The following is a 54,304-nucleotide window of genomic DNA, read 5'->3' as shown; positions in this document are numbered from 1 at the left end:
TTGTTCGCGAAGACGGCCCCGACGTAGACGAGAACCGACGTGTGGACGGGGACGGAGACGCCGAGCGAGCCGAGGACGGTCCGGAGCATCAGCCCCCAGGCGACGAGCCAGCAGAGCGCGAACGCCACGGTCGCCGCCACGTACGCCGGGTCAGCCGTCGACAGGGTGTCGACGACGTCGCCCGCGCCGACGAGGAAGAACAGGACCGCGAGGACGGCGACCGCCGCGAGCGACCCGAGAAACAGCACGCGACGGTTGCCGTCGGCCATACCCGACCATATCGCGGTAGCGAACTTGAAACGTCTGATCGGCTACGGCCGCGGTCCGTCCGCGGAGTCGGCGGATCGACGGCGCGAATCGCTCGCCGATCCGCGGACCAATAAGAATACAACGTTCGATCCGAAACGTACCCGCAACCGATGGAAGACCAGCGTTTCCTCGAATCGGAGTGGGACTACTGTCTGGTACTCGATGCGTGCCGATACGACGTGTTCCGTGACGTCTACGACGACTACCTCGAGGGCGACCTAGAGAAGCGCTGGAGCGTCGGGTCCTCGACGCCCGAGTGGGCCTACCGGACGTTCACCGGCGACCACGACATCGCGTACTTCTCCGGGAACCCCTTCATCAACGACCTGGGAATCCCGCTGAACGAGCTCAAGTGGGGTGCGAGCTGTGACTACGAGTGGACCGCCTCCGACCACATCAGCGACATCCACGACGTCTGGAAGACCGGCTGGGACGACGACCTCGGTACCGTCCCGCCCGAGGGGATCGCGGCGGCGTTCCGCGACGAGCAGGAGGCCGTCGAGCGGGCCGACCGCACCGTGCTCCACTACATGCAGCCGCACGCGCCGTACCTCTCGCGCGGCAAGGGGCAGAAGCTCAAACAGATCCAGAAGGGGATCAAACGCCAGGAGGAGGAAGCGAACGAGGACGGCGGCGACGGAGGCGACGGGCTGCTCTCCTCGCTGAGCGACTCGATCCGCCCGAGGATCGAGAGCCGGCTGGACGACAGCGAGTTCGCCCAGAAGGCCGGGCTGTGGCTGGAGCTCGACCCCAAGGACCTCGTGACGGACGGGACTCGCGTGGCCGCGCTCCGGCTCTACGAGGAGAACCTGCGGATCGCCTTGGAGTCCGTCGCCGACCTGGTCGAGGAACTCGACGGGACCGTCGTCGTCACCGCCGACCACGGCGAGGCGTTCGGCGAGGAGGGCGTCTGGGAACACCACATCGAGACGCACATCCCGCCGCTGATGGAGGTGCCGTGGCTCGAAGTGAAGTGACTGCCGGACGATGAAGGTCAGCCACTACTTCGAGTTCGAGTCGCGGGTCACCGGCGGGATCCGCGAGTCCGTCGCCCACCAGCGGAAGATGCTCGACCGACTCGGGATCGAGTACACGACCGAGCCGACGCTCGAGGCCGACGTGTTTCACTGTAACCTGCTCGGCCCCCGGTCGGCGTGGTACGCGCGACGCGCGGCCCGCCGCGGCGTGCCGGTCGTCGCGAACACCCACGTGACCGCCGAGGACTTCGGGGACAGCTTCCGGTTCACGAACGCGCTCGCGAGGCCGCTCCGGCCGTACCTCGAGTGGGCCTACGGGCTCGCGGACGCGCTCGTCTGCCCCTCCGAGTACAACCGGGGCGTGATCGAGTCGTACGCCGACGCCCCGACGACGGTCATCTCGAACGGCGTCGACCGCGAGAAGCTCGCTGGATTCGAGTCGCTCTCCGCGACCTACCGCGACCGGTACGACCTCGAGGAACCCGTCGTCTTCCTCGTCGGCCACGTGATCAAACGCAAGGGCCTCGAGACGTTCGTCGAGACGGCCCGCCGGATGCCCGACGTCGACTTCGCGTGGTTCGGCCCGCTGGACCTCTCGTTGAAGGGACGGGAGACGACCGAACTGATCGAGGAGTCGCCGGAGAACTGTACGTTCACCGGCTACGTCGACGATATCCGCGGAGCCTACGCCGCCGGCGACGTGTTCTGTTTCCCGACCCACGAGGAGAACGAGGGCATCGCTCTGCTCGAGGCGATGACGACCGGGAAGCCGGTCGTCGTCCGCGACATCGAGACGTTCGAGTGGCTCGAGGACGGCCGGGAGTGTCTGAAGACCGCGGCGGACGCCGGCGTCGACGCCTTCGTCGAGGCGATAGAGCGGCTCGACGACTCCGAACTCCGTGATCGACTCGGGACGAACGCGGCCGAGCGCAGCGAGGAGTTCGCGCTCGAGACGGTCGCGGAGCGTTACCGCTCGCTGTACGAGGAGGTGGTCTGAGTGCGGATCGGCTTCTTCACCGACAGCTACTTCCCCGGGATCGACGGCGTCACCTACACCATCGACCTCTGGCGCGAGAAGCTCGAGGCGCGGGGCCACGAGGTGTACGTGGTCTATCCCGACGGCGACTACGAGCCCGGCGATCGGGAGATCCCGGTCAGGTCCCTCCCGAACCCGTTCTACGAGGGATACCGGATCCCGACGTACCGCCGGCTCTCGACGCTGCCGGAGCTCGACGTGGTCCACTGTCACGGCCCCGCGCCGGTCGGAATGCTCGGACGGTACTACGCCCGGAAACACGACCTCCCCTCGGTGTACACCCACCACACGCCCCTCGAGGAGTACTTCCACCAGAGCGTCGGGTCCGAGGCGATCGCGTCGGCCCTCTCCCGGCTGTACGTCCCGTTCGAGAACGCGTTCCTCCGGACGTTCGACGTCGTGACGGCCTCCACGAAGCGGATCGACCGCGACGTCGAGCACGTCCCGCTCCCGGTCGGGATCGACATGGACTTCTTCGAACCGAGCGGGACGGACTGGTACCCCGACGACACCGTGATCGGGTACAGCGGTCGGCTCAGCATGGAGAAGAACGTCGAGGAGGTCCTGCGAGTCGCGAAGCGGCTCCCGGAGTACCGGTTCGTCGTCGTCGGCGAGGGGCCGCGCCGCGAGCCGCTGGAGCGCGACGCACCCTCGAACGTGGAGATCCGCGACTTCCTCCCGCGCGAGGACTTGCCGACCTTCTACTCCTCCATCGACGCGTTCGTGACGGCCTCCACCGGCGACACGCTGGGACTGTCCACGCTCGAGGCGAACGCCTGTGGAACCCCCGTCGCCGCCGCCGACGTCGCGCCGTTCGACCAGACGATCGGCCTCGGAAACGGCGAACGGTTCACGCGCGGCGACCTCGAGGGGATGGCCGAGGCGATCGAGACGTGTCTCTCGACGGATAGGGACACGAGAGCGGCCGTCGAGCAGTACGACGTGCGGCGCACGCTGGAGAACCTCGAACACCTCTACCGCAACGCGCGGACGCCGGCGGAACACGCCGCGGCGGTCGAGGAGGGCTGGCCGCTCGCCGAGGACCCGATCGAGTGATCCCGTAGCCCCGGCCCCGCCCTCCCGTCAGACACGCCGGAAGTCCCCGAGCCGCGTCCCGTCGAGGAGGTACGCGTCGCCGGCGGCGAGCCCCTCCGGGAGGAACGGTGCGAGGAACGACCCGCCCTCGACGTTGATCCACGTACCGCCGGAGCGCTCGTTGAACGCCGGGAACACGACGAGTTCGGGGCCGGAGCTCGGAGGACTCGATTCGGTTCCCGACCCGTCGCCGGCGTCCCCGTCGCCGAAGACGGACGGCTTCAACGGGCCGCGAAGCCACGCGCGTTCGGTTCGGGACCCGCCGACGGCGTCCTCGAGTCTGACTTGCGGATGCTCGTGACCCATACAGACCACCTCCGCAGAACGGAGCGACGGGTCCGGTCGGGTGTGTCCGTGGAGCACGGCGATTCCACCTTCGGTCTCGCCGTGCCCGGTTTCGATTCCCGTCCCGAGCCGCCCGCCGCCGGGTTCGATCACGTCGACGTCGTCGGCGAACGCGTCCGCGACGCCGGCGTCGTGGTTCCCTTCGACCAGCGTCAGCGGGACGCGCTCGGTGACCGCCGACACGAGCGCCGCCAGTTCCTCGCGTTCTTCCCCCTCGGGCGCGCCGACCCGGTGTGCGAGGTCGCCGAGGACGACGAGCCGGTCGACGCCCGTCCCGTCGATCAGCGAACACAGGCGGTCCCGGCGCTCGTCGGCGCGACTCTCGAGTTCCACCCCGCGCTCGTAGCGGAGGCCGACCTCGATACCGGCGTGGACGTCCGCGACGAGCAGCGCCCGTTCCCCGCCGAGGTCGGCGACGGCCGCCGGCTCGCCGACGACCGGCTCGACCGTGGCCATCAGATCGCCTTGAGCAGGCCCTCTCCCGGTTCGTAACACTTCCCGCCCATCAGCGCGTCCTGGACGGCGTCCTCGACGGTTTCGGGGTCGACGCCGTACTCGGACGCGACCGCCTCGACGACCGCCTCGCGGTCCGCGCCGTCGCCGTCGTCGAGCGCCTCCATCTCCTCGACCGCCGCGGCCTCGAGGTCGACGTCGGCGGGATCGGCGTCGTCCGCAATATCCGCGTCGTCGTCGGGATCGGTGTCGTCAGCGGAGTCGGCGTCGCCGACGTCCCCACCATCGTCGCTTGCGGCGTTCGTTCCGCTCGCCGACCCTGGCTCGCCGGCCTCGCCTGTGGGGTCGGAATCGTCCGCTCCGCCGGTCTCGACGCCCTCGGAAAGCTCGTCGGGTCCGGGCACGTCGATGTCGGCTTCACCCGGCTCGTCGACTTCGGACCCGGTCGAGAAGTCGGTGCCGAACTCGGATTCGATCTCCTCGCGTTCCGCCTCGTCGAGTTCGTACATCTCGTCCGTCTCCGCCTCCGCCGTCGTCTCTGTCTCCGCCGCCGTCTCGGCGCCGTCACCGTCGTCGCCCCCACCGTCGTCGAAGTCCCCGAGGCCGGTCCCGTCGTCGGAGTCGCCGGGATCGTCGGAGTCGTTGAAGTCATCGAGGCCGTCATCGAGATCGCCTTCGGCCACGGTCTCGTCGCCGGTAGTCCCCGCTCCCCCGGTCGTTGCGGAAGCGTCGGCCGAGGAGTCGGTTGCCGTCGAGGCGTCGTCGGGAACCGACGGGGCGTCCGCCTCCGAGGCGGTCGTCGTTTCGGTTGACTCGCTCGACGTTTCCGCCGGCTCGCTCGACGTTTCCGCCGGCTCGTCCGACGACTCGACCGTCGTCTCGGCCGTCCCGGCGGTCGCTGCCGCCTCGACCCGCACGTCGGTGTCCGGCAGGGGACCGATCGTCGCGTCGCCGCCGGCGTCGGGCGCGACGTCGGGCGCGCGGACCTCGTCGCGCTCGCCCGCGATCAGCTCCAGCGCGTCGACCGCCAGCCGCCGGATCGCCTCGACGTACGCGGAGGAGGTGCCGTAGTGTTCGATCGCCTTGGGAACGCCCGCCGCGAGCGCCGCCGGCGCGCCGCCGGCTTCGAGCGCGCCCCGCAGGTCCTCCCCGCGGAGGTCCGACTCGAGTGCCCGCTCGAGGACCGCGAGCCGGTCGAGCGTCGCCTCGGCCGCGGAGACGACCCACCGGTCGCGGGTGTCGGCGTCGACCTCGCTGAGGCTCTCGGGGCGGACGGAGGTGAACACCCGGTCCGAGTCCTCCGGCTCGAACGTCCGGGCCTTGCCCGTCAGCGCGACGAACGCGGGCGTCTCGGCGCGTTCGAGGAACGCCTGTTCGTCCGGCTGGTACTGGCCGGCGTACGTCACGAACGCGCCGGAGGGGTCGACGACCCGCCCGCGGCTCGTCTGGTCGTTGACGCGCTCGACCTCGGTGAGCACGCCCACCGCGAACAGCCGGTTGACCCGCGCGCCTGTCGGCGTCACCACGTAGTTCGGGGCCCGCTCCTCGTCGCTCTCGGAGTACGACAGCGAGGCGTCGTCGAACTCCGCGGCGAACAGTCGGTGGGCCACCTCGCGGGTGCCCGGCCCGTCGTCGCTCATTCGCGCACCTCCGCGAGCGCCGCGCGGGCCGCATCGGCCGGGTCGTCGTCGGCCGGGACGAAGGCCGTGGCGTCGAGCGTCGCGCCGTACTCGTCGACCGAGAGGCTCCCGCGGACGCGGTAGGCCCCGCCCACGAGCGCGTCGGCGATCGACTCCGCGACGACGTCCTTGTCCATCGCCTCGGTCGCGGCCGCGAGCGCGTCCTCCAGCCCGCCGCCGTACACCTCGGCCGTGAGCTCGTCGTCGAGCACGACGGTGACGGTGTCGGTGCCGTCGTCGAGGATCGCCTTCACGCGGAGGTCGTCCTCGCCGTCGACCTCGCCGTGGCTGCGACACTGGCCGTTCTGGATCACGCGCCCGCACTCCGGACAGCGCTCGATGAGCCCGGAGCCGTCGCGCACCTCGAGGACGTTCCCGACCAGTTCGACGTCGAACACCCCCCCGGAGGCGACCGCGTCCGCGACCGACAGCCGCGGCGCGCTCTCCGCGACCTCGACGGGCTCGGAGAGCGGGGTCACCGTCGTGAACTCGGTGAGGTTGATCGAGGGGACCCCCCGGAACTCGCGGGCGTACACGTCCTCGATCCGGAGGCTCGCGCCGGCCTCCAGCTCCGGGCTCGGGTCCCAGTCGGTGAAGGGGAGTTTTCCGGTCCCGTCGCCGACGACGCCCTCGAGGATCTCCGTCTCGCCGTCGCGTCCCGAGATGGTCTTCGCTTCGACCTCCAGGACCCGGACCTCCACGTTGCGGCCGCGGTCGCCGGCCGAGACCTCGACGAGGTCCCGGTCGCCGCCGATCTCCCGGTCGACCTCGACGGGTTCGTCGGCGATCGCGACCGTCGTCGACTCGTTGAGGTTGAGCTCGGGCTCGCCGTCCCACTCGCGGACGCCGGCGTTGCCGATCGTGAGCGAGTCGCCCGGCTCGAACCCGAAGTCCTGCCAGGCGGTGTAGGAGATCGTCCCCGTCCCGTCGGCGAGTTCCCCCTCGCGGATCGTGAGGTCGTCGCCCTGATACCGGATCGTTCGGGTGCCGCGGGTGAGCACCCGGACCGTGACCGTGACGTTGCCGTGGTCGGTGGTGATCTCGGCGAGGTCGACCGACTCCGGCGTCGGACTCGACCCGCCGCCACCGCCGCCGTGTTTCCGGCGGACGCTCTGTTTGGCCTCGTCGATCGGGACGCTGTACTCGAGTAGGTTCTCCAGGTCCGCTTTGACCTCCGCCTTGTCGACGCCGAGGTCGGAGGCGAGCTCCTCGGCATGGCTGTTGACGTCCATCGGTCGCGAGTTCGACGCCACCACACAAAAGGGTTCACCCCCTCCCGTCCGGCACAGCTAAACCGTTCCCGTCCGCAGGGAAGGACATGGCCGACATCGACGCGAGCGAGGTCGGGATCGACACGCGCGTCACGGCGGAACGGACCGTCATCGACGTGACCGGGACGCGGGACGTGGCGGTGGTCGTGCGCTCGGCGGGCGGCGAGCGGATCTACCTCCCGCCGGAGAGCTTCGACGACCCGGTCTCGGAGTCGTCGTACGCGTCGCCGTACACGTCGCCGTATCAGGGCGCGGCGGCCCGCGAGGACGACGACGGAACCCCGTACCGCGGGGCCGTCGAAAGCACGAGGGGGGTCATTGAGACCGCCGACGGCTTCCGGATCCGGCACCCGGAGCCGGTGACGGAGTTCGACGTGTATCGAGGGGAGTAGTGGAGTCGTCGGTCGGCCCGCTCAGGCCACGTCCTCGTAGACCGCGAGCGTGTCCTCGGCGACCGCCGACCAGTCGCGGCGCTCGTACTCCGGCGGCGACTCCCGGTCGAGCGCGGCCGTGAGCCCGTCGACGATCGACTCCGAGTCCGGCGTGACCTCGATCAGACAGTCCTCGGGGAGGATCTCCGCGGCGCCGCATCGCGTCGAGACGACCTGCGTGCCCGCCTCCAGCGCCTCGGTGATCGTGATCCCGAACGGCTCCGAGAAGGAGGGGGAGACGAACGCGTCGCTCGCGGCGTAGTAGTCGCCGAGTTCCGCCTCGGGCACGTAACCCACGAACTCGACCTTCTCCTCGATTCCGACCAGCTCGACGAACCGCTTCAGCTGTTCGGTCTGGTGACCCGAGCCGCCCACGACGAGCGTGACGTCGCGGCCGCGGAGCTTCTTCATCGCGTACAGCAGGTGTGAGATGCCCTTCTGGTCAGTGTGCCGTCCGACGAAGAACAACATCTCGCCGTCGATCCCGAGGTCCTCGCGCACGTCCTTCCCGGAGAACTTCGGCGTCGAGAAGCCGTTGTAGACGACCCGCGAGTCGGCCCCGTACAGCTCCCGGATGTCCTCGCGGACGATCTCGCTCACGGCGATGTTGGTGTCGGCGGCGTTCGCGAGCCGGCGCTCGGTCTCGACCTCGCGCGTCGGCGGATCGATGTTCCGGTCGCTCGCCAGCGAGTGGAACGAGGACACCCACGTCGCGTCGGAGGCCCGCGACGCCTCCCGTCCCGGTCCGTAGCCGAACCAGTCGTGGGTGTGGATCACGTCGTAGTCCGGCGCGAGTTCGACGAAGCGGTCGCTGAGACGGCCCACCCGCGTCGCCACGTCGCCCTCGCCGGTCTCGACGCCCTCGAGCCTCGGCTCGTCCTCGGGCGTCAATTCCGCGGGCAACACCAGCTTGGCGTCGACGTCGAACTCGTCGCGCAGCCCGGAGAACAGCTCCCCGACGTGGACGTCCAACCCGCCGGTGACGTTCGGCGGATACCCCCAACCTAACATGAGTACACTCGGCGGCATACACCATTGATCGGGGACTCGATACTTAGCTATGGTCCCTCGCGGTCGCCCGACACGATATCGCGCGTCTCACGTGATCGGATCCGATGGATCCATTCACTCATCAGCGATTCCGGTTGATCCACTTACAGAACTCGTCGAAGTCGAGCGCGCCGCACTGGTCTGCGACGTTCCGGAGCGTCCCTGCTCGGATCTCGTCGTGGAGCGGGATGCTGACGACTCTGATCTCATCCGTCTCCGGATGTTCGTATCTGAGCTTCAGGTGACTCCCCGTCCGATCCACCGGTCGCTAGCCGTTCTCGATCAGTACGGAAGCGACCTCCTCACCTGAGAACTGCCGTCGGGTCATTCCCCTTCCGCGTCGAACCACGGCACGTCCGGGACGCCGACCTCGTCGTCGACCGTCTCGGGATCGATCCCCCACTCGCGGAGATCGTCGTCGGTGATGGGATCACCCGTCTCACCCTTGTGAAGCGCGACTGCCTCGTCGATCATCTCCAAGGCGTGCTCGCGCGTCTCTCCCTGCGTCGTCACCCCCGTCTCCTCGTCGGTGACGATCCACATCTCACCGTCCTCCGCCAGCTCGAGCGTGATGTGTGTCGCGGGGGACGGATCCTCGCCGTTCCTGCCCGTATCCGTGCTCATATCGCCGAATAGACCGCACCACATCAAAAGGGTTCGGACGAACCTGAGCCGGTCAGTCGAATTCAGGCGGCCGTGACGGCGTCGCGAAGCGCGTCCGTCCGGTCCGTGATCGAGGTCGCCGCCGCCTCGACGGCGTCGAGGGGGTCGCCGGACTCGGCTTTCACCGTGAGGACGGGCTCGGTCTGGCCGCCGGACTGTTCGGGGTTCATGTCGTAGGTCGCGGCGGCGACGTCGTCGGCCTCCAACAGCGCGCCCTTCAGCACGTTCATGAACGTGTGGTCCTCGCCGGCGATCTCGATGCGGAGTTCCGTGTCGGTCTTCTCGATGACCCGCAGTTCCATACCCGTGGTTCGCCCGAACGGCGTTTCAACGTTTCGTCTCCGGGATATCGCCGGTCGACGGTCGATCGATGACGAGACCGGCCGACCGTCGTCGCCCAGCTCCTTCGACCGCGCGTCTCCACGGTCGCCCTTCGTCGTCAACCGTCAGCCACGGCAGCACTATATATCAAATATCTTAATATTATACTAAATAATATGTAATATTTTATGTTAACGGGCGTCAGATTCCGATCCATCCGAATCGGCTACGTTCGCGGTGGTGTGCCTTCGAGAGCATTCGCCGGCGCACGAAACGGTGCGCGAGACGGAGCGTGCGGGAGATCTAGACGGCCCGTCGGCGATTCCGGTGAGACCCAGAATTCGAGGACGAGGAGGCGTGAAGTGCGATTCCGTGTCGCGTGTTACGGGGTGGGACTCAGTCGGATACCCGTGATCCCTGGGAGTGACACGACGGCCGGCTGTTCGGCGGTTTTACCGGAATATCGGCCGAATACGCCCGATAGCTCCCTCGTGAACGCCCTCCGCGCCGGCGACGACGGGTGATCGATCGGTCGATCTACCCGAGGCACGTCACGGCGATCCCCTCTCCCCACACGATTTGCCCTGAAGTGACTGATTGATAGGTATTATTTTTCTCTTATCTTTCGTCGATCCAGCCGACCGATCCGGTCGACCCGATCGACCCGATCGAGCCGACGAACCGTCGGGCGCGCTGCCAACCAATATATACGCGCCGCTCGCACGGTACCCACATGGACGTTCGCGACGAGAACGGCGTCAGACACGTCACGTTCGACCGCCCCGACTCGAAGAACGCGCTCACCGCCGACGTCGCCCGCAATCTCGCGGGCGCGCTCGAGGGACTCGACCCCGACGCGCTCGACGCGGTCGTGATCACCGGCACCGGCAGCGCGTTCAGCGCCGGCGGGGACGTTCAGGCGATGGCCGATCGCGAGGAGAGCGCCCGGGAGGCGTACGACCGGGTCCGCGGGACGTTGGGACGGGTCGCGGAGGCCGTCCTCACCGCGCCCCTGCCCGTGGTCGCGAAGGTGAACGGCGACGCGGTCGGCGCGGGCCTCTCGCTCGTCGCGGCCGCGGACTTCGCGTACGCCGCTCCCGACGCGCGCTTCGGCGCGTCGTTCATCAACGTCGGGCTCGTCCCCGACCTCGGCGGGACCGTGACGCTCCCCCGGCTCGTCGGGCTCAGAACCGCGAAGGAGCTCGCGTTCACCGGCGAACTGATCGACGCCGAGCGCGCCGCGGCGCTCGACCTGATAAACGAGGTCGCCCCCGACGGCGAACTCGAGGCGACCGTCGACGACCTCCTCGAGACGCTCGCCGCCCGGCCGACCGAGAACCTCGCGCTGGCGAAGGAGGCGCTCCACGAGAACCTCGGGCAGCCGATCGACGACGGGCTCCGCCGCGAGGCCCACTTCCAGACGCTCGCGTACGACACCGACGCCCACCGGGAGGGCGTCGCGGCGTTCCTCGAGGGACGCCGCCCGGACTTCGACTGAGACGCGGCGGTCACGGCCGATCGATCCGTCGATCGGTCGGTTCGTCGATCGTTACGAGCGGTCGCCGTTCGCGCCCGCGTTCGCGGCTTCCTCCACGCTCGCGTCCCCGTCGATCCCCTCCGCCCGTTCCCTCTCCGCGTGTTCCCGACAGACGTACCCGCGGTCGACGGCCTCCCGGAACGGGGTCCGGACGTGACAGACGGGGCAGGTCAACTGGATGTCGACGTCGATCTCGACGTCGTCGCCGTCCGCGAGTTCCCCCTTCGAAGCCAGCGATCCCACCGCCTTCTCGGCCTTCTCCGCGGCGCGGTCGGCGGCGATCCGGACGCTCTCGAGTTCCCACTCCGAGGTCGCCGTCTCAGTCGGTTTCGACCCCTCGAGACAGTCGTTCAGGTGGTGGCGCATCGTGCTCCACGAGGGCATGCTCGCGGTCAGTTCCTCGACCTCGATCCCGTCCCCTCGGAGGTCGTCGGCGACCTCCCGGCGGACGAGGTCGTCGTCGGACCGCAGCGCCTCGTACTCGCCCTCGAGCCGGACGCCCGTCGCCTCGCGGTTGTGCTCGTCGTACACCCGCTTGAGCAGGCGCTTGTTGAACCAGTCGGTCAGCGTCCGGTAGCCGTCGGCCGACCGGCCGTCGTCGCCGCGCCACCGCCGGAGCAGGTAGTCGTCGACGCCGTCGTACCCCGACTGGGCGACGTCGACCCCGTACTCGTCGATCGCGGCGTCGATCTTACAACTCATGCGGTTGGGGTCCTCGCATCGGTTACCCGACCGTCGGGTTCCGCAGTAGTAAAACTTAACGCGGCCGCTACGAAGGGCCGCTATGGGTTGGGAGCTCACGATCGAGAACGTCGCCGGCATCCGCGAGGGGTCCGCGAGGATCGACCCAGGGAACAACGTCGTGCGCGCCGCGAACTGGCAGGGAAAGTCGAGCTTCCTCCAGGCCATCGAGACGGCCATGGGAACGGCCGCGCCGCTCACCGAGAACGCCGACGCGGGCCGGGTCGAACTCGAGACCCCCGACGGGACCCACGTCGTCGAACTGGAGCGACGGGACGGAACCGTCGTCAGCAGCGGGTCCGGACTGCTCTCCGACGAGTACGACCGGATCCGGGCGGACCTGTACGCGTTCCTCGACGAGGACAACGCGATCCGCGACGCGGTCCGCCGCGGCGAGGACCTCGCGGACCTGTTGACCCGGCCGCTGGAGTTCGAGAACATCGAGGAGCGGATCGCCGAGCTACGGTCCGAGCGGTCGAGCGTCGACGCCGAGCTGTCGAATGCCGAGGACGCCGCGAGCCGGCTCCCGTCGGTCCAGGAGGAGGTGACCCGGCTCGACGCCCGGCTGGAGGAGCTGAGAGAGCGCCGGGAGTCGCTCACGGAGCCGGACGACGCCGACGGCGAGGAGGCCGAACGCGAGGAGCTGAGTCGCCTGCGCGCGGAACGCTCCCGCACCGAACGGCGGGTCGACCGCCTCTCCGACGCGGTCGAGCGCATCGAGGGGACGCTGGCCGAACTCCGCGAGGAGCGCGAGTCGCTCACGGTGCCCGAGGAGGACGTAAGCGAGGAGCTCTCGCGGATCCGTGACCGTCGGGAGTCGATCCGAACCGACGTGGAACTGTTGCGGGCCGTCTACTCCGCGAACCGCCGGGTGCTGACGGAGGGCCGCGTCGAACTGCTCACCGACCGCGACCGCGGGCTGCTCGGCGACGACGTCGCCTGCTGGCTCTGCGGGACCGAGACCGACGAGGAGAGCCTCCGCGAGCGCCTCGAGGACCTCAGCGACCGCATCTCCGAGCTCACCGCCGAGCGCGCCGAGTACGACGACCGCGTGGAGGAGCTCGAGGAACGCCGCGACCGGATCCGGGACGCGACGAAGCGTCGCGACGAGCTCGACCGCCGGATCGGCGACCTCGAGGCCAAGCTGGCCGACCGCGAGGAGAGCCTCGAGTCCGCGCGCGATCACCGCTCGGAGCTCGATGGGCGGATCGAGTCGCTCGAGGAGACGGTCGCCGAGCGCGACGAGGAGGTCACGGACGTCGCGAGCGACCTCGCGCGGGTGGAGACCGAACTCGAGGAGCGCCGCGAGGAGCTGGAGGACCTGGAGCGTCGCGCCGACAAACGCTCGACGCTGGCGGACGAGCGGGAGGCGCTGAGCGAGGAGATCGAGGAGCTACGGAACCGGAAGACCGAGATGAAACGCCGGACGCGCGAGGCGTTCGACGAGGCGATCGCCGACCTCCTCGAGCGGTTCGACACGAGCTTCGAGACCGCGCGGCTGACGAGCGAGTTCGAGCTGGTCGTCGCCCGTGACGGCCGGACCGCCTCGCTCGACGCGCTGAGCGAGGGGGAACTGGAGCTGCTCGGGATCGTCGCCGCGCTGGCCGGCCACGAGGCGTTCGAGGTCGGCGAGGACGTCCCAGTCCTGCTTCTCGACCGGCTCGGCGGGCTCTCCGCGGGGAACCTCTCGACGCTCGTCGAGTACCTCGACGGACGGGCGGAGTACCTCGTGTTCACCGCATATCCCGAACACGACGCCCTCGAGGCGTCCGTCGTCGACCCCTCGGAGTGGGACGTCGTCAGCGCCGACGCGTCGCCGTGAGGCGACTCGCCGTCGTTCGGCGGCGCTCCGCCCGACAGGATAATACTTTACGCGCGGGATTCGAGTAGGGACATATCTCAGCATGCCCGACGAATACGTCACGTCCGAGACCAACCTCCCGCCCGATCCCGAACAGGGGGAGGTCAGCATTCAGGTGACCGACGCCGAGACGAAGGAGATCTTCAGCACGCGAGCGTACGTGAGTCGGGACGCGGCGGAGCTGTCCGACCCGGTCCCGCTGACGGTCGTCAGCGGTCCCCACGAGAACACCGAGGAACAGTGGTACATCGAGGTGTTGGAGACCGACATCGACGCGGAGGGGGTCGACAGGGAGACGCTCGAACGGGTGATGGAGGAGACCGCCGAGGGCGCGAACGTGATCAACACGCGCTCCGACGAGGTGAAGACGCTCCTGGCGTATCTCGTCGAGGTCGGCGTCTACTCGTCCATCTCGGAGGCCAGCCGCAAGGTGATGTACGAGCACCTCTCCGAGCGCTACCCGGAACTCGTCAACGAGTACGTCGATCTGAAGGTACAGCGCGAGCAACGCGAACTGACCGGCGGGAGCGACGGCGGATGACGGTCGACGGCTTCCGCGGGTACCTCCGGCGGATCGAGGCGCGGGACGAACTCGTGCGCGTCGACGAGCCCGTGTCGTGGAACCTGGAGGCGAGCGCGCTCACGATGCTCGCGAACGAGAACGACGGCCCCATCCCCTTCTTCGAGTCGGCGGACGGCGCGCGGCTCGTGGGGGACCCCTACCGCGGCTCACAGCGCCGCCCGTGGGACCGGATCGCCCTCGGGATGGACATCCCTCCGGACGCCTCGAGCCGGGAGTTCTACGACGAGACGATCCGGCGGCTCAAAGAGCAGCGGCCGCCGGAGACGGTCGACCGGACCGACGCGCCGTGTAAGGAGGTGAAAGAGACGGGCGAGGAGGTGGACCTGCTCGATTACCCGTGGCCGTACATCCACGCGGGCGACGGCGGGCGGTACTCGAACCTCCACACGCTCGTGGCACCGGACCCCGACTCGGAGTGGATCGACTACTCGTATCACCGCGTGATGGTCCACGACAGCCGGACCGCGAGCGTGCTCCTGCTCGCCGGCGAGCAGACGCCGAACCTCTTCTACTACAAGTACGAGCGGCGCGACGAGCCGATGCCGGTCGCCATCGTCGTCGGGGCCGACCCGGCGGTACAGTACAGCTCGGTGATGTGGATCCCGACGGGCAGAAACGAGGTCTCCTTCGCCGGCGGTCTGAAGGGCACTCCGATCGACGTGGTGCCCTGCGAGACGAACGACCTCCTCGTCCCGGCCGACGCGGAGCTCGTCATCGAGGGCGAGATCGTTCCCGGCGTGCGCCGCGACGAGGGGCCATTCGGGGACTACTTCGGCTACATGCACGGGCCGCGGCGGTCGATGCCCGCCCTCGAGGTGACGGCGATCACCCGCCGGGCGGACCCGATCATCCCGTTCTGTGTCGAGGGGACGGGCGTGGGGCACACGGAGAACTCCACCAGCTCGATGGAGATCGGCTGTGTCGGGCCGGACGCGACGCTCGGGCTGCGCGCCGGCGGGTTCGACGTGGACCGCTGTGTCCCCTGGCAGTCGACGCCGCGGACCGTCTACGTCATCTCGACCGACGCGACGGACCCCGGCGAGCTCCACGACCTGGCGAACTTCATCTTCACCACCTGGGGCATGCTCCACGTCGACTTCTTCGTGTTCGTCGACGGCGACGTCGACCCGCTCGACCAGCGCGCCGTGCTGGAGGCGCTCGCGCTACACGCGGACCCCGACGAGGACTTCCACCAGTTCGGCGTCGCGTCGATGCCGAAGGTGCCGCTCAACATCTACCAGACGCCCGACGAGAAGGGGAACGCCCAGACGGGCACCTCGAAGGCCAAGACCGCCAAGGCGTACATCGACGCCACCCGCGACCGCGACGACGACGCGGAGGCGGCCGCGGAGGTGGCCGACGAGGAGACGCGGTACTGGGCGCGGACCCTGCTCGTCGAGGCCGGCGCGAGCCCCGAGGGACTGCCGGGGATCGATCCGGCGGAGGTCGAGCCGTGACGACCCTCTCCGAACACCTCGCCGACCTCCGGGAGCGGGACGACCTCCTCGAGATCGGGTCGCGGGTCCACTGGGACACCGAGGCGGCGGTCGTCGCGACGGAGGCGCTCGCACACAACTGCGCCGCGCTCCGGTTCGACGAGACCGCGGGTCGGGTCGCGTACGCGAGCGGCGTCTACGCCGGTCCCGACCAGATCTCCGGACGGGAGAACCGTCCGTGGCGACGGATCGCCGCCGGGCTCGGGCTCGGCCACGACGTCGGCTGCGTCGACTTACTCGACGTGCTCTCGCGATGGGAGACGACCCCGCTCGCGGACGCGGTCTCTCTCGACCCGGCCGCCGACCGTGACGCCGGGGACGACCTCTACGCGCTCGGCCTCCCCGGCGTCGACGACGACGGGAGACAGGGGGTCACTCAGGGCATCGTCGCGGTCGAGCGCGACGACACCACGACGTGGGCTCCGGTCCGGGGCACCGTTCACCGCGGCTCGACGCTCAGAGTGGTCGTTCCCCGCGCCGTCGGCGAGTGGTTCGAGGGCGGGCAGGCCGCGAGCGTGTCCCTCGGCGTCGAGGCGGCGACGCTCGTCGCCGCGCTTCAGGGGTGGACGCAGGACCGGACCGTCCCCGCCGTGCCGGAGCGCGCCGCCGGGCTCGCGGACGTCCCGCTCGCACGGGTCGACGGGCGGATCGTGCCGGCGAGCGCGGAGGTGCGGATCGACGGCGTCGCCGCCCCGACCGACGAGCCGGTGTCCGGCCCGGAGGCGACCTGGGAGCGGGCGACCGAGACCGCCACGCTCTCGTTCGAGGCCGAGGGGATCCGGCTCCGGGAGGACCCGACGGTGCCGTTCGTCCCGCTCGGCGCGCCGCTCGCGGACGACGTCCACCTGATGAGCCTCGTCGAGGCGGCGACGCTGTACCGCCGCGTCAACGGCTACTGGGGGGTTTCGCCGGTGTCGTGGGTACAGCTCCCCGTCGAGAGCCGGCTCGGCCTCTGTCTCGTCTCGAGTGAGATCCTGTACGCCGGCTTCGACTGGCAGCTCGCGAACGCGCTGTTCTCGTTTTCCGACTACTTCGACAAGGTGCTCGTGTTGGACGAGTACGCGCGGCCGACCGACCTCGCCCGTGCGCTCGACGACATGTGGGTGAAGGCGCATCCGGGCAACGACTGGGTGTTCAGCGACCCAAACGCCCCGGCGGCGACCGCGCCGGTCTACCGCCGTGACGGGGCGACCGGATCGCGGCTGTACATCAGCGCCATCTGGGACCCCCGGTGGGACGAGGACTACATCGCGCCGCGGGTCACCTTCGAGTCCTCCTTCCCGGATGGCGTCCGCGAGTCCGCGCTCGAGCGGTGGGAGTCGCTCACGGCGGACGATGAACCCGAGGGCGGGCCGTCGTCGACGGGGAGCGACGACCTCGCGTCCGGGGGTGACGGCGCGTGACGGACGCGGTGCGCGTCGCCGTCGGAACGGGCTCGCCCGAGGGCGTCAACGGCGCGTACGTCCTCCCCGATGCGGGGGTCGTCATCGATCCCGGACCGCCGGGAGACGAGCCGTGGGCGGCGTTGTGCGCGGGGATCGACGACGCCGGCCTCGTGCTGGCGGACGTCGACCACGTGCTCGTGACCCACTGGCACGCCGACCACGCCGGGCTGTCGACCCGGCTCGCCGAGGCCGCGGACGCCCGGATCGCCATGCACGCGGCCGACGCCCCGCTCGTCGCGTCGTACGCGGACGAACGCGCCCGCAGGCTCGAGCGCGACGCCGACGCGCTCCGCCGGTGGGGCGTGCCGGAGACGGTGCGGACCGCGCTCGTCGAGGCGGACCGCCCCTCGCCGCTTCCCGACGTGTACGACGTCCGCGAGCTGTCAGACGGGGACGTCGTCGCGGGCGTCGAGGCGCTCGCCACGCCCGGCCACACCGCGGGCCACGCCGCCTTCGCGTACCGTGACACGCCCTTCCTCGGCGACCTGCTGTTGCCGACGTACACGCCGAACGTCGGCGGGAGCGACACGCGGACCGACGACCCGCTCGCGGCGTACCTCCGCTCCGTCGACCGCGTCGACGACGCCTTCGACCGCGGCGAGCCCGGCCACGGGACGACGGTCGACGTGACGCGCGAGGCGGCGTCGGTCCGCGAACACCACCGCGAGCGCGCTCGACGGGTCGTCGACGCGCTTCCCGCGGCGGGCGCGGCCACGCCGTGGACGGTCGCGAAGCAACTGTTCGGCGAGATGGCGGGGATACACGCGAAGTTCGGCGCGGGCGAGGCGTCCGCACACCTCAGACGGCTCGAGGCGATCGGCGCGGTCGAACGCTGCGGGGACGACCCGGTCGAGTACCGGACCCGTCCCGGCGATCACGCCGTCGGCTCGAACTTGACGCCGTAGCGGGGAACGCCCTCCTGCTCGTAGATCCGGCGGACCGTCGCCCGCACCTCGTCGCCGACGGCGACGTCCGCCGGGTCCGCGTCGGTGACCTGCGCGGGGAGGCGGACGCGCCCCGCCTCGGCGTCGAGCTCGACGATCGCCACGGCGTACGCGCCGTCGCGCTGCTGGAGCTCCGCGAACTCCGGCGGCGCGCCGCCCTGGCCGATGACCGTCAGCGCGCGGACCGTCCCGGTCCGCGGGGCCTCGAACTCCTCGAACTCGACCCGCGAGTGACACGACTGACAGGCCCCCTCCGGCGGGAACGAGACGCCGCCGCAGTCGGGACAGACGCCGGCGACGAGGCGGTAGCGCTGGTCCAGCGAGCGCCGCCAGTTCGGGAGGCTGACGTGCGCGCCCCCGCCGGCGACCTCGCCGTTCACGACGTACCCCCGCTCGCGGAGGTACGACGCGTAGTCGATCTCGGTCCCGCCCTCGAGATCGTCGATCCCCTCGACGTCGAGGCCGCCCTCGACCGCGACCGCGACCGCGGTGCCGCCGCCGAAGAAGGCCGCGAGCGATCGGCCGCCGGCCTCCGCGTCGGCGTCTCCACCGTCACCGCTTCCGGCGTCGAGGGCGGCGAGCAGCCCGAGCGGGACCGTGGCGGCACCGGCGTCGCCGATCCGGTCGACGACGGTTCCCGCCGCGACCGCCTCGTTGGAGACCGGGAGGTCCGCGGTCGCCCGGTACGGGAACCGCCCGTCCGGCTGGTGGACCGCTGCGGCGTCGGCGTCGGCCGGATCGAGCGCCAGCGACGCCGCCGCGCTCGTGACGGCCTCGCGGATCGCGTTCCGCTGGTAGGTCGTGACGTCGAGCGACTCCACGTCGCGCCCGCCCCGCTCGCGGAACCGGACGCCGGGCGTCTCCTCGGTGTGCCAGGCGGTCTCCGTTACCGGCGCGGACGCGTCGTCGGCGACGACGAACGCCGCAGCGCCGGCGCCGAGCGGGTGGTCCCCCTCGGCCGGCTCGCCCTCCGGAGCGTCGGCGGCTACGACGAGGGCCGGCCCCTCGGCGTCGAGCGCCCGCGAGAGCGCCTCGGCCCCGGCCGCCGTGTGGCCGCCGACCGTCGCCGTCGCCACCGACCGGGGGAGGTCGAGCGCCCGCGCGAGCCGCGGGAGCAACTCGCCCTCCTCGGTCGGGGGCGTCGTCGTCGCCGCGGTCGCGAGCGTCAGCTCGTCCCGGTCGACCGCGTCGCTCGAGAGCGCGCGCTCGGCCGCCTCGACGGCCATCGTCAGGGCGTCCTCGTCGGCGGCGGGCACGGCCTTCCGCTCGATCCCGCTCGCGTGGCTCGTCCCCCACGCGATCGCGATCTCGTCGCCCGGGAGCCGGAATCGGGGCACGTACGCCCCGGCGGCGGCGATCCCCCTCACGCCGACTCACCCCGTTCGAGCACGTGGACGGTGACGCCGCCCCCGCTTCCACCCACGTTGTGCGTCAGCCCGTACTGCGGGTCGTCGACCTGGACGTACGCCTCCCCGCGGAGCTGTTTGAACGCCTCGACGATCTGGCCGGTTCCGGTCGCGCCGATCGGGTGACCCTTCGATTTGAGGCCGCCGCTCGTGTTCGTCGGCAGCTCGCCGTCGGGGTCGGTGACGCCCTCCCGGAGGAGCCGGCCGGCCTCGCCGCGCTCACAGAACCCCAGGTCCTCGTAGGCGAGCAGCTCGGCGATGGCGAAACAGTCGTGTACCTCCGCGAAGTCGAGGTCGTCGGGGCCGATCCCCGCCTGCTCGTAGGCCGCCTCGCCCGCGCTGACGCTCGCCGGAATGCTCGTCAGCGACTCGCGCTGGAACAGCCCGACCCGTCCGCTGGCCGCGCCCGCGCCGGCGACCCGGACCGGCGCGTCGCTCGCCTCGCGGGCGACCTCCTCGCTCGCGACGAGCACCGCGCTCGCGCCGTCGGTCGTCGGACAGCAGTGATAGAGGTTCAGCGGGTCGGCGACGCTCGGCGCGGAGACCGCGTCCTCGAGCGAACACTCGAACCCGAGGTGCGCCTTCGGGTTCTTCGCCCCGTTCCCGTGGTTCTTCACGGCGACGCGGCTCAGGTCCTCGGCGGTCGTCCCGTACTCGTCCATGTGCGCGCTCGCCATCTGGGCGTACACCCCGGCGAACGTCGTGCCGCTCGTGCGCTCCCACTCGGTCTCGCCGCTGACGCCGAGCCACCACCGGGTGTGGTCGGAGCTGGCGTCGGTCATCACCTCGTAGCCGCCGGCGAGCGCGACGTCGACGACCCCCGACTTGACGGCGGTGACCGCCTGCCGGAAGGCGAAGCCGCTCGCGGCACACGCGTTCTCCACGCGCGTCGTCGGCACGCCGTGGAGCCCGAGGTGTTCGGTCACCGCGGGGCCGCTCAACCCGATCTGGCGGCCGCCGACGCCGAGGGTGCCGAGGTACGCCTCATCTATCGCTCCCGGGTCGAACTCGCCGTCGACGCTGTCGAGCGCCGCGTCGAAGGCGTCGTCGAACAGGGAGAGGTACGTCTCCTCCGGAAACGAGCCGAACGACGACTGCCCGGCTCCGAGCACATACGCGTCTCGCATGGGTCCCCGTTTCGGTCCGACAGTAAAAATCCATAGGGATCCGGTCCGCCGCCGACGACGCCGCTCGGACTCGTCAGGGCTCGCTCATGCGGAGGACCGGCTTGATGACCTCGCCGGCCTCCTGTTCTTCGATCGCCTTCTCGATGTCCTCGAAGTCGTAGTAGGTGACGAGCTCGTCGAACGGGAACTTCCCGGCGCGGTAGAGCTCGATCAGGTCGGGGATGAAGAGGTCCGGGTTGGAGTTCCCCTCGATGACCCCCTTGACGTTCCGCCCGAACAGGACGTTGTTCACGTCGAGTTCGACCTCGGTCCCGAGCGGCGGCGCGCCGACGACCGCGCAGTCGGCGTTCTGGCGCAGGCAGTCGACTGCCTGCCGGAAGACGTCCGTGTTCGCGGTCGTCTCGACGCTGTAGTCCGCCCCGCCGCCGAGGTGCTCGTGGACCGCGTCGACCGTGTCGTCGACGCTCGTCGGATCGATCGCGTGGGTCGCGCCGAGCTCGAGCGCCTTCTCGCGTCTGGACTCCATGAGGTCGACGGCGACGACGTCGGTACAGCCCTTCAGGTCCGCCGCCATGACCGCGCTCAGCCCGACGGACCCGGTCCCGAACACGACGATGGAGGAGGCCGCCTGCGGGTCGAGCGTGTTGATGACCGCGCCCGCGCCCGTCTGGACGCCACAGCCGAGCGGGCCCAGGAGCTCGAGGGGAACGTCGTCGTCGACGGGGACGACGTTCCGTTCCGTGGCCAGCGCGTGGGTCGCGAAGGACGACTGGCCGAAGAACATCCCGCTGACCGCCTCGCCGCCGTCGTGGATCGGCGAGGACCCGTCCGAGACGCGCCGTCCCGCGAAGTTGTGTGCGAAGAAGTCGTCGCAGTACGCCACGTCGCCCTCCCGGCAGTTCCGGCAGGTCCCGTCGTGATCGAAGGTGAGCACGACCCCGTCGCCGGGCTCGACCTTCGTGACGCCCTCCCCGACCGCCTCGACGACGCCCGAACCCTCGTGGCCCAACACCGCCGGCAGCGGGGTCGGGTAGTACTGGTCCCTGACGGCGATGTCCGTGTGACACAGCCCCGCGCCGACGACGCGGACCAGCACCTCCCCCGCCTGCGGCTCGTCCAGTTCCAGCGTCTCGATCTCGAACGGCCCGGACTCCTCCCGTACGACCGCGGCATCGATTTCCATGTCCACGTGTACCATGTGTGTAGTTACACATAAGCATTCGTCCGGTTCGCGTTCGGTTCACGTCCGCCCTCGATCCCGTGGATGGCTCCCAACGCTCGCTTCGGCCCGTCCGGTTCCGGCGTCCACAGCGTTTTATCCGTCAAGGATAGAGCCCGAACCGCATGAGCTACACCGGCCCGAGAGAGCTGTATATCGACGGCGAGTGGACCGAGGCCGAGGACGGCGCGACGTTCGGGACCGAGGACCCCGCGACGGAGGAGCCGTACGCCGAGGTCGCGGAGGCGGGCGAGGCGGACGTGGACCGCGCCGTCGCCGCCGCGGACGACGCGATGGCCCGCGACGGCGAGTGGCGGTCGCTCGACCCGCGCGAGCGCGGCGCCCGCCTCCACGCGATGGCCGACGCCATCGAGGAGCGGGAAGACGAGATCATCGCGGTCGAGTCCCACGATAACGGGAAGACCCCGTTCGAGGCCTCCCTCGACGTCGAGATGGTGGTCGAGACGTTCCGCTACTACGCCGGCTGGACCGACAAGATCCAGGGCGATCAGGTTCCCGTCCCCGGCGACCGGCTGAACTACACCGTCCGCGAGCCCGTCGGCGTCACCGGACACGTGATCCCGTGGAACTACCCGTTCCAGCTCGCCGGCCGGAGCCTCGCGCCCGCGCTGGCCTGCGGCAACAGCGCGGTGCTCAAACCGTCCAGCACCACGCCGCTCTCCGCGCTCTACTACGCGGTCGCCGCGGAGGAGGCGGGGCTCCCGGACGGCGTCCTGAACGTCGTTCCCGGCCGCGGGAGCGTCGCGGGGAACCGCCTCGCCGGACACCCGGACGTGGCACACGTCGCGTTCACGGGCAGCACCGGCGTCGGCAAGGGCGTGATGGAGCGCGCCGCCGCGAACGTGACCGGCGTTACGCTCGAACTCGGCGGGAAGGGACCGAACGTCGTCTTCCCCGACGCCGACCTCGATGCCGCGGCAGCGGGCTGTCACTACGGGATCTTCATGAACGCCGGCCAGATGTGTTGGGCCGGCTCGCGGCTCCTCGTTCACGAGTCGGTCCACGACGAGGTCGTCGACCGCGTCGTCGAGCGCGCCGAGTCGACCCCGCTCGGAAGCGGCATCGACGACGACGGGCGGATGGGACCGACCGTCAGCGAGAGCCAGCAGGCGGAGGTGCTCGAGTACATCGAGAGCGGCAAGGAGGAGGGCGCGACGGTCGCCTGCGGCGGGGGCGTCCCCGACGATAGGGAAACCGGCCACTTCGTCGAGCCGACCGTCTTCACCGACGTGACGAACGACATGACGATCGCCCGTGAGGAGATCTTCGGGCCGGTGTTGTCCGTGATCGAGTTCGCCGACCGCGAGGAGGCGATCGAGATCGCGAACGACTCGCCGTACGGGCTCATGGCCGGGATCTGGACGAGCGACCTCGAGACGGCTCACAGCGTCGCCGACGCGCTCGAGTACGGCATGGTGAGCGTCAACGAGTACCCCGTCACGCAGCCGCAGACGCCGTTCGGCGGCTTCAAGGAGAGCGGGCTCGGCCGCGAGCAGGGGACGGAGGCGCTCCGCGAGTACACCCAGACGAAGAACGTCAACGTCAACCTGGAGTAGGCCGGCTCCGACGGGGGGTCGAGACGTTCCTCGCCTCATTCTTGAACCTTTATCCGGACTGCCCGCGCGTGTAGGGCCGTATGAGCCTCATCGAGAGCGCGCTCACCGACGAGCATCGCGAGATACGGGACCGGGCCGCGGCGTTCGCGACCGAGGTCGTGGAACCGGCGGCCGACCGCATCGAACGCACCGACGAGTTCCCGCGGGAGGTGATCGAGGAGGCGGGCGACCGGGGGCTGCTCGGGATCCTCCTCCCGGAGGCGTACGGCGGCGAGGGGTCCGACTTCCTCTCGTACTGTCTCGCGGTCGAGCGGATCGCCGAGGCGTCGGGCGCGGTCGCCGAGACGATCCAGGGCCACACCTTCGCCGCGCTCCCCGTCGCCGAGTTCGGCACGGACGACCAGAAGGAACGGTACCTCGAACCCATGGCGCGCGGCGAGACGGTCGGATCGATGCTGCTCACCGAGCCCGACGCCGGCAGTTCGCCGAGCGAGCTGTCGACCGTCGCGGTCGCCGACGACGAGGGGTACCTGCTCTCCGGCGAGAAGTCGTTCGGGACGAACGCGGGCGTCGCCGACCTCCACCTCGTCGTCGCCCGGAAGAAGCCCGCCCCCGAGGACGGACACGGCGTCAGCGTCTTCCTCGTGCCCGGCACCGACGATCGGGACGGGTTCGCGTTCGACCGCGTCGAGTTCATGGGGATGCGCGGCCACGTCACCGGCGACTCCACCCTCTCGGACGTGCGCGTCGCCGACGATGCGCTGCTCGGCGAGGTCGGCCAGGGCTTTCGGATCGCCATGGGCACCATCGACATGGCCCGGACCGGCCTCGGGGCGATCGGGACCGGCATCGCGCGCGCGGCCTTCGATCAGGCCATCGCGTACGCGGGCGACCGCGAACAGGGCGGCCAGCCGGTCGGGAACTACCAGGCGGTCCAGGTGCTCGTCGCGGACATGGACGCCGAGCTCGACGGCGCGCGCCACCTGGTGTACGACTCCGCGAAGGCGATCGCCGACGGTGAGGGCGACACCCGGACCTCGAGCAAGGCGAAGTACGTCGCCAGCGAGGCCGCCGAGTTCGTCACGCGAAACGCGATCCAGGTCCACGGCGGGAAGGGATACCGCACGGACCTCCCCCTGGAGCGGTACTACCGGGACGCGAAGATCCTGAGCATCATCGGCGGTACGACGGAAATACAGAAGACGACGGTCGCGGGCGAGGCGCTCGGCCTCTGAATCGGGGCGCTACTCCTCGTCGGGCGCGCCCGGCTCCTTGTCGCCGAGTTCGACGCCGAGGAAGTCGGGGTCGTGGTCGCCGAGGAAGGCGTCGACGCCCTCCTTCGCCACGTCGGAGCCGAGAAGCCGGTTCTGGAGCTCCCGCTCGTGTGCGAGCGCGTCCCAGAGCGGCAGTTCGAGCCCCTCGTTGACGGCCAGCTTGTTGTGGCCGACGGCCATGTGGGACTTCTCGACGATCTGCTCGGCGAACTCGCGGGCGGCGTCCTCGACCTCGTCGGGCGGGTGGATCTCGTCGAAGATGTCCCGCTCGGTCGCCTCCGCCGGCGTGAGCGTCTCGCCGGTGATCATCATCTTCAGCGCGGTCGACCGGTCGATGTAGCGCGGGAGCAGCTGGGTGCCCGCCTCGCCGGCGATGAGGCCGAGGTGGATCTCGGGCATGCCGACGTTGTAGCCGTCGTCGTCGCCGACGAACCGGAAGTCACACGCGAGCGCGAGCTCCAGGCCGCCGCCCATGCAGTGACCGTTCACCATCGCGATGAAGATGGTGTCCGTCGTCCGCATCTTCATGATGATCTCCTTGCTCGTCTGGCTCGCGTAGCCGACCTGCTTGCCGGACTCGCTCTGGAGCTCCTTGATGTCGAAGCCGGTCGAGAAGAACTTCTCGCTCGCGCTGCCGAACAGCGCCGCGCGGACGCTCTCGTCGAACCGGACCGTCTCGACCACGCGCTGTAACTCGAGCAACACGTCGATGTTGTGCGCGTTCGCCGGCGGGCGGTCGAGGCGAATGGTTCCGACGTGGTCCTCCAGGTCAGTCTGGAAATACTCTAGATCCAGCTCGCTGAACGATTTCATACGATCCACCGATCGAATCCGTCGTATATGTATGTTCTCATTACGATCGTTCGTGACGGTCGAAACGGCGCTCACACGCCGCTAACGGTGGAAGAAGGGCTGGCCGCCGCCGCGACGATCGCCGCGGCCGTCCTCACTCGCCGGGCTGTTTCCCGTCGTACTTGATCCGCTCGAAGACGGTGTGACAGCCGTTGCAGTAGTACTGCGTCTTCGAGATCTCGCTGCCGAACGCCGACTCCTTGTCGACGTCGGCCGACCCGCAGTGCGGACACTCGACGGTCGGGTCCTCGGAGTCGCTCATCACTCGATCGCGAACTCGGCGTTGCGTTCCCCGCGGATCTGGACGAGGTCCTCCGCTCTGACCCCGCCCTCCCCGACGCGGCGTCTGGTCTCGTCCCACGCGTCCGCGTCCGGCGCGTCCCAGTCGACACCCTCCAGCGAGACGTCCGTCTCGGCGAAGAGGTCGCGGTAGTGGTCGATGAACCGTTCCCTGACGTCCGCGACCGACTGGTTCGTGAACCCGGCGTCCACGAGGGGATCGTCGTCGAGTCCCTCGGGACCGACGAGCGCGAGCGCCGAGGGGATCGTCTCCTCCAGCGTGGACTGGAGCGTCTCCGGGTCTTCGGCCGCCAGCGTCTCCAGGCGGGCGTCGTGGTACTCCAGATGGAAGTACTCGTCCTCGCCCATCTTCGTGATCATCCCCTCCATGTCCTCGCGGTCGATCGCGTCGAGCATGTACCACGCCGCGCGGTCGACCGGGGCGATGGTGGCCATGTACGCCGTCCAGTCGCCGTCGATCGCGTCGAGACACGAGGCGTTGGCGAACTCCTCCGGGTCTCGGTCGCCCCGGAGCCAGTCGCCGTCCCGGCCCTGCGACTCGAGCTTGCGGAAGAGCTGTCGGACGTGGCCGACCTCCTCCTGTGCCGCGCTCGAGCCGCCGATGTCGTCCTCGAGCGAGGGGCCGGCGAGGCTCCACTGCGCGTAGCGGTGGCCCAACACGAGCTTCGTGTCCGTGATCGCCTGGACGTAGTCGACGGCCGCCGCGGGCCACTCGCTCATTGTGGCACCTCCCGGCGGACGTTGCCGTGTTCGACCTCCAGCAGGTCCTCCTCACGCACGACCGCGAGGTAGTTCCAGTCCTCCTCGTCGTAGGTGTTGTACGCGTACGTCTTCGCCAGCCGGTCGCTGTGGGCGCTGACGGTGCCGAGGTGGAGGGTGTCGTCCCCCTCGTTTCGCCGACCAAACACCGCGTACTTCGTCGTTCCCGTCATAGGCTGATCCCCGAGTTCCGCATCTTCTCACGCACCGATTCCGTGAGCATGTCCTTCGACCACACCGGGTCCCAGACCACGTCGACGTCGACGGAGTCGACGCCGTCGACGACGCGCAGACAGCTCCGGACGTCGTTCTTGATCATGTCGTAGGCCGGACAGCCCATACACGGAAAGGACATCTCCACGTCGACGTGGCCGTCGTCGGCCGACACGTCGTAGACCATCGCCATCTCGACGAGGCTCACCGGGATGTGCGGGTCCGGGATCTCGTCGAGTTCCGCCCACAACCGGTCCTCGAAGGTCGAGGCATCGGATCGACGCCGCTCGACGAACTCGCTTTTCCGAGCCGGTCCCGAGGTGCCGCCGGTTCGTTGTTTCGTCGACATGTTACACCTGTACGCTCACTTCGCCGGACTGGATCATGTTCACGTACTTCTCGTTGGCCGGTCCGCGGTTCCGCCACCGGTCGATGACGTCGTCCCAGGAGATCGGCTCGTCGAAGCGCCACTCCTTGTTCTCCTGGTCGAACGCGACCGGCATGTCGTACTCGAGGACGTACTCGTCGGCCTCCTCGTCGTAGTGGGCCGGCACGTCGAGGTCGAGCTCCTCCATCAGCGGGAGGGTCCGCGAGAGCCAGTCCTGTCTGAGCTCGTCGTTCGACTTGCCCTTGATGCGGTAGTCGAGCTGCTCGGTGTTGCGCTTCTGTTCGTCGGACATGCCGAACCACTCGACGCCCATGGGGAACATCCAGTCGACGGCGTCCTGGAGCCGCTCGTGGGTCTTGTCGCTCTTGTTGGACAGCCGGCGCATCCACGTCTCGCCGTGCCGGAGGTGGAACTGCTCCTCCTTCTCGACTTTCGTCAGCGCGCGCTTCCAGGGCGCGTACGACGTGTTCTCGTAGATGTCGCCGAGCAGGACCATCCCCGCGCGGTCGAAGATGCCGTGGGCGGTCACGAGCTCCGCGAAGTTCTCGAGATGCTGGTCGAACCCGTACGTGTTCCGGAACTCGTGGGGTTCGCGCTCGTAGATCAGTTCCTGGCGGTCCTCGCCGAGGTCCTCGAGCAGGCGGTAGGCGATGTGGCCGTGGCCGAGCTCGTCCTGGACGACGCTGATACACGACGCGCGGGCGTCGATCGAGGGCGCGTTCAGCGACTGGTCGTAGTAGGCGGGCGCGCTCATCAGCTCGGTGTCCCCCGAGACGAGCAGGATCCGCTTCAGGGCCTTCTTGTAGCCCTCCGTCATCTCCTCCTCGGATTCGATCATCTTGCCGTTCTGAAGCTGCTTTTTCAACTGTTTCTCTGTAGGCATGGTCGGATCGACTGATTGACCGTTCGGAGGCCAGCATTATAATTGTTTTCTGTATACGATTCGCGTATCGATGACGCCTCTGGACGCCGATCCGTCGGTGCTCCGTTCGACTCCGTGAGAACCCGTCGACACGATCTTTTTTATCAGTCGGGGACGACGGGGCGCACATGGCATACGAGGTGCGACACGCGACGAGCGAGGACGCGGAGGACCTGATCGAACTCTGGCACGGGTTCACCGATCACCTCTCCGAGTACGACGACCGGTACCGCCACAAGGAGAACGCGGACGAGCGCTGGATCCGCTACTTCGAGAACCAGCTCGTCGACTCGAAGTACGGCACCGTCGTCGTCGCGGAGGAGTCGTCGTCGGGGGAACTGATCGGCGTCCTCGAGGCCCGCGTGATGGGCGATCACCCGATCTTCCGGCTCCAGGACCACGGCTACATCAACGGCCACTACGTCGACCCCGACCACCGCGGCCAGGGCGTCGGGAAGGCGCTCCTGGAGACGGCCGACGAGTGGTTCTCCGGGCCGCCCCACGAGGTGGAGTTCTTCCGCATCGACGTGCTCGAGGGCGACGACGAGGCCGCCGAACTGTACGAGGAGCTCGGCTTCGAGCCGGTCGAACACGTCTACGAGACGTCCGCGGGGAACCGGTAGAGCGCCATGGTAGAGACGTACACAGTCGAGCTCGTCGACCGCGGGAAGACGATCGAGGTGCCGGCCGACAAGTCCGTTCTGGAGGCGGCCGAGGAGATCGGCATCGATCTCCCCTACCAGTGCCGGATGGGCGTCTGCGGCGTCTGCTCGGCGAAGTGTGAGGGCGACGGCGAGGTCGACCAGACCGAGGGGATGTTCCTCTCCGACGGCGAGAAGGAGGAGGGGTACGTGTTGACCTGTATCGGCCGCCCCCTCTCGGATCTGAAGCTACAGACGGACGAGAGTCCCTGAAAGCCCCGATCGTCTCCGGATCGTCTTCTCCCGTTTCGACTCCGCCTCCCGACAGCCTTCCGCTCTTCTCCACCCATCGAACTCCGACGGGCGGGGTATCCCGTCGATCGATCCCGTGCGATGCGGGCCACGTCGTGTAGGCGTGGCGCTTCCATGGAGGTCCTGACCCGTGGGGCTCGTTCGATGTATGTATACGATATTGTATACGGAATTCGAATACGCCACCGGGGCAACCGTAACACGGACTTAGTGTGTGTTATAGCTGCGATCCGCGCGAGATCGTTGTGACACGGACTAAGTTCGTGTTATACCCGCGTGTCGGATCCCGTTCCGCCCGGATCCCGTCCGATATCCGTCCTCGAAGGACGATCGTTCGAAGATCTCGCATCTCTGCCGAAGCCGTATACGATTACGTATACGCCAATGTCCGTGATTTCAGGCCGGTTTAGGCGGCGTTCTCTCGAAGACACGTGGCTCGAGAGCGTGGATTCCATCGCCCGATCGAGCGCTCCGCGACGATCGTGTACGATCGCCGACTCGTCGCTCGCGATCGGAGTATACGAGATCGTATACGCGCACCTGGCGGGGGAAACGAGAAAACGGCGGAACGAGGGTCGACTACTCGCGCAGTTCCTTCCGACGGATCTTGCCCGTCTCGGTCCGGGGTAGTTCCGGGACGAACTCGACCGCACGCGGGTACTTGTACGGGGCCAGCGTGTTCTTCACGTGGTTCTGGATCTCCTCGACGAGCTCGTCGTCGCCGGTCGTCCCCTCGGTCGTGACGACGAACGCCTTCACGATCTCGCCGCGCTGCTCGTGGGGTGCGCCCACGACGGCGACCTCGGCGACGGCCTCGTGTTCCTCCACGACGGCTTCGACCTCCGGGCCGGGGATGTTGTAGCCGCTGGAGACGATGAGGTCGTCCGCGCGCGACTTGTACTCCAGCCGGCCGTCCTCCCGCTGGACGAAGATGTCGCCGGGGAACGACCAGCCGTCCTCGACCGACTCGTCCTGCTTCTCCGGACGGTTCCAGTACTCGATGCCGGTCGGCCCGCGGACCGCGAGCATCCCCGGCTCGCCGCGCTCGCACTCCTCGCCGGTGTCCGGGTCGACGATCTTACACTCGTAGCCGGGAACGGGGAACCCGGTCGCCGTCGGGTCGACCTCGCCCTCGTGATGGTGGCTCACGAAGATGTGGAGCATCTCGGTGGTTCCGATCCCGTCGAGCAGCTTGATCCCGTACTCCTCGCGGAACTGCTCGAACGTCGTCGGCGTCAGCGGCTCGCCGGCGCTCATCCCGACCCGCAGCGAGGAGACGTCGTACTCCTCGGGCCCGTCGGGGAACTTCGCGAGCATCTGGTTGAACGCCGTCGGGATCGAACACAGCACGGAGATCCCGTGGTTCTCGACCGACTCGAGCAGGTCGCCCGGGCTCGCGTCCTGCGTCAGGCTCGTGCTCGCGCCGAACCGGAGCGGGAACGTGACGAGGTCGCCGAACCCGTACGCGAACGGCAGCGGCGGGTTGCCGCCGAACACGTCGTCCTCGGTCGGCTCGAGGCAGTACCGCGCGTACGTGTCCGCCGTCGCGAGCATCTGCCGGTGGGTGTGGATCGCCCCCTTCGGCCGCCCGGTGGTGCCGCTCGTGTACAGCATCAACGCGAGGTCGTCGCGCTCGGTGTCCGCGGCCTCAAGCTCGGGGCTCGCAGCGTCCATCAGCTCGTCGTAGCTGCGGTGGTCGTGTTCGATCCCGTTCCGCTCCGCCACGACGACGTCTTCGACGGTGTCGAGGTCGGGCAGCGCCTCGTCCACCTCGTCAAGCAGGTCGTCGTAGACGACGACCGTGGTCGCCTCGGCGTTGTTGACGATGTACCGGAGTTCCTTGGCGCGGAGCAGCTTCATCGACGGCATGGCGACGGCCCCGATCTTCTGGACGGCGAGACACGTGATCACCGGCTCGGGGCGGTTCGGGAACCGCACCAGGACCCGGTCGCCGGACTCGACGCCGAGCTCCCGGAGCGCGTTGCCCATCCGGTTGACCCGTTCTTGAAGCTCCTCGTAGGTGATCGTCTCGTCCTCGAAGTAGACGGCGACGTTATCTCCCCGGCCCTCGCGGACGTGGCGATCGACGAGCTGGTCCGCGGTGTTGATCTCCCGAGGGTAGTGTGCCTCGGGGATCGGGTATACGTAATCCGGCGAGTCCGATTCGTCTGGCAGGTACTCCGTCGGGACGTTGGACTGCATCTGTGTGTCTATCCTCACGATCTTAAATGGAACACTTAACGGTTGCTATCCGGTCATTTCTTCGGGAGAGCCGATCGCGTCGTCGCGAGAGCCGAGACGGTCCGCGCCGTCCCCGTGGCGCGTTTAGGTCCAGAAGCCGTCGGGATCGAACGTCCGGATCAGATCGAGTTCCTCCGCCGTCGGTTCCGGCGTCGTCGTCACCGGTCCCTCCCCGACCTCCGGCGCGGTCCGTACCTCCCACGGGAAGTCCGCGAGCATCGCCTCGCGGTCGACGCCGGGGTGGACGCTCCGGAGGAACAGCTTGCCGTCGGCGAACCCGAAGGTCGCCTTCGAGGTGACGAGCGCGTCGGGGCCGCCACCCGGTGCCGGGTGATTCTCCCGCCCCGAGCCGTCGTCGGCGTGTCCCGGGCTCGTGACGTAGTTCACCTCCTCGACGAACCGGCGGGACTCGTGTGGCATCAACAACACCGTCCGCCCGGCCATACAGGCGATGTCGCAGGCCCCGCCGCTGCCGGGGAGCCGGATCTCGCGATCGCCGGCGCGCACCCGGGTCGTGTTCAGGTTGCCGTATCGGTCGACCTCCGCCCCGCCGAGGAAGCCCACGTCGACGTCCCCGCGCTGGAGCCGGCTCATGATGTCCAACATCCCGGTCGTCGAGACCGCCCGGTTCAGGTTCGGGAGGTCACACATCGTGTGGATGAACCCGTCCGCGGGACCGTCCCGTACCACGCCGCTCTCGTAGACCGCCATCGAGTCGGGCGCGTGCGTGCTGACGGCGAGCTGGAAGGCGATGAGCGGGAGCCGCATCCCCACGAACGCGGTGTCGCCGTCCTCGATCTCGTCGGCGGCCGCGCTCACCATCAGCTCCCGCGGCGTGTACGCCTCACTGGCCATAGCGCACCTCCGCGGCGACCGTGGGCTCGGTGATCGACAGGTCCGCGTCGACACCCCGCATGTACTCCTCGCGGTCGTCGACCCCGTACACCCACTCGTCGGCCCACTCGTCGAAGGCCGCCTGCGTGTCCGTCGCGCCGTGATAGCGCAGGTAGTACTCGTTGTCGCGGTTGTAGTGACCCGCCACGGGCGAGGGGTGTGCCCCCCACGGACACTCGACCACCGCCGACACCTGCTCTCTGGTGATCGCGGTCCGGCTCGGGTCGCTGTGGATGGTCTCCGGGTCGACGACCTCCTCCGCGGTCACGAGCACGTTCTCGGCCGCGCCGACCGCCGGGTCGACGATCCCCGTGTTCCCCCACAGGTGGACGTCTCCCTCCGGGCTGGCCCGCTGGGCGTGGACGATCGCCCAGTCCGGCTCGATCGCCGGGACGTACGCCACCTCCTCCCCGCCGAAGGGGTCGGTGCCGGCCTCGAAGCAGTCGCTCTCGGCGAAGACGTCGCTCCCGAGAAGCGACCGGGTAGGAAGGAACGGAACGCCGAGCGCCCCCGCCCGTAACGCGAGCGCGATGCTGAAGTTCGAGTGGTTCTCGACGTCGATCTCGTCGTTCTCGACGGCCTCCCGGAACCGATAGCCGGTGCCCGCGCTGACGTTCCCGACCCACGCCGCCCGGACCCGCGAGACCGCCCCGCAGCCGATCAGCTGGTCGAAGAGGAGGTCGCTTATCGGGCCGATCAGCGTGAGGTCGTCTATCCCCTGCCGGGCGAGTTCGTGTCCCGCCGCGAACGGGATCGCGTGTTCGAGCGCGAGGCCGGTCGCGACGGAGCTACCCGGCGGGATCCGTGACACCGCATCGGAGAGTGACTCCGAGGGTTCTGCTGACATGTGCTCTCACGTCTACGATCGTGTCATATAAATCCCGACGGCGTCGGCCGTCCCGCCGATCATCTGTAACGAAAAATATATACGGAGCTTCGACGAGGGTGTGGATATGTCTCACGACTCAGGGACCAGTACGGGCAGTCGAGGATCCACGAACCGTTCGGCGTCGACGACGTCGCGCCGCCGGTTCCTCGTCAGCGGTGCCGCGGCGGGGGCGACGGCGCTGGCCGGCTGTGCCGGCGGCGGCGGCAGCGACACTCTCACCGTCGGCCACGTGTTGCCGACCTCGGGGACGTACGCGCTCCTCGGCGAGAGCATCATGAACGGCTTCGACCTCTACCTCGAACAGAACGACGGACAGCTGGGCGGCTACGAGGTCGAGACCGTCCAGCGTGACACCGCCGGGGAGACCGACACGGGCGTCACGATCACCAACGAGTTCCTCGTACAGGAGGGCGTCGACGCGCTGGTCGGTCCCGTCTCGAGCGCGGTCGCGATCGCGATGATGCAGACGGTTCAACAGGAGTCGAGCGCGATCTGGCTCAACGCCAACGCGGGCGACTACCGCGTCACGCAGGACGGCTGTATGGACCTCCACTTCCGGACCTCCTTCAACGACTGGCAGACGTCGGCCCCGCTGGCCCAGTGGGTGTACGAGAACGTCGCGGACAACGTCGTGTTGTCGTACGCGGACTACGCCTTCGGGCAGAACTCCAAGAACTTCTTCCAGGAGGCGTTCGAGGAGGCCGGCGGCGAGGTCGTCGACGAGGTGGCCGCCCCGCTCGGCACCGACGACTACTCGCCGTTCCTCGGCGACATCGAGAGCAGCGGCGCCGACGCCGCCTTCTCCTTTTTCGCCGGCAGCGACGCGGTCAACTACATCTCGCAGTTCAGCGACTTCGGCCTCGACGACGAGCTCACACAGACCGGCAGCGGCTTCCTGCTCTCCGAGGACACCCTGCCCGCACAGGGCGAGGCCGCCCTCGGGAAGTACTCGCTGCTTCACTACACCGCGACGAAGGAGACGGACCGGAACCAGACGTTCGTCTCGAACTACAGCGAGGAGCACGACCGCCAGCCGAACGTGTACGCCTGTCAGGGCTACGACTCCGCACAGGCGCTTGACATCGCGGCGTCCAACGCGGACTCGACGGACGCGTCCGACCTCGCGTCGGCGCTCTCGGGCGCGGAGCTCGACAGCCCGCGCGGGGAGTTCAGCTTCGACCCCGACACGAACGAACCGCTCCAGAGCATGGACGTCCGGGAGGTCGTTCAGGGCGACGACGGCGTGGAAAACGAGGTCGTCGCGACCATCGACGACATCGAACTCCCCGATTGGGGCTGCTCGCTCTAAGTCGATGGTGGGACCATGGGACCGGTACGGCGACCCGACCGCGTCCGCACACGGGGGCGATCCCTGATGTTCGTCGAGTTCTCGAGCGTCCTCAGAGCGACCATGCTCGGCGTCCAGCTCGGGATGACGCTCGCGCTCGTCGCCGCCGGACTGACGCTCATCTTCGGCATGCTCGACGTGATCAACTTCGCGCACGGCTCGCTGTACATGATGGGCGCGTACCTCGGCGTCACCGTCTCCGCCCAGTTCGGGAGCTTCTGGCTGGCGCTCCTGATCGCGCCCCTCGCCGTGGGCGTGATCGGCGCGGTCATCGAGGTGTTCGGGCTTCGCGCGCTGTACGGCCGGAACCCGCTGTATCACATCCTGTTGACGTTCGGTCTCGCGGTGATGATCCAGGGACTGGTCGTCGAGATCTGGGGCGGGCAGTCGCTCCGAATAGAGGCGCCGGCGTCGCTTGCGGGCACGGTCCAGATCGGGCCGGTGGAGTACCCGGTGTACTGGCTGTTCGTGCTCGCGGTCAGCACCCTGCTCATCGCCGCGGTCTGGCTCATGATCGACCGGAGCGACCTCGGCATCCTGATGCGTGCGAGCGCGCACGACACCGAGATGGTCGACGCGCTCGGCATCGACGTCTCGAAGGTGTTCACCGGCGTCTTCGTCTTCGGCGCGGTGCTCGCGGGGGTCGCGGGCGTCCTGTTGGGTGCCTCCCGCTCCGTCAACCCCGGCATGGGGTTCGGCGTCATCATCGAGACGTTCGTGATCGTCGTCATCGGCGGGCTCGGGAGCTTCAAGGGCGCGGTCTACGCCGCGCTCGCGGTCGGACTCGTCACCGCCTACGGGGCGCTCATCGCGCCGTCCGTCACGGACATCTTCCTGTTCACCATGATGGCGGTCGTGCTGATGATCAGACCGAACGGCCTGTTCGGCGCCACGGAGGCCGCATAGATGAGCCTCCTCGACGCCTTCGATCCGCGTGAGACCGGGTCGAGCACCGACGGGATCCTCTCGAACCGGGGTCGCTTCGGGATACTCGCGTTGATCGCCGCGCTCGCGGTTCTGGGGCCGGTCGCGTCGGCGGTTCGGCCGTTCTGGCTGTACCTGCTGATCCAGATCCTCGTGTTCGCGCTGTTGGCGCTCAGCCTCGACTTCGTCTTCGGGTACGCCGGTCTGCTGTCGTTCGGCCACGCGGCGATGTTCGGGACGGGGGGGTACGCCGCCGCGCTGTTGATCACGCACGTCACGGCCAACGCGCTCGTGGTGTTGCCGGCGGCGGTCCTCACCGGCGTCGTCGTCGCCGCCTTCATCGGCTGGTTCAGCGTCCGCGCCCGCGGGATCTACTTCGCGATGTTGACGCTGGCGTTCGCACAGATCTTCTACGTCATCGCCTTCGCGGACCTGCCGTCGACCCTGCTCGGCGTGGAGACCGTCACCGGCGGCGACAACGGGATCGTCGGGCTCGCGACGCTCGAGACGTTCGGGTTGCTCGACCTCTCCGATCGGATGAACTACTACTTCCTCACGCTCGGGCTGGTCGCCCTGTCGCTTCTGTCCATCGTTCGGCTCGCGAACTCGCCGTTCGGGCGCGTGCTTCAGGGCGTCCGCGAGAACGAGGACCGGATGGCGTTCATCGGATACGACGTCCGCCGGTACAAGGTGATCGGGTTCGCGATAAGCGGCGGGTTCGCCGGACTCGCCGGCGGCCTGTACGTCCCGTTCCAGAGCCTGGCACAGCCCCAACTGCTCAACTGGACCTTGAGCGGCGAGCTCGTCGTGATGTTACTTCTCGGCGGGCTCGGAACCCTGTGGGGCCCGATGCTCGGAGCGGGCGTCGTGGTGCTGCTCGAAGAACAGCTCAGCGGCTTCGCGGCCTGGGAGGTGATCCTCGGGTCCGTCTTCGTCGTCGTCGTGATCTTCGCGCCCCGAGGGATCGCGGGCGCGCTGGTCTCCCTGTGGGAGGACCCCGAGGACGCGATCGGAAACGTCCGGGACGCGTTGGCGAACTACCGTGAGAAGGTGATGAAATGAGCGACCCGCTGCTCCGCACCGACTCCGTGACGAAACGCTTCGGCAAACTGACCGCCGTCAGCGACGTGTCGCTGTCGATCCCGGAGGGGGGAATCAGCTCGATCATCGGTCCGAACGGGGCCGGCAAGACCACGCTGTTCAACCTCTTCACCGGCAAGCACGCGCCGACCGAGGGCTCGATCGAGTTCCGCGGCGAGGAGATCGGCGGGCTTTCCCCCCACGAGATCGTCTCCCGGGGGATCGTCAGGTCCTACCAGATCACGAACTTCTTCTCGGAGCTCTCGGCGCTCGAGAACGTCCGGCTGGCGACGCAGGCCGACCGGACCGGGTTCGGTCCCGACGACTTCCTGCGGCACCACGCCTCGCTCTCGGACGCGGCCGACGAGGCGGAGGCGGTGTTAGATCGGGTCGGTCTGCTCGACGTCGCCGATCAGACGGCGGCGAACCTCGCGTACGGGCAGCGTCGACACCTCGAGATCGGGATCGCGCTCGCGACCGACCCGGACCTCCTGTTGATGGACGAACCGACCGCCGGGATGGGCCCGGAGCAGACGAACGCGACCGTCTCGCTCATCGAGGACATCGCCGAGGACGCGACGGTCGTCCTCATCGAACACGACATGGACATCGTCATGAACATCTCCGAACGGATCGCCGTGATGAACAAAGGCGAACTGATAGCCCGCGGAACGCCGGCGGAGATCAGTGAGAACGAGGCGGTCCAGCGCGCCTACCTGGGGGGTGAGTGAGATGTCCGAGCTGCTCTCCGTCGACGGGATAGACACCTATTACGGCGAGAGCCACGTCCTGTTCGACGTGTCACTCTCGGTCGACGCCGGGGAGGTCGTCGCGCTCGTCGGCCGCAACGGGGCCGGCAAGACCACCACGCTCCGGAGCGTGATGTGTCTCACCCCCGCGGCCGAGGGGACGATCGAGATGGACGGCGAGGAGATACAGGACCTCGACCCGCACGACGTGCGCCAACGCGGGATCTCGTGGGTCCCCGAGGAGCGCCGGGTGTTCGGCGGCCTGACGGTCGCGGAGAACCTGCGGCTCGCCGCCCGTGGCGGCGAGGAGGACCGCACGACGCAGATCGAGCGGGTCTACGAGCGGTTCCCCCGACTCGACGAGCGTCGCGACCAGCACGCGGGCACGATGAGCGGCGGCGAACAGCAGATGCTCGCGATCGCCCGCGCGCTCGTCGGCCCCGAGACCGACCTGCTGCTCCTCGACGAGCCGAGCGAGGGGCTCGCGCCCCAGATCGTCGAGGACGTGGCGGACATCATCCGGGAGCTCAACGACGAGGGAGTCACGGTCCTCCTCGTCGAGCAGAACGCCGAGATGGCGCTCGGGCTGGCCGACCGCGCGTACGTCATCGAGACGGGCGAGGTGGTCCACGAGTCGCCCGCGACGGAGCTGTTGAACGACCGCGAGGCGATGGAGACCTATCTCGGGGTGAAGTGACGTGTCGACCGACGACTACGACTTCGAGACGGTCGACGTCGCCGTCGAGGACGGCGTCGCCACGATCCGGCTCGCGAATCCGCCCGTGAACGCGATCAGCCAGTCGATGCGTGCGGACCTCTCCGAGGCGGTCGCCGTCCTCGACGAGCCCGAGGTCGACGCCGGGGTCGTCGCCGGCGACGCGGACGTGTTCTCGGTCGGGGCCGACGTCGGGCTCTTCGAGACGGCCCGCGAGTGGACCACCGCCGAGTTCCGGACGAACTCCCGCGTGCTCGGCCGCGCGTTCGAGCGGATCGAGACGACCGAGACGCCCGTGCTCGCCGCGATCGAGGGAACGTGCGTGGGCGGCGGGCTCGAGCTCGCGTTGGCGTGTGACGTCCGGATCGCGGCCCCGGACGCCACGCTCGGGTTTCCCGAGCACAACATCGGGCTCATCCCCGGGCTCGGCGGCTGCTCGCGGTTCGTCCAGCTCGTCGGCCCCGGCCGGGCGAAGGACCTGATCTTCAGCGGCGAGCTGATCGACGGCGAGCGCGCCCGCGAGATCGGGCTCGTCGAGCGCGTCGAGGCGGACCCCGAGGCGGCCGCGAGCGAGTACGCCGCGGACCTGGCCGACGGCCCGACGCAGGCCATCGGCCTGACGAAACGCGTGATAAACGAGGCTCGCGACAGCGACCTGCGAACCGCGGGGGTGCTCGAGTCGCTCGCACAGAGCACGCTCCTGCGGACGGCCGACCACGAGGAGGGCGTCGACGCCTTCCGTGCGGACCGCGACCCGGACTTCTCCGGGGAGTGACGGGACCGGACCGTCCCCTTTCACCGCGATAAATGGAAAGACGCAAGCGAGCCCGCGGCGATCCGGATCCCATGAGCGAGGACGCGGACGCCGTCTATTTCGAGGACGTGGAGCCGGGAACCGTCATCGACTGCGGGAGCACGGTCGTCACCGAACGCGACGTGGTCGAGTTCGCCGAGGAGTTCGATCCCCTCCCGATGCACACCGACCCGGACGCGGCCGCCGAGGGACGGTTCGGCGGGCTCGTCGCCAGCGGCTACCACACGCTCTCGCTCTCGGTCCGACTGCTCGTCGAGGCGGTCCGGCGGGACCGCGCGGTGATCGCGGGGCTCGGGATCGACGACGTGCGGTGGCACGCGCCGGTCCGCCCGGGCGACGAGATCGGCGTCGTCGACGAGATACTCGACACCCGACCCTCGGAGAGCGACCCGGAGACCGGGATAATCCACGAGTCGATCACGGTCACGAACGACGCCGGTGAGACGGTGTTGACTCTGGAGAACCACGAACTGATCGAACGGCGCGAGCGCGCGGACGAGACGGGAGAACCGGCGTAGTCGGCGGTGTCGTGCGAATTCGTGCGACCGAACGAGTCAGCGCCCTTTCCACTCCGGCTCGCGGTCCTCGAGGAACGCGTCTATGCCCTCGTCCTTGTCCGCGGTCGCGAACAGCTGGGCGAACAGCTCGGCCTCGTAGTCGATCCCGGTCTCGAGGTCCATGCGTTCGCTCGCCTGGACCGCGGTCTTCGCGAACTCGAGGGCGACCGGGCTCTTCTCGGCCATCGACCCGGCGAGGTCGTAGACGCGGTCGTCGAGTTCCGCCGCCGGGTACGCCTCCTCGACGATCCCGACGTCGGCGGCCTCCGCCGCGTCGAGGAGCTCGCCCGAGAGGATCAGCTTCATCGCCTGTCCCGTCCCCACGAGCCGGGGAAGCCGCTGGGTGCCGCCGCCGCCGGGGATGATCCCGAGGTTGATCTCGGGCTGGCCGATCTTTCCGTCCTCGGCCGCGATCCGGACGTCACACGCCAACGCGAGCTCGAGCCCGCCGCCGAGCGCGTGTCCGTTCACGCGGGCGATGACCGGCTTCGGACAGTCCGCGACGTGCTCGAAGACCCTCGGTCGCTCGCTCGCCTCGCGCTGTTCGAGCGCGTCGCGCTCGCGGAGCTCGGTCACGTCCGCGCCGGCGACGAACGCGCCGCTCTCGTCGTCTCCGGTCAACACGACGACCCGGACCGCGTCGTCGTCCGCGACCGCGTCGAGGACCGCGATGAGGTCCTCCCGAAGCTCCGCGTTGAGCGCGTTTCGCGCCTCGGGCCGCGAGAGCGTCACCGTCGCGACGCCCTCGACGCGGTCGCCCACCGACGCGGAGAGAGTCTCGCTTTCCGCCGCCGCCGACTCGGTCGCCGTCGACGTTCCCGCCATCACTGCTCACCCCAGTCGCCACTCACGCCGACGACCTCGCCGTCCTCCCAGACGTAGAACCCCTCGCCTGACTTCCGCCCGAGCTTGCCGGCCCGGACCTTGCGCTTGAGGAGTTGCGGCGGGCGGAAGCGCTCGCCGAGCTCCTCGCGGAGGTACTCGAGGATGTCCAGTCGCACGTCGAGCCCGACCACGTCACACAGCTCGATCGGACCCATCGGGTGGTTGTATCCGAGCTCCATCGCGGCGTCGATGTCCTCCGGCCCCGCGACCCCCTCCTCGAGCATCCGGATCGCCTCGACCCCGACCGCGACGCCGAGCCGCGAGGAGGCGAACCCGGCCGAGTCGGTGACGGTCACCGGCTCCTTGTCGATCGCCTCGACGAACTCCGTCGCCGCTTCCACCGTCGCGTCGTCGGTCTGCTCGGCGACGACGATCTCCACGAGCCCCATGATGTGGACGGGGTTGAAGAAGTGGAGGCCGATCGCCCGGCCGGGCCGGTCGAGGACGCTCGCGATCTCGGTGATCGAAAGCGAGGAGGTGTTGGTCGCGATCACCGCCTCCGCCGGCGCGTTGGCGGCCACCTCCTCGAACGTCTCGCGTTTCAGGTCCATCCTCTCGGGGACCGCCTCGACGACGAACGACGCGTCGCCGACGGCGTCGGGAAGCGACGTGGTCGTCTCGATCCGATCCAGGGCCGCCGCCTTCTCCTCGGCGGTCAGCTTGTCCCGGTCGACGCCGCCCTGGAGGTTCGACTCGATCGCGTCGACGCCCGACTCGAGGATGGACTCCTCGATGTCACGGATCGTCACGTCGTATCCCGCCATCGCGGCGACCTGTGCGATACCGTGGCCCATGGTCCCGGCTCCGAGTACGCTTACACGCATCGTTCACATCGTGAGTAACCACGTACATTAGCGTATCGAGTCGGGAAGTCTCCGAACGGTGAGCACGCGACGAAGTGAGGTGAACGTCGAAGCGGGCAGAGGAGCGATCCCTGTAGTGGTCGTTGATCAGTGGAGCCGTCCCTCCAGAACTGAACTCACGCGTCCGCCGACTTCGACGTCGATACCCTCCGGTCCCTTCGACGCTCGAAGCCGGAGGAGCGAGGGGCGTCCCATCTCGTAGCCCTGTTCGACGGTGACCTCGATATCGTCCGTGTCGAAGTAGTCGTGTTCGACGAGATAGGCGGCGAGACACCCGTTCGAGGAGCCCGTCGCGGGGTCCTCCGGGACGCCGGAGCAGTCGGCGAAGACGCGGACGTGTAGGTCGTTGTCCTCGGACGTCTCGGTGGAGAACACGAGCACGTTCACGTTGCCGTGGGAATCGATGAGCCGGTCGTAGTACGGCTCCGGTTGCGTCTCGGCTCGTCGGACGGCATCGAGGGAGTTCAAGGGGACGACGACGGTGGGAAGACCGGTCGAGACGAGCCGGATCGGACGGGAATCGTCGACGTCCGATACGTCGAGACCGAGGATCTCCGCGAACAGCTCCGGGGGGAACTCGTCCTCGAAGGTCGGCTGGATCTGACGCATCCAGTAGGTCTCGTCGCCGTCGTGGTCCTCGACCCAAACGGGGATCTCGCCGACGCCGAGGTTCAAGACGACTTCCTCCGGGAGGTCGTCCCGGAGGTGTTCGCGGATGACGAACGCCGTTCCGAGCGTCGGGTGGCCGGCGAAGGGGATCTCCTCGGCGGGGTCGAAGATCCGGACGTCGTATCCGTTCTCCGTCGCGTCGGACGATTCGATGAACGTCGCTTCGGAGAAGTTCGTCTCGCGGGTGAACGCGAGCATCTCGTCGGTGGAGAGGTTCGATGCGTCGCGGACGACCGCCAGTTGATTCCCCGTGTACTTCCCCTGTGCGAACACGTCCACGAAGTGGACTCGGTTGGTCGACATTTGCGCCCATCGATTCGGGGCATCCCAATATCTGTAGCGGTTCCGGCGGGTGTACCATGTCGGTCTCAGTGAGCGAGATAGTCTAAGGAGTGGGCGATCGATTGCGGTGGCGTCGCCGGCGGCGGAGCCGCCGGCTTCAAGCGAGAGCTTCGCTCTCGCCCTGCGCCGGTGAATGGTCGCCGTAGGCGACCGCGAACCGCCCGCGAGGGACGCGGCGAGTGGAACGAGCCGCGAGGCTGGGGAGGCGTGAGGTGCGGGGCTGTGCGGGGTGGGATTCAAAGGGGCAGTCGCGAGGACGAAGCCTGACGACGCAAGGACCGCAGGAGCGAACATAGTGAGCGACGAGGACCACAGCGAGTCACGTGAGTCCTCGCGACTGGGGCTTTGGTGATGTTCGCTCCACCAGCAACGCACTCGTTCTCATCAGCCCGATCTCTCACGAAACAACCGTCCAACAAGCAGTCGAAACATATCGGTTGATTCACCCACAGAAACGCAAAAACATCCCCGCGTGATACGTTCTACGACCCCGACCCGCGTCCACAGACTAAGACCGGCCGCTCGGTCCCGAGGATCACGTCCTGGGTGACGCTGCCGAAGAGCGCCTTTCCCGTCGGCGAGCGCTTCCGCCCGCCGACGCAGATCTGGTCGACGTCCTCCCGCTCGGCGTGTTCGAGGACCTGCGTCGCCGGGTCGCCGCTGGTCTCCTCGGCGTGAACCGTGATACCGCGCTCCTCCAGTCGTTTGATCGCCTCGCGAGCGGACTCGACCTGCGTGACCGACGCGCCGGTCGGGTTGTCGGTGAACACGTGAAGGAGGTGGACGACGACCTCGTCGGAGGCGTCCGCGATCTCCCCGATCGCGTCGATCTGCGCGCCGACTCCGTCCGCATCCTCGTCTATGGCCGCCAGGATCTCGTACATACCCCCCGTTTTCGGGCCTACCCAATAATGGTTACCGGCGATCCCCGTCGTGTGGGGTTCCGCGATCCGAAGACCCGATCGCCCTCAACGACCGACCCGCCCGTTCCCGACTCGGTCCGAGAGCGAATCGAACGGCCGTCGATACTGTGGACACGTCGCGATCAATAATATAAGAAAGCGTTTACTTCTTTAGAATACACGTATTATCGATATCTCTCTAATCGCTGTGGGAAACCCCTATTCGATACTTTCCTCGTTTATATAGGTTATTTCCCCATATAACAGAAGAGATTCGAATGAATAGCCGATGAAAACGTAATAGTATCAAACCTCAATTTGTTTCGCCATAGAATAATAAGATATATTTGATATATTGGGGTTTGATGGTTATCGAACCGTCAGATCGGCGCTGACGCTCGAGAAGTGAAATAACGGAAGGGATCGGTCGTCGTCGGTCGCGACTACTCGTCGACCGCGACGTCGTCGGCGTCGACGTCGACCGCGGCCTCCTCCTCGGCGGCGATCTCCTCGGGACGCGCCTCGAGGGTCAGCTTCTGGACCTCGACGCGGCGCAGCGGGTAGATCGTCTTCGCGTCGGCGTAGACCGCCGACGAGAGGTTGCCGTCGACGATCGCGTCGACGAACGACTCGAAGGTCCGCTCCTCGGCGGCGGCGTGGACCTTGTCGATCATGACGCGGCGGATCGCCTTCTCCTGGGAGCGGTCGGCCTTCTTCGTCGTCAGCGCGACCGGCTGGACGCGGATCCGGTAGTCGTCGGTCGTCACGACCGTGATCGACGCCTCGACCTTCGAGGCGCCGCGGCGGACGAGAGAGCGCAGGTAATCGCGCGTCAGCTCGTACTTGATGAACTCGGTGTAGGCCGTGTCGCTGCCCACGTCCGTGATCTTGAACGTGAGCTTCGTGTTGTTCGCGCTGGAGTCGCCGGTGAGCTCGCCCAGCGTGGTCGTGATCGTGCGGCCGATCACCTGATCGGGCTCCTCGGCGAGCGTCTCGCCGAGTTCCGCGCGGTCGAACTGTTCGGGTGCCAGTACGTCGTACCAGCGTTTCTGTTCTCTGCTCTTGGAAACTGATCGTTCGCTCATGTGTTGGTGTCGGTGTGTCGCGTGTCCGTGTCGGTGTCTCGTGTCTCCGCCCCGTCGGCGGCCGTCTCGGTGCCGACCGCCCCGTCGGCGGTTCGGTGTTCGCGTGCTCGTTCGATGACCCGCTCCGCGACCCGCAGGTTCACCACGTAGTCGTCGACGGTCGAGCGCAGCCCGCCCGTCGTCGGCCGCTCGATCCGGCAGTCGATCGCGTCGCCATCGACGCTGACCGCCATCGAGTCGGTGTCGTCGGGGGCGAGCGCGGCGGCGACGAGTTCGGCGTCGGCGTGGGTCGTCCGAACCGCCGCGGTCCGGGACCCGGGATCGTCGCCCGTCATAGCGCCCCCCGGAGCGCGGCCAGCGCGTCCGTCGGGTCCCCGTCGACGGCGATCCCGCCACGGGTTCCGTCCCCCCAGCCGTCGCCGCCCGCCTCGCGGGCGGCCGAGCGGCAGGCGTCGCCGATCCCGTGATCCCCGGTCGCGGCCGCGGCGAGCGTCCCCGACGACTCGTCGAGGACGATCGCGACGGACTCGGGCGACCGGAAGTCCCGGACCAGCCGGGCGACCGTCGGGAGCGTGCTCTCCGGCGCGTCGACGCGGGCGACGAGGCAGCCGTCGTATCGGCCGGTCGTCGCGGCGTCGATCGCGCGGTGGGCGGCGGTCCCGTGGGAGCGCCAGGCGTCGACGGCGGCCGTCCGGAGCCCGTCGCTCGGATCGGTCGCGAGCGCCAGCGCGACGCCCGTCCCCGGCTCCTCGCGTGCGAGGGCCTCGAGGACGTCGGCGTAGCCGCCGACCGTCTCGAACGGGGTGGCCGCCGCGCCGAGCGCGTACGGTCGGAGCGCGCGCTCGACCGCCGAGGCGCTCCGCGTACTCGCGTCCTCGTCGGCGACGGCGTCGACGGCGACCCGCGAGGCCAGCCGCCGATGATCCGCCTCCTCGAGATCGGCCGGGAGGCCGAGTTCCGCGAGGACGGCCCGCGTCGCCTCGACGTCGCCGGAGTACGGCGTCCGGACCAGCGTCGAGGCCGCGATCCCGTCCGCCAGGTCCGCGGTGGGCACCGCGACGCCGGGCCGTCGAGAGACGGTCCCGGCGTGCTCGGCGGCCTCGAGCGCGTCGCCCGAGCCGTCGGTGCCGGGCACCGAGCCCGCGGCGACGACGCCGGCCAGCGGGACGGCCGGATCGGGCTCGACGCCCAACTCGCGGGCGACCGCGAAGGCGGTCGTGCTCGCGGGCCGCCCCGAGCCGGGCACCGCGTGTGGCCCCCGGTCGGCTCCGAGGACCACCGCGACGTCGTCGCCGTCGGCGTCGGGGACCGGATCGCGGGCGACCCGGACCTGAAACGGCACCGCGCGCTCGCGGAGCGCGCGAGCGAGCGTTCCGGCGGCCGCGAGCGCGTCGCCGTCGTCGGTCGCGACGAGCCGGACGAACGGCGCGTCGGCGAGGACGCTGGCGAGCGCGTCGGGGGCGGGCGCGGATTCGACGGTGGTCTCGGTCACGGATGGTGGTCGGTCGTGGTCGGCGTGGTGGGTTCGGTCAGTGTGGTGCGTCGTGAGTCGGGTCGATGCGGTGGTTACTCGATGAGCTCGGCGGCGGTCTCGTAGGTGTAGACGAAGTCCTCGTCGATCTCGTCGCCGCGGTAGTAGTTCGCCAGCCGGCGGATCTTCGACTCCGTGTTCTGGAGCGCGCGCTTGTTCTGGTGGTCCTGGCCGTTCTCGGCCATGTGTTCGCGCAGACGAACCGCGCGGGCCAGCAGGTTCCGCAGGTCCTCGGGCAGGTCGGGCTCGGCGTCGTGTTCCTCGAGGATCTCGGTGATCTTCTTGCCGGTGGCGAGCTTGACGTCGGGCACCGGAACGCCCTTGACGCCCTCGTCACGCAGCTTGATCCCGATGACGCTCGGGTCCTCGCCCTGTTCCGCCAGTTCGACGACGCGGGACTCGATGTCCTCGGCGTCGACGTCGCTCCACTCCGGGTTCTCGTCCGTCGCCGGCTTGTCCGAACCGGACGAACCGCGACGGCGCGTGTGCATTCGTGCCATTGGTTGAAATTGGAACGGCACAACCGCGAGTACGTGACCGCACCCCGCGAGACGCGGCTCTCGGAGCGCTCGCGAGCGCGAGCGGTTCCGGCGAGAGCCCGAAACCGGGCGTCTCGGCCGCGTCGCCGGAGCGACGGTGCACCGCTACGTTCCCAAGCCGTGGGCGAAGAGGCCCCGGCGCGTCGGATCCGCAGCTGTGCTGTTCCCGTTCGACCGGTCGACGGCCGGACTCTTAAGCGTGTTCTTGTCGAGTTCACGCGGTCTCGCCCGGAATCGGCGACGGAGAGGGTCCCGTCGACGGAAAGCAGCCCTTAAATTCTCGCTGTGAGATCGGTTCGTAGGTGAGAGTACCTCATGACAGACCGACCAGACGGTGAGGATCCGTCCGCGTCGATGGGCGCCGCCGGCGGTTCGAAGACTGAACCGCGGATCAGCTTCTACGGCGGGAAGTGGGCGAGCACGGTTCCGCTTGGCTTCTTCATCCTCTGGGCCGTCTTCCAGAGCGGCGTCCTCGGCATCGGCGACACGAACGGGCTGGTGATCGGGGCGTTGATTGGAACGATCCTCGGGATGTTCTTCGTGCGCGGCGACTGGAAGACGTACGCGGACACCATCTTCGAGGGGATGACCCAACGCGTCGCCGCGACGGCGATCGTCGCGTGGCTGTGGGCGGGCATGTTCGCCGAGACGCTTCAGGTCGGCGGCTTCGTCGAGGGGCTCATCTTCGCCGCCGACGCGCTCAACGTCGGCGCGGCGACGTTCCCGGCCGCCGCGTTCGTCCTCTGTGGCCTGCTCGCGACCGGGATCGGGACGGGGTACGGGGCCACCGTCGCGTTCGTGACGCTCTTTTTCCCGGCGGGCGTCCTCATCGGCGCGAACCCGGTGTTGCTCTTCGCGGCGATCCTCTCCGGCGCCGTCTTCGGCGACAACCTCGCGCCCGTCAGCGACACGACGATCGTGAGCGCGGTGACGCAGGACGCGGACATCGGCGGCGTCGTCGCTTCGCGGTTCAAGTACGCGATCGTCGCCGCGGTGCCCGCCTTCATCGCCTACCTGATCATGGGTTCGGTGCTGTCGGGCGCGAGCCTGGAGGGCGCCGCGGCCCTCCGTGACACGGCGACCGCGCCCGGTTTGGTCCACCTGATCTCGATGGGTGTCGTGATCGCCACCGCCGTCGCGGGGCGACACATCGTCGAGGCGATCTCCTGGGGTCTCGTCGTCGCGGTCGGCTTCAACCTCGCGCTCGGGCTCTCGTCCGTGAGCGATATTCTCGTGTTCACCGTGACCGAGGCCGGGACGTTCACCGCGCTGCCGTTCGTCGCGGTCGGCGACACGGCGGGCGTCGGCGGGAGCCTCTACGCCGGTGCGATCGGGTTCTTCCCGCTCATCGTGTTGACGCTCCTCATCGTGTCGATGGCGCAGATCATGATCCGCGGCGGCGGCTTCGCGGCGATCCAGGAGTTCCTCTTGAACTCCGTCGCGACCACCGTCCGCCGGGCCGAGGTGACGATGGTGCTCGGCACCGCCGCGATCAACGGGATGATCACGATCAACACCGCAGCCGAGATCGCGATCGCGCCGTACATCGCGCGGATCGGCGAGAAGTTCAACATCAACGGCTACCGACGGGCGAACATCCTGGACGCCAACACGTCGGCGCTCGGCTACATCTTCCCGTGGGCCGGCGGCGTCCTCGTCGGCTACCAGGTCATGGTCGGGCCGAACGGACTCGGCGCGGAGTACGGTCCGGAGATGGTCGTCAACCCGATCGAAGTCGTGCCGTACGTGTTCCACGGCTGGTTCCTCGTGATCGTCTTCTTGGTGGCGGCGGTCACCGGGTTCGGGAGGGAGTACGTTCCCGATCGGACCTCCGGGGAGGTGTCGCGCGCATGAGCGCGCTCGACAAGTTCCTCGCCGGCTGGTCGTTCAGGAGTTCGACGCCCGACTACGAACCGGGCGACACCATCGAGGTGATGGTCACCGGCGAGAAGGGCGGCGAGGCGACCGCCCGTATCGGCGACTCGATCCTCCGGATCGAGGGCGCGCCGGACGACGCGGTGGACACCCGCGTGCTGGTCGCAGTCGAGACGTGGGACGGGTCGACCCACCGCGGAACCGGGACGTACCGGGAGACGGTCGGCGGGAGCGCCTTCTGAGTTCCCTCGCGAGGATCTCGCGCGTCGGGCGCCTCTGCCACCACCTCCGTCGACTCCGTCACCTCCGGCGCCTCCGCCGCCGCGTCGGACCGGGTTGCTTTTTAAGACGACTCCCGAAGGGAGAGCCGTGCTATCGGTCGAGCTGCACTCCCACTCGGCGCTGTCCCACGACGGGCGTGACCCGGTCGACCTCCTCCTGGAGCAGGCCGCCGCGGTCGGTCTCGACGCGCTCGCCGTCACGGACCACGACGAGATCGACGCGAGCATCGAGGCGGCCGAGAAGGCCTCCGAACACGGGCTCGTGGGGATCGTCGGCATGGAGGTGACCTCCGCGGCCGGTCACGTGCTCGCGTTCGGGATCGACGACCTCGTCCCCAGCGGGCTGCCGTTCGACGAGACCCTCGACCGGATCCACGAGGCCGGCGGGATCGCGGTCGTCCCCCACCCCTTCCAGAAGACCCGTCACGGCGTCGCCGCGCACATCACCGAGGACCAGCTCGCGAGCGCCGACGCGATCGAGGTGTACAACTCGCGACTCTTCACGGGGCGAGCGAACCGGCAGGCGGAGACGTTCGCCGTCCGCCGGAACCTCCCGATGACCGCCGGCAGCGACGCGCACATCTCCGAGATGGTCGGTCAGGCGGTCACCGAGGTCGGCGCGGACGAGCGTTCGGCCGACGCGATCCTCGAGGCCGTCGCCGCGGGCCGGACCAGCGTCGTCGGGAAACGCACGCCCTGGCGCGTCTCGCTCCGCCAGTTCGCCGGTGGGGCGAAACGCCGGGCGTTCCGGACGATCGACGGACTGCGACGGTCGTGAGGTCGCTCCCGTGACTCGAGGCCGCCGAAATGACGCGAGGGCGACCCGATGACCGCCGACCGACGTGACGGGAGCGCCGCCGACCGTCTCCGGGGCGCGTCCCCGGGCCTCGTCGTCGACGCGATCCGCGACCGCGACCCGCTCCCCGGGACCCGCGGATTCGCCGGGTTGCTGACGAGCCCGCCGCCCTCGACGGGCGAAGACGGTGAATCAGCCGGTCGCGGTCCCGACGGTCGTGGTCCCGTCCTCGTCCGCGACGTGCTCGGCCGCCAGCCCCTGTTCGTCGAGGCCGACGCGGCCGATCCGACCAGCCCCGGGTCGTGGAGCTTCGACCGGACGGACCTCCGGGACCCGGAGCCGATCCCGGCCGGGTCGGTCGCGTCGGCGACGGAACGCGATCCCCGCTGGTCGCTCCCGACGCCTCCCGCCTCGGAGCCGAAGCCCGCCCAGGCGGCCGTCGACGCCGCGATCGAGGCGACCCTCTCCGATGTCGCCGCCGAGGACGCCGACCCGGAAACCGGCCGGCTCGCCGTCGCGTTCTCCGGGGGGGTCGACTCGGGACTCGTCGCCGGCGCGGTCCCGGACGCGCCGTGTTACGTCGCGGGCTTCGAGGGGTGTCACGACGTCTCGGCCGCGCGCGAGGCCGCGGCGGCGATGGACCGCGACCTGCGCGTGGTCGAGATCTCACACGACGACCTCCGGCGGGCGATCCCCGAGATCGTCGCCGCCACCGGCCGACGGAACCCCATGGACCTCAACATCGCCGTCCCGCTATATCTGACCGCCGAGGCGGCTGCGGGCGACGGGATCGACCGACTGGCGGTCGGTCAGGGGGCCGACGAGCTGTTCGGGGGCTACAGCAAGGTCGTCGACCCCGCGGACGACGACCGCGTCTCCGCCGACACCGTCCGAGGCGCGCGGACCGAGACCGTCCGGACCCTCCCCGCACAGCTCGAACGCGACGTGCTGGCGCTTCGGGCGGCCGGGGTCGAGCCGGTCGCGCCGTTGCTCGACGACCGCGTCGTCGACGCCACACTCCGGCTGCCGGGCGACCTGCTCGCGACGGCCGACCAACGGAAGGTCGCGCTCCGGCGTGCCGCGGCCGGACGCGTCCCGGAGTCGGTACGTACCGCCGACAAGAAGGCGGTACAGTACGGCACGTACGTCTCCCGGGAGATCGACCGGCTGGCGAGACGGAACGGGTTCAAGCGACGGATGGAGAACCACGTCGGGCAGTACGTCGACGCGCTGCTCGAGGAGTAGGGACCGTTCGACTTCCGCTCCCGTCGAAGGGACCGGCCCGAGCGGGCCGACCCTGACCAAGCCGCGCGTTGGAGTACCAGTCCTGCGGCCGACGCCCGATCGGTCCGGGCGTCATCGAAACGGAAGCCGGGTATCGTATAAAATCCGCGCAGTGGCGACAAATATATCCACCCGATCCGTTGGAAACACACCGATCTTCGAGGATTTCCACATCGTTCGGAACGAACGTCCGGTACGACTCCCACAGGTGGGTCGAAATTCGACGCTTCCGGGGCGGGCGCGTACGATCACCGTTACGGAGTCGTCCCCCGGCGACGACTCATCTGTCGTCCGCTCCCGGCACCGACTCATCTGTCGTCCGCTCCCGGCACTGACTCACCTGACGAGGTACGGGTCGTTGCCGGCGACGAAGCGGCCGAGGTCGCTCTCGCGCCGGAAGTCGGTCGACTGGAGTCGGCGGAGCGCCTCGACCAGAGCGTCGGCGTCGCCGTCGTCCCACTCCGCGGGCTCCTTGATCGGGAGGACGAGCCACCCCGACCCGAGCAGCTCCTCGCCGTGGAGCGCGTCCATGTCGACCTCGGTCTTCCACGCGCGGGCGGTGTACTGCCGAAGGACGTGGTCGGTCGCCCTCGCGCCCACCGGGAGGAGGACGTGCGCGGCGATCGCTCGAAGCTCCGCGTCGAAGTACCGCTCCATGTCGTCGTACGACGCCGGCGTCGGCTCCCCGTCGGGCAGACACATGTGGAGGTACGAGAGGAACGTCCGGTCCGTCGACACCCGGCCGGGATCGTCGTCTCCCGTTCCGACCAGGTCCGCGCCGTCCTCGCTCCCGGCTCCGGACGGATCGCCGTCCTCGTCGACCGATGCGAGGAGCCCGGCGTCGGTCAGCACCCCGAGAAACGCCGGCGACCACGGCTCGCCGGTGAACGGGATCCCCTCCTCGAGGCCGCCGTGGAGACCCGGGTGGTCGCCGATCACGTGGAAATCCGCGTTGGCGTCGCCGTACCCCGGGACGAACGACGGACAGTCCGGCCGCATCCCGAACGGGTTTCGCGTGCGATCGGTGACGTTCTTCACGGAATCCGCTAGGAACGCGACCCGTAATAGCCCGTTCGATACCGGCTCGGTCGGCGAACGACCACGCCGGGTACCCGCCGGGAGCCGCCGCAGGTAGGCGCATGCGCGACGAGGGATTCTCATAAGTTATGGAAACGAGTCGGGTTCGACCGGCTTGGGATACGCCTCGATCGCGATCCGACGACGAACGTTCAACGGATCCGAAACGTTCGACGAGATCGCTAGACTGCGGCGGGATCGGATCGACGCGGCGGTCACAAAGTATATATATGCCCCTCGACTGCGGGCTATCGAAGACCCATGTTCGACCGCATCCGCACGGCGGCCCTCTTCGGCCTCCACCAGGCGACCGTTGCCATCGGGATCTCCGCGTTCCCCGTGGCCGTCTTCGCCCGCAAGCAACTCGGCATCAACCTCCCGGTCCGCCGGCTCGTCGAGACCACCACCGAGGCCATCGAGGACGTCGAGGAGTAACCCGAGCGTCCGCTTTTTCGCCGACTCGTTCGCACCGACCTTCTCGGAGCCCTCGCACCGTCAGTCGTCCCGATCCCACACGGTCAGCCGCTCCGATCCCGTACCGTCAGCCGCTCCGATCCCGCACCGTCAGTCGCTCCCACGTCCACGCCGTCCGACGCTCCGTGACCCGCTTCATACCCCGCCCAATGCCCGCCCCGGATATGGTCGTCGGAACCGGCGGCCGGTCCCCGAAGGGTTGCCTTTATCAGCGCGAGGGGCCAACGAGGCGGTAATGCGAACACCGACCGACGATCTCTCCGACGGGGCGTCCCTCGAACTCGGCCGCGACCAGCCGGTCTTCGGACCGGAGCTCGGCGAGTTCGAACACAGCGAGCGTCGCGCCGCACAGGCCGACGGCGAGGGCGAGATGAAGACCGGCACGACGACGGTCGGCATCCGCACCGCCGACGGCGTCGTGATGGCGACGGACATGCGCGCCTCCCTCGGCGGCATGGTCTCCTCGAAGGACGTCCAGAAGGTCGAGGAGGTCCACCCCCGCGGCGCGCTCACCATCGCCGGCTCCGTCTCCGCCGCACAGAACCTCATCTCGACGCTCAAAGCCGAGACCAACCTCTACGAGGCCCGCCGCGGCAAGGACATGTCGATGGAGGCGCTCTCGACGCTCACCGGGAACCTCCTCCGCACGGGCGCGTTCTTCATCGTCCAGCCGATACTGGGCGGCGTTGACGACGAGGGTTCCCACATCTACTCCATCGACGCGCTCGGCGGAACCACCGAGGAGGAGTACACGGTCACGGGCTCCGGCTCGCAGTACGCCCTCGGTGTCCTCGAACAGGAGTATCACGACGACGTCACCGTCGACGAGGCGAAGACCATCGCCGCGAAGGCGATCCAGTCCGCCGTCGAGCGCGACCTCGCGTCCGGCAACGGGATCAACGTCGCCGTCGTCACCGACGAGGGCGTCGACATCACCCGTTACAAGGACTTCGGCGACCTGCTCTAGACGCCCCGCTCGACCTCTCCTTCCTTCTCCCCGCTCCTCGCGACCACGAACTCCGTCCGGACCGGCGTCCGACTCGGGGCGGGTCGACGTTTCGTCAGGCCCGATCGACGTCCTCCTCGGGCGGGCGGATGCCGTCTCCCCAGTAGAAGTGCGGGCCTAAGAGGAGGTAGCCGCCCGAGAGGAACAACAGCGCGAACGCGAACCCTTCGCCGATCCACGGGGGGAGCGCGGTCGTGAGCGCGTGTGCGATCGGCGTCACCACCACCGCCGCCTGGACGAACCCCATCACGAGCGCGTCCTGGGCGTGTAAGTCGGGGTAGGTCACCGTCGACCCCATGAGGACCGCGAAGACCGCGGTCGCGACGACGAGCGGGATCGGCGCGGTGTAGCCCGCGAGCACCGCGGCGGCGAGGACCGTCGCCGCGAGCGTCGTCGGGACGCCGACGGTCTCGCGGCTCCCGCTGTCGTAGGCCGTGTACAGCCCGAGCCGGGCGACCGCCATCGCGACGAAGAGCGCCGAGGCCCCCACACCGGCCCCGAGGAGGAGCGGGTCGGCGGCGAACGGGTCCGCTTCGAGGACGACGGCGGCGACGAGGGCCGCGGGCGCGACGCCGAAGGAGGCGACGTCCGCCAGCGAGTCGAGGTACGGTCCCGCCGGCGTCGACCCCCGGTGTCTGGCGACCACCCCGTCGAGCCCGTCGGCGATGGCGGCTAACAGGATCAGGCGGGCCGCCAACGCGACGTCGACCGTGGCGGCGACGACCGCGAGGAAGCCGACCGCGGCGTTGGCCACGGTGACCGCGTCGGCGAGGCCCAACCGGCCGACCCGCAGAGACATACCGGATCGGTCGACGACCCCGCTTTTAGGGTTTGTTATCCGTTCGGCGTGGTCGACGCTCCGTCTCCCCGAGGTCGGATCCGTGGGCGAACTATTAAGCGTCCGATGGCCTAATCCGTGGTATGGACCCACTTCCCCTCCAAACCGGTTTCGGACTGGTGAGCGTCGGCCTCCTGTTTCTCATGCTGGTGGTCGTCACGCTCTGGCAGTCCGTCGCGATCGTCGACGCCTACGACAAGGAGGCGTTGACGGTGTTCGGCGAGTACCGGAAGCTGCTCGAGCCCGGCATCAACTTCATTCCGCCGTTCGTCTCGCGGACGTACGCGTTCGACATGCGGACGCAGACGCTGGACGTGCCCCGCCAGGAGGCGATCACGCGGGACAACTCGCCGGTGACCGCGGACGCGGTCGTCTACATCAAGGTGATGGACGCCAAGAAGGCGTTCCTCGAGGTCGAC

59 protein-coding genes (1 of these 59 cut by a window edge) are annotated in these 54,304 nt (G+C 68.9%); 28 read left to right on the top strand and 31 right to left on the bottom strand.

Going from position 1 to position 54,304, the window contains the following annotated elements; translation table 11 throughout:
* On the bottom strand, positions 1-269 hold the 5' end (the start) of the coding sequence (locus F3H10_RS04885) for a lysylphosphatidylglycerol synthase transmembrane domain-containing protein (protein ID WP_149783715.1). Its footprint begins 751 nt before the window's first position; the window shows 269 of its 1,020 coding nt (coding positions 1-269); its start codon is at positions 267-269; its stop codon lies off the left edge, out of view.
* A gap of 150 nt (positions 270-419) precedes the next feature.
* Between F3H10_RS04885 and F3H10_RS04880 the strand changes: the two genes are divergently transcribed.
* Genes F3H10_RS04880 through F3H10_RS04870 form a run of 3 tightly spaced genes read left to right on the top strand, consistent with a single transcriptional unit; the run spans position 420 to position 3,378 of the window.
* Positions 420-1,286 (top strand): hypothetical protein, encoded by an 867-nt coding sequence (locus F3H10_RS04880; protein WP_149783714.1) that lies wholly within the window; start codon positions 420-422, stop codon positions 1,284-1,286.
* Positions 1,287-1,296: 10 nt separating this feature from the next.
* Positions 1,297-2,283, top strand: a complete 987-nt coding sequence (locus F3H10_RS04875) for a glycosyltransferase family 4 protein (RefSeq protein WP_149783713.1) — start codon at positions 1,297-1,299, stop codon at positions 2,281-2,283.
* Entirely contained in the window at positions 2,284-3,378 is a 1,095-nt protein-coding gene (locus F3H10_RS04870; protein ID WP_149783712.1) for a glycosyltransferase, read from the top strand. It begins immediately after the preceding gene.
* A gap of 27 nt (positions 3,379-3,405) precedes the next feature.
* On the opposite strand, the gene F3H10_RS04865 is transcribed toward F3H10_RS04870, so the two are convergent.
* Genes F3H10_RS04865 through F3H10_RS04855 form a run of 3 tightly spaced genes read right to left on the bottom strand, consistent with a single transcriptional unit; the run spans position 3,406 to position 7,126 of the window.
* Positions 3,406-4,218 (bottom strand): metallophosphoesterase, encoded by an 813-nt coding sequence (locus F3H10_RS04865; protein WP_149783711.1) that lies wholly within the window; start codon positions 4,216-4,218, stop codon positions 3,406-3,408.
* A complete protein-coding gene (locus tag F3H10_RS04860; protein ID WP_149783710.1) occupies positions 4,218-5,855 on the bottom strand; it encodes an RPA family protein in 1,638 nt (545 codons plus the stop codon). The genes F3H10_RS04865 and F3H10_RS04860 overlap by 1 nt, the downstream gene beginning before the upstream one ends.
* Positions 5,852-7,126, bottom strand: a complete 1,275-nt coding sequence (locus F3H10_RS04855) for a Single-stranded DNA binding protein (protein ID WP_149783709.1) — start codon at positions 7,124-7,126, stop codon at positions 5,852-5,854. Before F3H10_RS04855 ends, F3H10_RS04860 begins: the two co-directional genes overlap by 4 nt.
* 86 nt (positions 7,127-7,212) lie before the next feature.
* On the opposite strand from F3H10_RS04855, the gene F3H10_RS04850 reads away from it, so the two are divergent.
* Complete coding sequence (locus F3H10_RS04850; protein ID WP_149783708.1) at positions 7,213-7,557, top strand: DUF7510 family protein; 345 nt, start codon at positions 7,213-7,215, stop codon at positions 7,555-7,557.
* A gap of 21 nt (positions 7,558-7,578) precedes the next feature.
* On the opposite strand, the gene F3H10_RS04845 is transcribed toward F3H10_RS04850, so the two are convergent.
* The 4 genes from F3H10_RS04845 to F3H10_RS04830 all read right to left on the bottom strand — a co-directional run bounded on the left by F3H10_RS04845 (position 7,579) and on the right by F3H10_RS04830 (position 9,611).
* Complete coding sequence (locus F3H10_RS04845; protein WP_149783857.1) at positions 7,579-8,607, bottom strand: glycosyltransferase family 4 protein; 1,029 nt, start codon at positions 8,605-8,607, stop codon at positions 7,579-7,581.
* 121 nt (positions 8,608-8,728) lie between these two features.
* Complete coding sequence (locus F3H10_RS04840) at positions 8,729-8,908, bottom strand: type II toxin-antitoxin system HicA family toxin (RefSeq protein ID WP_343781975.1); 180 nt, start codon at positions 8,906-8,908, stop codon at positions 8,729-8,731.
* A gap of 62 nt (positions 8,909-8,970) precedes the next feature.
* Entirely contained in the window at positions 8,971-9,270 is a 300-nt protein-coding gene (locus F3H10_RS04835) for a type II toxin-antitoxin system HicB family antitoxin (protein WP_188127865.1), read from the bottom strand.
* A 62-nt stretch (positions 9,271-9,332) separates the two neighbouring features.
* Complete coding sequence (locus tag F3H10_RS04830) at positions 9,333-9,611, bottom strand: DNA-directed RNA polymerase subunit L (protein ID WP_149783707.1); 279 nt, start codon at positions 9,609-9,611, stop codon at positions 9,333-9,335.
* A gap of 752 nt (positions 9,612-10,363) precedes the next feature.
* Between F3H10_RS04830 and F3H10_RS04825 the strand changes: the two genes are divergently transcribed.
* Positions 10,364-11,128, top strand: a complete 765-nt coding sequence (locus F3H10_RS04825) for an enoyl-CoA hydratase/isomerase family protein (RefSeq protein ID WP_149783706.1) — start codon at positions 10,364-10,366, stop codon at positions 11,126-11,128.
* A gap of 51 nt (positions 11,129-11,179) precedes the next feature.
* Here the strand turns inward: F3H10_RS04825 and rdfA are convergent, their stop codons facing one another.
* Entirely contained in the window at positions 11,180-11,869 is a 690-nt protein-coding gene (gene rdfA / locus F3H10_RS04820; protein ID WP_223174200.1) for a rod-determining factor RdfA, read from the bottom strand.
* A gap of 82 nt (positions 11,870-11,951) precedes the next feature.
* On the opposite strand from rdfA, the gene F3H10_RS04815 reads away from it, so the two are divergent.
* The 5 genes from F3H10_RS04815 to F3H10_RS04795 all read left to right on the top strand — a co-directional run bounded on the left by F3H10_RS04815 (position 11,952) and on the right by F3H10_RS04795 (position 18,198).
* Positions 11,952-13,730 carry an archaea-specific SMC-related protein gene (locus F3H10_RS04815; RefSeq protein ID WP_149783705.1) on the top strand — a complete coding sequence of 593 codons (1,779 nt, stop codon included), beginning with the start codon at positions 11,952-11,954 and terminating at the stop codon, positions 13,728-13,730.
* A gap of 82 nt (positions 13,731-13,812) precedes the next feature.
* Positions 13,813-14,310, top strand: coding sequence for a hypothetical protein (locus F3H10_RS04810; RefSeq protein WP_149783704.1), 498 nt, complete (start codon positions 13,813-13,815; stop codon positions 14,308-14,310).
* Complete coding sequence (locus F3H10_RS04805) at positions 14,307-15,809, top strand: UbiD family decarboxylase (protein WP_149783703.1); 1,503 nt, start codon at positions 14,307-14,309, stop codon at positions 15,807-15,809. The genes F3H10_RS04810 and F3H10_RS04805 overlap by 4 nt, the downstream gene beginning before the upstream one ends.
* Complete coding sequence (locus tag F3H10_RS04800; RefSeq protein WP_149783702.1) at positions 15,806-17,251, top strand: UbiD family decarboxylase; 1,446 nt, start codon at positions 15,806-15,808, stop codon at positions 17,249-17,251. Before F3H10_RS04805 ends, F3H10_RS04800 begins: the two co-directional genes overlap by 4 nt.
* Positions 17,248-18,198 (top strand): MBL fold metallo-hydrolase, encoded by a 951-nt coding sequence (locus tag F3H10_RS04795; RefSeq protein WP_149783701.1) that lies wholly within the window; start codon positions 17,248-17,250, stop codon positions 18,196-18,198. Before F3H10_RS04800 ends, F3H10_RS04795 begins: the two co-directional genes overlap by 4 nt.
* On the opposite strand, the gene F3H10_RS04790 is transcribed toward F3H10_RS04795, so the two are convergent.
* The 3 genes from F3H10_RS04790 to F3H10_RS04780 form a co-directional block, all read right to left on the bottom strand.
* Complete coding sequence (locus F3H10_RS04790) at positions 18,168-19,604, bottom strand: OB-fold domain-containing protein (protein ID WP_149783700.1); 1,437 nt, start codon at positions 19,602-19,604, stop codon at positions 18,168-18,170. The genes F3H10_RS04795 and F3H10_RS04790 overlap by 31 nt on opposite strands.
* Complete coding sequence (locus tag F3H10_RS04785) at positions 19,601-20,770, bottom strand: thiolase domain-containing protein (protein WP_142986824.1); 1,170 nt, start codon at positions 20,768-20,770, stop codon at positions 19,601-19,603. The genes F3H10_RS04790 and F3H10_RS04785 overlap by 4 nt, the downstream gene beginning before the upstream one ends.
* 73 nt (positions 20,771-20,843) lie before the next feature.
* Positions 20,844-21,953 (bottom strand): NAD(P)-dependent alcohol dehydrogenase, encoded by a 1,110-nt coding sequence (locus F3H10_RS04780; protein ID WP_149783699.1) that lies wholly within the window; start codon positions 21,951-21,953, stop codon positions 20,844-20,846.
* 161 nt (positions 21,954-22,114) lie between these two features.
* Between F3H10_RS04780 and F3H10_RS04775 the strand changes: the two genes are divergently transcribed.
* Together F3H10_RS04775 and F3H10_RS04770 are read left to right on the top strand one after the other, a co-directional pair.
* Positions 22,115-23,566, top strand: coding sequence for an aldehyde dehydrogenase family protein (locus tag F3H10_RS04775; protein WP_149783698.1), 1,452 nt, complete (start codon positions 22,115-22,117; stop codon positions 23,564-23,566).
* An 80-nt stretch (positions 23,567-23,646) separates the two neighbouring features.
* Positions 23,647-24,801 carry an acyl-CoA dehydrogenase family protein gene (locus tag F3H10_RS04770; RefSeq protein WP_149783697.1) on the top strand — a complete coding sequence of 385 codons (1,155 nt, stop codon included), beginning with the start codon at positions 23,647-23,649 and terminating at the stop codon, positions 24,799-24,801.
* Positions 24,802-24,810: 9 nt separating this feature from the next.
* Here F3H10_RS04770 and F3H10_RS04765 read toward each other — a convergent pair whose 3' ends face one another.
* The 6 genes from F3H10_RS04765 to F3H10_RS04745 all read right to left on the bottom strand — a co-directional run bounded on the left by F3H10_RS04765 (position 24,811) and on the right by F3H10_RS04745 (position 28,235).
* The gene (locus tag F3H10_RS04765) at positions 24,811-25,653 is read right to left on the bottom strand and encodes an enoyl-CoA hydratase/isomerase family protein (protein WP_142986828.1); all 843 of its coding nucleotides are present in this window, start codon (positions 25,651-25,653) and stop codon (positions 24,811-24,813) included.
* Between the two features lie 133 nt (positions 25,654-25,786).
* Complete coding sequence (locus tag F3H10_RS15960) at positions 25,787-25,954, bottom strand: PaaD-like zinc ribbon domain-containing protein (RefSeq protein WP_185955736.1); 168 nt, start codon at positions 25,952-25,954, stop codon at positions 25,787-25,789.
* A complete protein-coding gene (locus F3H10_RS04760; RefSeq protein ID WP_149783696.1) occupies positions 25,954-26,712 on the bottom strand; it encodes a Phenylacetic acid catabolic protein in 759 nt (252 codons plus the stop codon). Before F3H10_RS04760 ends, F3H10_RS15960 begins: the two co-directional genes overlap by 1 nt.
* Positions 26,709-26,924 carry a phenylacetic acid degradation PaaB family protein gene (locus tag F3H10_RS04755; protein WP_149783695.1) on the bottom strand — a complete coding sequence of 72 codons (216 nt, stop codon included), beginning with the start codon at positions 26,922-26,924 and terminating at the stop codon, positions 26,709-26,711. Before F3H10_RS04755 ends, F3H10_RS04760 begins: the two co-directional genes overlap by 4 nt.
* Positions 26,921-27,313 (bottom strand): metal-sulfur cluster assembly factor, encoded by a 393-nt coding sequence (locus F3H10_RS04750; protein WP_142986830.1) that lies wholly within the window; start codon positions 27,311-27,313, stop codon positions 26,921-26,923. The genes F3H10_RS04755 and F3H10_RS04750 overlap by 4 nt, the downstream gene beginning before the upstream one ends.
* Position 27,314: 1 nt before the next feature.
* The gene (locus F3H10_RS04745; protein WP_149783694.1) at positions 27,315-28,235 is read right to left on the bottom strand and encodes a Phenylacetic acid catabolic protein; all 921 of its coding nucleotides are present in this window, start codon (positions 28,233-28,235) and stop codon (positions 27,315-27,317) included.
* Between the two features lie 167 nt (positions 28,236-28,402).
* On the opposite strand from F3H10_RS04745, the gene F3H10_RS04740 reads away from it, so the two are divergent.
* On the top strand, positions 28,403-28,897 hold the full coding sequence (locus tag F3H10_RS04740; RefSeq protein ID WP_142986832.1) for a GNAT family N-acetyltransferase: 495 nt from the start codon (positions 28,403-28,405) through the stop codon (positions 28,895-28,897).
* 6 nt (positions 28,898-28,903) lie between these two features.
* A complete protein-coding gene (locus tag F3H10_RS04735) occupies positions 28,904-29,188 on the top strand; it encodes a 2Fe-2S iron-sulfur cluster-binding protein (protein ID WP_149783693.1) in 285 nt (94 codons plus the stop codon).
* 618 nt (positions 29,189-29,806) lie between these two features.
* On the opposite strand, the gene F3H10_RS04730 is transcribed toward F3H10_RS04735, so the two are convergent.
* The 3 genes from F3H10_RS04730 to F3H10_RS04720 form a co-directional block, all read right to left on the bottom strand.
* Positions 29,807-31,429: an acyl-CoA synthetase gene (locus tag F3H10_RS04730; protein ID WP_149783692.1), complete on the bottom strand. Its 1,623-nt coding sequence runs from the start codon at positions 31,427-31,429 to the stop codon at positions 29,807-29,809.
* A 123-nt stretch (positions 31,430-31,552) separates the two neighbouring features.
* Positions 31,553-32,323 (bottom strand): CoA-transferase subunit beta, encoded by a 771-nt coding sequence (locus F3H10_RS04725; protein ID WP_149783691.1) that lies wholly within the window; start codon positions 32,321-32,323, stop codon positions 31,553-31,555.
* Entirely contained in the window at positions 32,313-33,209 is an 897-nt protein-coding gene (locus F3H10_RS04720) for a CoA transferase subunit A (protein WP_149783690.1), read from the bottom strand. The genes F3H10_RS04725 and F3H10_RS04720 overlap by 11 nt, the downstream gene beginning before the upstream one ends.
* Before the next feature lie 106 nt (positions 33,210-33,315).
* On the opposite strand from F3H10_RS04720, the gene F3H10_RS04715 reads away from it, so the two are divergent.
* The 7 genes from F3H10_RS04715 (at position 33,316) to F3H10_RS04685 (ending at position 39,399) form a co-directional block, all read left to right on the top strand.
* A complete protein-coding gene (locus F3H10_RS04715) occupies positions 33,316-34,560 on the top strand; it encodes an ABC transporter substrate-binding protein (protein WP_149783689.1) in 1,245 nt (414 codons plus the stop codon).
* A gap of 66 nt (positions 34,561-34,626) precedes the next feature.
* Positions 34,627-35,505, top strand: coding sequence for a branched-chain amino acid ABC transporter permease (locus tag F3H10_RS04710; RefSeq protein ID WP_149783688.1), 879 nt, complete (start codon positions 34,627-34,629; stop codon positions 35,503-35,505).
* Positions 35,506-36,585, top strand: coding sequence for a branched-chain amino acid ABC transporter permease (locus F3H10_RS04705; RefSeq protein WP_149783687.1), 1,080 nt, complete (start codon positions 35,506-35,508; stop codon positions 36,583-36,585). It abuts the gene before it with no gap.
* Positions 36,582-37,334, top strand: coding sequence for an ABC transporter ATP-binding protein (locus F3H10_RS04700; protein WP_149783686.1), 753 nt, complete (start codon positions 36,582-36,584; stop codon positions 37,332-37,334). The genes F3H10_RS04705 and F3H10_RS04700 overlap by 4 nt, the downstream gene beginning before the upstream one ends.
* A gap of 1 nt (position 37,335) precedes the next feature.
* Entirely contained in the window at positions 37,336-38,049 is a 714-nt protein-coding gene (locus F3H10_RS04695) for an ABC transporter ATP-binding protein (protein WP_142986841.1), read from the top strand.
* Between the two features lies 1 nt (position 38,050).
* Positions 38,051-38,842, top strand: coding sequence for an enoyl-CoA hydratase/isomerase family protein (locus tag F3H10_RS04690; RefSeq protein WP_142986842.1), 792 nt, complete (start codon positions 38,051-38,053; stop codon positions 38,840-38,842).
* Positions 38,843-38,913: 71 nt separating this feature from the next.
* Complete coding sequence (locus F3H10_RS04685; RefSeq protein WP_149783685.1) at positions 38,914-39,399, top strand: MaoC/PaaZ C-terminal domain-containing protein; 486 nt, start codon at positions 38,914-38,916, stop codon at positions 39,397-39,399.
* 36 nt (positions 39,400-39,435) lie between these two features.
* On the opposite strand, the gene F3H10_RS04680 is transcribed toward F3H10_RS04685, so the two are convergent.
* The 8 genes from F3H10_RS04680 to F3H10_RS04645 all read right to left on the bottom strand — a co-directional run bounded on the left by F3H10_RS04680 (position 39,436) and on the right by F3H10_RS04645 (position 46,215).
* Positions 39,436-40,263 carry an enoyl-CoA hydratase/isomerase family protein gene (locus tag F3H10_RS04680; protein ID WP_149783684.1) on the bottom strand — a complete coding sequence of 276 codons (828 nt, stop codon included), beginning with the start codon at positions 40,261-40,263 and terminating at the stop codon, positions 39,436-39,438.
* A complete protein-coding gene (locus F3H10_RS04675) occupies positions 40,263-41,147 on the bottom strand; it encodes a 3-hydroxyacyl-CoA dehydrogenase family protein (protein WP_149783683.1) in 885 nt (294 codons plus the stop codon). The genes F3H10_RS04680 and F3H10_RS04675 overlap by 1 nt, the downstream gene beginning before the upstream one ends.
* Positions 41,148-41,273: 126 nt before the next feature.
* Entirely contained in the window at positions 41,274-42,158 is an 885-nt protein-coding gene (locus tag F3H10_RS04670; RefSeq protein WP_149783682.1) for a PhzF family phenazine biosynthesis protein, read from the bottom strand.
* 521 nt (positions 42,159-42,679) lie between these two features.
* Positions 42,680-43,081 carry a universal stress protein gene (locus F3H10_RS04665; RefSeq protein WP_149783681.1) on the bottom strand — a complete coding sequence of 134 codons (402 nt, stop codon included), beginning with the start codon at positions 43,079-43,081 and terminating at the stop codon, positions 42,680-42,682.
* A 461-nt stretch (positions 43,082-43,542) separates the two neighbouring features.
* Positions 43,543-44,184 carry a 30S ribosomal protein S3ae gene (locus tag F3H10_RS04660; RefSeq protein ID WP_142986848.1) on the bottom strand — a complete coding sequence of 214 codons (642 nt, stop codon included), beginning with the start codon at positions 44,182-44,184 and terminating at the stop codon, positions 43,543-43,545.
* On the bottom strand, positions 44,181-44,519 hold the full coding sequence (locus F3H10_RS04655; RefSeq protein WP_149783680.1) for a KEOPS complex subunit Pcc1: 339 nt from the start codon (positions 44,517-44,519) through the stop codon (positions 44,181-44,183). Before F3H10_RS04655 ends, F3H10_RS04660 begins: the two co-directional genes overlap by 4 nt.
* Positions 44,516-45,676, bottom strand: coding sequence for an exonuclease RecJ (locus F3H10_RS04650; protein ID WP_149783679.1), 1,161 nt, complete (start codon positions 45,674-45,676; stop codon positions 44,516-44,518). The genes F3H10_RS04655 and F3H10_RS04650 overlap by 4 nt, the downstream gene beginning before the upstream one ends.
* A gap of 74 nt (positions 45,677-45,750) precedes the next feature.
* Positions 45,751-46,215, bottom strand: coding sequence for a 30S ribosomal protein S15 (locus F3H10_RS04645; protein ID WP_149783678.1), 465 nt, complete (start codon positions 46,213-46,215; stop codon positions 45,751-45,753).
* 354 nt (positions 46,216-46,569) lie between these two features.
* On the opposite strand from F3H10_RS04645, the gene F3H10_RS04640 reads away from it, so the two are divergent.
* From F3H10_RS04640 to F3H10_RS04625, 4 genes are all read left to right on the top strand, one after another.
* Complete coding sequence (locus F3H10_RS04640; protein WP_149783677.1) at positions 46,570-48,108, top strand: Na+/H+ antiporter NhaC family protein; 1,539 nt, start codon at positions 46,570-46,572, stop codon at positions 48,106-48,108.
* Positions 48,105-48,371: a DUF7513 family protein gene (locus F3H10_RS04635; protein WP_142986853.1), complete on the top strand. Its 267-nt coding sequence runs from the start codon at positions 48,105-48,107 to the stop codon at positions 48,369-48,371. Before F3H10_RS04640 ends, F3H10_RS04635 begins: the two co-directional genes overlap by 4 nt.
* A 127-nt stretch (positions 48,372-48,498) precedes the next feature.
* Positions 48,499-49,188, top strand: a complete 690-nt coding sequence (locus F3H10_RS04630) for a PHP domain-containing protein (protein WP_149783676.1) — start codon at positions 48,499-48,501, stop codon at positions 49,186-49,188.
* A 48-nt stretch (positions 49,189-49,236) separates the two neighbouring features.
* Complete coding sequence (locus tag F3H10_RS04625) at positions 49,237-50,451, top strand: asparagine synthase C-terminal domain-containing protein (RefSeq protein WP_149783675.1); 1,215 nt, start codon at positions 49,237-49,239, stop codon at positions 50,449-50,451.
* 375 nt (positions 50,452-50,826) lie between these two features.
* Here F3H10_RS04625 and F3H10_RS04620 read toward each other — a convergent pair whose 3' ends face one another.
* Positions 50,827-51,528 (bottom strand): uracil-DNA glycosylase family protein, encoded by a 702-nt coding sequence (locus tag F3H10_RS04620; RefSeq protein WP_149783674.1) that lies wholly within the window; start codon positions 51,526-51,528, stop codon positions 50,827-50,829.
* Positions 51,529-51,828: 300 nt separating this feature from the next.
* Here F3H10_RS04620 and F3H10_RS15955 point away from each other — a divergent pair, with 300 nt between their 5' ends.
* A complete protein-coding gene (locus tag F3H10_RS15955; protein WP_188127864.1) occupies positions 51,829-52,002 on the top strand; it encodes a hypothetical protein in 174 nt (57 codons plus the stop codon).
* 274 nt (positions 52,003-52,276) lie between these two features.
* On the top strand, positions 52,277-53,008 hold the full coding sequence (gene psmB, locus F3H10_RS04615) for an archaeal proteasome endopeptidase complex subunit beta (protein ID WP_149783673.1): 732 nt from the start codon (positions 52,277-52,279) through the stop codon (positions 53,006-53,008).
* A 94-nt stretch (positions 53,009-53,102) separates the two neighbouring features.
* Here the strand turns inward: psmB and F3H10_RS04610 are convergent, their stop codons facing one another.
* Positions 53,103-53,846 (bottom strand): protein sorting system archaetidylserine synthase, encoded by a 744-nt coding sequence (locus F3H10_RS04610; protein WP_149783672.1) that lies wholly within the window; start codon positions 53,844-53,846, stop codon positions 53,103-53,105.
* Between the two features lie 122 nt (positions 53,847-53,968).
* On the opposite strand from F3H10_RS04610, the gene F3H10_RS04605 reads away from it, so the two are divergent.
* The coding region (locus tag F3H10_RS04605; RefSeq protein ID WP_262488553.1) for an SPFH domain-containing protein at positions 53,969-54,304 on the top strand (336 nt) is incomplete at its 3' end.

It is taken from the genome of Halorubrum aquaticum (assembly GCF_900113615.1).
Lineage (GTDB): Archaea > Halobacteriota > Halobacteria > Halobacteriales > Haloferacaceae > Halorubrum > Halorubrum aquaticum.
This window is presented reverse-complemented; position numbering and strand designations above follow the sequence as displayed.

Coding starts and splice junctions, on each gene's coding strand:
- F3H10_RS04880 (WP_149783714.1), top strand. CDS start 420: ATGGAAGACCAGCGTTTCCTCGAATCGGAGTGGGACTACTGTCTGGTA.
- F3H10_RS04875 (WP_149783713.1), top strand. CDS start 1,297: ATGAAGGTCAGCCACTACTTCGAGTTCGAGTCGCGGGTCACCGGCGGG.
- F3H10_RS04865 (WP_149783711.1), bottom strand. CDS start 4,218: ATGGCCACGGTCGAGCCGGTCGTCGGCGAGCCGGCGGCCGTCGCCGAC.
- F3H10_RS04860 (WP_149783710.1), bottom strand. CDS start 5,855: ATGAGCGACGACGGGCCGGGCACCCGCGAGGTGGCCCACCGACTGTTC.
- F3H10_RS04855 (WP_149783709.1), bottom strand. CDS start 7,126: ATGGACGTCAACAGCCATGCCGAGGAGCTCGCCTCCGACCTCGGCGTC.
- F3H10_RS04850 (WP_149783708.1), top strand. CDS start 7,213: ATGGCCGACATCGACGCGAGCGAGGTCGGGATCGACACGCGCGTCACG.
- F3H10_RS04845 (WP_149783857.1), bottom strand. CDS start 8,607: ATGTTAGGTTGGGGGTATCCGCCGAACGTCACCGGCGGGTTGGACGTC.
- F3H10_RS04835 (WP_188127865.1), bottom strand. CDS start 9,270: ATGAGCACGGATACGGGCAGGAACGGCGAGGATCCGTCCCCCGCGACA.
- F3H10_RS04830 (WP_149783707.1), bottom strand. CDS start 9,611: ATGGAACTGCGGGTCATCGAGAAGACCGACACGGAACTCCGCATCGAG.
- F3H10_RS04825 (WP_149783706.1), top strand. CDS start 10,364: ATGGACGTTCGCGACGAGAACGGCGTCAGACACGTCACGTTCGACCGC.
- rdfA (WP_223174200.1), bottom strand. CDS start 11,869: ATGAGTTGTAAGATCGACGCCGCGATCGACGAGTACGGGGTCGACGTC.
- F3H10_RS04815 (WP_149783705.1), top strand. CDS start 11,952: ATGGGTTGGGAGCTCACGATCGAGAACGTCGCCGGCATCCGCGAGGGG.
- F3H10_RS04810 (WP_149783704.1), top strand. CDS start 13,813: ATGCCCGACGAATACGTCACGTCCGAGACCAACCTCCCGCCCGATCCC.
- F3H10_RS04805 (WP_149783703.1), top strand. CDS start 14,307: ATGACGGTCGACGGCTTCCGCGGGTACCTCCGGCGGATCGAGGCGCGG.
- F3H10_RS04785 (WP_142986824.1), bottom strand. CDS start 20,770: ATGCGAGACGCGTATGTGCTCGGAGCCGGGCAGTCGTCGTTCGGCTCG.
- F3H10_RS04780 (WP_149783699.1), bottom strand. CDS start 21,953: ATGGAAATCGATGCCGCGGTCGTACGGGAGGAGTCCGGGCCGTTCGAG.
- F3H10_RS04775 (WP_149783698.1), top strand. CDS start 22,115: ATGAGCTACACCGGCCCGAGAGAGCTGTATATCGACGGCGAGTGGACC.
- F3H10_RS04770 (WP_149783697.1), top strand. CDS start 23,647: ATGAGCCTCATCGAGAGCGCGCTCACCGACGAGCATCGCGAGATACGG.
- F3H10_RS04765 (WP_142986828.1), bottom strand. CDS start 25,653: ATGAAATCGTTCAGCGAGCTGGATCTAGAGTATTTCCAGACTGACCTG.
- F3H10_RS15960 (WP_185955736.1), bottom strand. CDS start 25,954: ATGAGCGACTCCGAGGACCCGACCGTCGAGTGTCCGCACTGCGGGTCG.
- F3H10_RS04760 (WP_149783696.1), bottom strand. CDS start 26,712: ATGAGCGAGTGGCCCGCGGCGGCCGTCGACTACGTCCAGGCGATCACG.
- F3H10_RS04755 (WP_149783695.1), bottom strand. CDS start 26,924: ATGACGGGAACGACGAAGTACGCGGTGTTTGGTCGGCGAAACGAGGGG.
- F3H10_RS04750 (WP_142986830.1), bottom strand. CDS start 27,313: ATGTCGACGAAACAACGAACCGGCGGCACCTCGGGACCGGCTCGGAAA.
- F3H10_RS04745 (WP_149783694.1), bottom strand. CDS start 28,235: ATGCCTACAGAGAAACAGTTGAAAAAGCAGCTTCAGAACGGCAAGATG.
- F3H10_RS04740 (WP_142986832.1), top strand. CDS start 28,403: ATGGCATACGAGGTGCGACACGCGACGAGCGAGGACGCGGAGGACCTG.
- F3H10_RS04735 (WP_149783693.1), top strand. CDS start 28,904: ATGGTAGAGACGTACACAGTCGAGCTCGTCGACCGCGGGAAGACGATC.
- F3H10_RS04730 (WP_149783692.1), bottom strand. CDS start 31,429: ATGCAGTCCAACGTCCCGACGGAGTACCTGCCAGACGAATCGGACTCG.
- F3H10_RS04725 (WP_149783691.1), bottom strand. CDS start 32,323: ATGGCCAGTGAGGCGTACACGCCGCGGGAGCTGATGGTGAGCGCGGCC.
- F3H10_RS04720 (WP_149783690.1), bottom strand. CDS start 33,209: ATGTCAGCAGAACCCTCGGAGTCACTCTCCGATGCGGTGTCACGGATC.
- F3H10_RS04715 (WP_149783689.1), top strand. CDS start 33,316: ATGTCTCACGACTCAGGGACCAGTACGGGCAGTCGAGGATCCACGAAC.
- F3H10_RS04710 (WP_149783688.1), top strand. CDS start 34,627: ATGTTCGTCGAGTTCTCGAGCGTCCTCAGAGCGACCATGCTCGGCGTC.
- F3H10_RS04705 (WP_149783687.1), top strand. CDS start 35,506: ATGAGCCTCCTCGACGCCTTCGATCCGCGTGAGACCGGGTCGAGCACC.
- F3H10_RS04700 (WP_149783686.1), top strand. CDS start 36,582: ATGAGCGACCCGCTGCTCCGCACCGACTCCGTGACGAAACGCTTCGGC.
- F3H10_RS04695 (WP_142986841.1), top strand. CDS start 37,336: ATGTCCGAGCTGCTCTCCGTCGACGGGATAGACACCTATTACGGCGAG.
- F3H10_RS04685 (WP_149783685.1), top strand. CDS start 38,914: ATGAGCGAGGACGCGGACGCCGTCTATTTCGAGGACGTGGAGCCGGGA.
- F3H10_RS04680 (WP_149783684.1), bottom strand. CDS start 40,263: ATGGCGGGAACGTCGACGGCGACCGAGTCGGCGGCGGCGGAAAGCGAG.
- F3H10_RS04675 (WP_149783683.1), bottom strand. CDS start 41,147: ATGCGTGTAAGCGTACTCGGAGCCGGGACCATGGGCCACGGTATCGCA.
- F3H10_RS04670 (WP_149783682.1), bottom strand. CDS start 42,158: ATGTCGACCAACCGAGTCCACTTCGTGGACGTGTTCGCACAGGGGAAG.
- F3H10_RS04665 (WP_149783681.1), bottom strand. CDS start 43,081: ATGTACGAGATCCTGGCGGCCATAGACGAGGATGCGGACGGAGTCGGC.
- F3H10_RS04660 (WP_142986848.1), bottom strand. CDS start 44,184: ATGAGCGAACGATCAGTTTCCAAGAGCAGAGAACAGAAACGCTGGTAC.
- F3H10_RS04655 (WP_149783680.1), bottom strand. CDS start 44,519: ATGACGGGCGACGATCCCGGGTCCCGGACCGCGGCGGTTCGGACGACC.
- F3H10_RS04645 (WP_149783678.1), bottom strand. CDS start 46,215: ATGGCACGAATGCACACGCGCCGTCGCGGTTCGTCCGGTTCGGACAAG.
- F3H10_RS04640 (WP_149783677.1), top strand. CDS start 46,570: ATGACAGACCGACCAGACGGTGAGGATCCGTCCGCGTCGATGGGCGCC.
- F3H10_RS04635 (WP_142986853.1), top strand. CDS start 48,105: ATGAGCGCGCTCGACAAGTTCCTCGCCGGCTGGTCGTTCAGGAGTTCG.
- F3H10_RS04625 (WP_149783675.1), top strand. CDS start 49,237: ATGACCGCCGACCGACGTGACGGGAGCGCCGCCGACCGTCTCCGGGGC.
- F3H10_RS15955 (WP_188127864.1), top strand. CDS start 51,829: ATGTTCGACCGCATCCGCACGGCGGCCCTCTTCGGCCTCCACCAGGCG.
- psmB (WP_149783673.1), top strand. CDS start 52,277: ATGCGAACACCGACCGACGATCTCTCCGACGGGGCGTCCCTCGAACTC.
- F3H10_RS04610 (WP_149783672.1), bottom strand. CDS start 53,846: ATGTCTCTGCGGGTCGGCCGGTTGGGCCTCGCCGACGCGGTCACCGTG.